We start from the raw sequence: 57671 nt of genomic DNA, 5'->3' as shown, positions 1-57671 counted from the left end.
GATAAACTAGCTGTGACAAACCGATTGCATTTGCTTGTAGTTCCTCTGGTTCGTAGCCCAACAAAGCACTGTACTCGTGGTTGCAATACATTTCATCAGTAACTATATTCCAATCCCACATTCCGCTGTCGGAGCCCCAAAGAGCTAGCTGCAACCGCTCTTCGCTTCGCCGCAGGGCGGCTTCTGTCTGTTTGCGATCGCTAATATCGCGAGCAACTCCCACCACGCCCGTGATGTTTCCAGAGCGATCGCGCAAAGGGCTTTTTGTAGCAAGAAATGTCAAGATTTTGCCCTCACTATCTTTTACTACTTCTTCGATGGTTTCCTCAATCCCAGATTGCCAGATCCGGCGGTCATTTTCCGCCAGGACATTTGCAATCTCCAGCGGAAATAATTCTGCATCAATTTTGCCAATAATTTCTGATTTTGGCTTGCCGATAATGCCAGCAGTCTGAGAATTTACCAATAGGTAGCGGCCCTGAATATCTTTGACAAAAATGCGATCGCCTGTACTTTCTATGACATTTTCAAAGAGGATGTTGCTCTCTTGTAGTGCTGCTTCTATTGCTTTGCGATCGGTGATGTCGCGAGATACGCCAATCAAACCGATAATATTTCCTTCTGCGTCTTTCCAAGGGCATTTTGTGGTTAGTAGCGTCCTTTTTTCTCCTTCCTTTGGGATAGTTTCTTCATAATTTAAATATTGTCCCGTTGTCACGATCCTGTTGTCTAACTCTATAATTTTTTGAGCTGTTTCAGCAGGCAATAATTCTGTATCGTCTTTGCCTATAATTGCCTCGATAGGTTTTTCAAAAAATTGAGCTGCGGCAGAATTTACGATCGCGTAGCAGCCTTGAATATCCTTGACAAAAATGACATCCGGCGTGCTTTCAATCACGGAACGCAAGATAGAATTGCTCTGCTGGAGCGACTCTTGGGCGAGTTTGCGATCGGTAATTTCGCGGCCGATACCGTACATCAATTCTTCTTCACTGAAAGTGCTAGCAGTCCAGGCTATCCACTTGTAATACCCCTCGCTACACAGCCAGCGGTTTTCAAACCCAACGATATTATTCCCCGCAGCAATCCTTTCAGCTTCTTTGAGAGTAGTTTCGCGATCGTCTGGATGCACGAATTCAATGAAGAGTTTGCCCACAATTTCGGCTGAAGAATAGCCGAGGATTTTTTCGGCTGCTGGGTTGATGTGCTTGATATAACCGTCAAAACCAACGACGCAGAGCATCTCTGGCGACAGGCGAAAAAATCGATCGCCCTGGTTGAACTTGCTGGATTGGCGATCCGAGTTGCAGGCTGCGACAGCAGAGGCGTGCGATCGCGCCGACACCGCCAACATCACAATATTGGCTATGGCCAAACATCCCAGGGCGAGTTGGCTATTGTACAAACCATCGCCTCCGCCTGTTACCAGCAACCCGTTTAATACAAGCAGCACCACGCTCGCAACTGAGAATACACTGCCTGGGGCGATCGTCGCGAGGCTGATTGTTTTTTCATACTGCATACTGCATTCTGCCTTCTGTCTGCTGGTGACTGCTGCCGTTAATTTTATCAATAATAGTTGCAGGAATTTAAACAATTTAGTGTTTTGTGATTCTTCTATATGAACTAGATCTTTCATTTTTTTGAATAAGTTTAATTTTTGATGAGTTAAGACTTAAAAACAACTCTAAAGATGTTAAAATACTGTAAGTTTTCCTAACTATTGGGAAATCAAGTATTTGAAATTTTTCCTTAATCCCTGCAACACAACCATAAAATTAAGTGTATTTACGGAATTAGCGAGTAATATTTTTTTAGCTGCGGTGCGGTTTTTATCATTTTTTGGAAGGGCATAAAGGGTTTCTCTTTAATAATGAACCAGATATTGCTGTTAGTCATTGGACATTTGGCCTAATCTAGCTAGTCCAGGACGCAAAATTTAATTATCTAGAGTGAGCCTGAAGCAGATTACCGCGTAAGAGTATCGTGTCAAACCACTTTTTGCGTAAGTTATGACCGGATTTGATGTACTAAAATACTGCGGCGAACTCCCTGACTGCTGGTTAAAAAACCCGGACTCTCCGTCAAATTCAACCAAATTTGATACTACTTATTAATTCTGAAGTTAAAATGAAGATCGACTGTTGATTTATGAAAATACAATAAAAAATGTTGGTAGCAGTTGTTAGTTAAATTCCTCTGTTCCTGGGTAATTGGGAATTTGGAATCTTGGCTGCTCGCGACTTGTGCTGTATCTCCACAAGATCTCGACAACGGCGTCTTGCTCCGACTTGTGGTGTATCTCGACGAGAGCTCGATAACCGCGTAGCCGAAGTAGCGGAGCCGAGGGGAGCCGAAGCAAGTCGAAGGGCCCGAATCGATCGGAAGTGTTGAATTGTGATTAGGAAAAATTCAACTATTTAATACAATTTCACAAAACTCTTGCTACAATCATCAATCTGATATTAATTATTAAAATTCCCACAACCCCGCGCTGGAGAGGGCAATTCCGTTGCCATACAGATCCTTGGCACAATTTATATGTAGCCTGAATTCTGGGATTTGGTTAGAATTGTATCCCATCAAACCACCACAATCAAATTGGTTGGATGAGGAATTTAGTCCGATGCTGCCAAAGGCTCGGGGTTAATTTAGCTAGCTAAATAATATCAAATTTGTTGCGATTCATCCCCAGGCGAGAGGGGCGCATTCGCAGCAGACAAAGCAGATTGGCGACCTAACTGCTGTTGCCGAATTCGATCTAAATTCCCCGCAGGAATAGCAGCTATCAGTTGCCGCGTGTAAGCTTGCTGCGGTTGGCGGTAAATACGCTCGGCTGTGCCAATTTCCTCGATTTTACCTTTGTTCATGACGATCGCGCGATCGCTCATAAACTTGACCACGCTCAAATCGTGAGAAATAAAAATATAAGTCAGTCCAAACTCTGTTTGCAACTCCTTGAGCAAATTTAAAACTTGCGCCTGCACCGATACATCCAATGCAGAAACCGATTCATCGCAAATAATAAACTTAGGATTCAAAGCCAAAGCTCTGGCAATACAAATTCGCTGCCGCTGTCCCCCGGAAAATTCGTGGGGGTAGCGCCGCATAAAATCGGGATTTAAACCCACTCTATCCAACAAATAAGCCGCGCGATCGCGCTGTTCTTTCTGGTTTTTGCCAAAGCTGTGAATCACCATCGGTTCCATCACAGCCTCCCCAACACTCAAGCGCGGATCGAGAGAACTATAAGGGTCTTGAAAGATAATTTGCAAATCGCGCCTCAGCCTTCGCAATTGGCGATCGTACTCTTTTTTGAGCCGATAATTAGCCATCCACTGCCCTCGGGAACTACTTTTGGCAGGAGGGGTAATTTCTTGGCCTTCAAAAAACACTTTACCGCTGGATATCGGAATTAATTGCAGCAATGCTCTCGCTAAAGTTGATTTACCGCAGCCAGATTCGCCGACTAAACCCAAAGTCTCGCCCGGATAAACCTCAAAAGAAATATCGTTGACTGCCATAAACAAGCGTTTAGTTTCGCCAAACATTCCTTGCACCGGAAAACCGACTCGCAAGTTATTAACAGCTAGCAAAGGCTCGCCAATATGTGGCAGACGAGGGGGTTTTCCGGTGGGGAAGGTGGAAAGTCCGCCGCTGCTGTCGCCGTCTAAATCGACATTTTTCTCGACAATTACCAATTCGCCGCTAGCATTTGTGGTGACTTCCATAAAATCGGAAACTGTCGGTAAGCGGCGCATTTGGCGTTCGAGAGTTGGGCGGCAAGCTAAGAGACCTTTTGTGTAAGGATGTTGGGGATTGCTGAAAATTTGCTCGATCGCACCGCATTCAACAATTTTACCTCGGTACATCACCGCCACCGTATCGGCAATTTCAGCAATGACGCCTAAATCGTGGGTAATAAAAATCATTGCCATGCCTCTAGAGTCCCGCAACTCGCGCAGCAAAGCTAAGATTGTGGCTTGCACGGTTACGTCTAAGGCCGTTGTCGGTTCGTCAGCAATTAATAAAGTGGGATTGCAAGAAATGGCCATCGCAATCATCACGCGCTGGATTTGGCCGCCGGAGAGTTCGTGGGGATAGCGATCGAGCATAGCTTGTTTTTGACCGTTGACGAGCTGCATGAAATCGCGATCGTCCTGGGCACCTGCTTCTTGCCGCAAAGCCAAACAGCGCTGCCGCAGTTCCTCATCCGCCGGTAGCAGCTTCACCTCTTGCAATAGCGAAGCAGCCTTGCGCCGCGCTGCTGTCTGGGATATCTTTTGGTGGAGACAAATGGCTTCTGTGAGTTGAAATCCGATCGTAAAAACGGGATTTAGCGAACTCATCGGCTCTTGAAAAATCGTCGCAATCTGGCTGCCCCGGTAGGTTTGTTTTTCCCGATCGGGCATTTCCAGCAGATTCACAGGCTGCTGGCTAGCGCCGTCTGCTGCCGGAGAAAACCAAATTTCGCCCTGGATTTTCGTTAACGAACTTGACAGCAAACCCATAACAGCGAGGGATGTTACCGATTTTCCCGAACCCGACTCTCCGACAATTCCCAGAGTTTGCCCTCGCTTCACCTCAAAGGAAATGCCGTCAACAGCTTTGACTGTTGCGGACGCATTGCCTGCATCCGCAGATTGAAATTCAACCCGCAGGTTGCGAACTTCTAGGACGGTTTCACTCATGGAAGTCTATGGGAAAAGTTACAAGGAGATTAAGTGGATTTTGACATACCTCAGCCTCAAGGCATGAGGAAAGTCGGAGATTTTCAGTTTGAAATTTTAAATTCTCTAACTGATGGCGATTTTCCTGCTTACCGAATTACAGGTACTCGCTTAGGGACACTGCACTGCGGTGTCCCTACTATATTTCATTGAATTGAAAACTGCCTCTAACACCCAAAACTCAAAACCCATAACTACTTAACTGCCGAATGCCCTCAATAACCGATGACTTGAGTGCCAGCAGGCAGTGCAGTCGTCTCGGAGACCTTTTTAAACACGGTTGCTTGGTCGTTTAAGGAATTCGGTCTTGGGAGTCCGGGATTGGTACCTTCCACCTGAAGGCGCATTTGACCTTCGGGAGTCAACTCAAAAACAGTCTCAACGGTTTCGCTCTTGTTGAGGCTGACATCGAGGTGCATTGGTGTTGCAGCGAGATTAACTTTATACCTGGTTTCTTTGGCGCAGGGGGCTCCGTCGGGGCATTTACCCATCATGAACAATTTGCCTTTTGGGGCAAAGACAAAGGTAAAAGACTGACCGGAGGGGATTGTACCTTGCCATTGACCTAGAAGTTGCTTGTCGATATTGCTAGCGGCGGGGGCTGCTGCTTCGGCAATTGTTGGTGATGCTGCGGATGCTGGGCCTTGCGCGCCGTTGAAGCTGCTGGCGAGGATGCCGAAGCAAATGCCACCTGCGATCGCTTTGCCAATCATTTTTGAATTAGACATGAGACCGATCTCAAAATTGGTTGTTTCTTTTCTACACTGTAGCCATAAAACCGTACTTTGTTTAATTTAAATCCATTTTGGGAAAATAAAATATATTTACGTAATATGGCATACAAACCGCTACAATTTCGGGAATCTGCCGAAACAGTCGATTCCAATGTGTTCGATCGCGATCTTTGTTATGGTTGGCCGGTGCGCGAACACTCGCTTTTTTTTAGATGAAAGCAATCGCGCTGTTTGGGCAGCGGCGGATGTTTAAGATTCTGGTTGAGATTCTGGTTGAGATTCTGATTGAGATTCCCGCTTAGCTTTCTGTTCTTTTTGCTCTCGTTTTGTTCGCTCCAATGCCTCTGCGTAAGACCAAGCAACGCTCACAATCAAAGCTTTCCCAATACCGTCCAAATCTTTTTGTATATCGTCATTATTCGGCACTGAGGATTTTGGGCTGCCATCGTTCGTCATATTTTTGTTTTCTCCCGGGCTGGTTTTCTGGCGACTTTTTGAAATGTGCGATCGATACTCACAAATTCTAATTTTTAGCAGAAAGAATTGGTTGAAAGCCCCAAGTCTTTGAGGGACAAATTAAAATCAGACTATTCATTATTCCAATCCTCTTCCTTCTAGGTAGAGGTCGCTCCTCAACTGTCAACTGTCAACTGTTGAATGCACCCGCACCCTACTTATCTCTGAGGGTGTGACCTTGATTACTACGAATAATATCTTGACACTCCTCGACCTGAAGGTGCGAGGATTCTTGAGGAATTTCTACCTCAATTTCCCTGTTTCCAGGGTTCCCAGACTCCTCACGTTTGCTCAATCGAGCGCGAGGATATCTTCTGGGCGTTTAGGCGCGAACGCCAGGTTTCGCGGAGTCCCCGCGTACCAAATGTAAAGCTCGATCGCGAATAGTTTTTGCTGCACCTATATCAGCGTGTTCGTGGTAGCCACATTCAGTGCAAATGAACTTTTCGCCATCTCTATTAGACTTGTCGATGTGACCGCAATTCCGACATTCTTGACTAGAGTATTTGGGATTAACCTTGATTAAGATTTTTCCTTGCTTTGCAGCCAGATACTCAATCTTCAGTATTAACTCGCCCCAGCCTGCATCAGAAATAGAACGGTTTAAACCTCTCTTCCTTGATTGCCCATTTTTCAGAAATCTACCTGTTTTTTCGTCCACCTTCACTCGACATCGGCGCATCATGCCGGAAATATTCAATTCCTCTAGAGCAATCGCGTCAACGTTACGTGACACTATTTTATTGGCAACCTTCCATTGGTAAGCTTGGCGCTTATTGCTAATTCTTTGGTGGAAAAGCCCTAGTTTTTTAGCTGCTTTTTTGCGGTTATTACTCCCTTTTGCTTTTCGACTGACTTGTCTCTGTCTAATTCTCAGTGTGCGTTTAGCTTTTTTAGTGGCTGAAAACTTGGGATTTTTAATTTGAGTTCCATCTGATAGATGGACTAATTTTGTAATTCCCATATCGCAACCAATTACCTTGACGACATCTTTGAGAGGTTTTGTCGTGTAATCGGGGACAGACTTGTCCTCAATGCGGACGGATACATACCACCCATTCTGTCGCTTTCTTACCGCACAAGCTTTAATGGTAAAGCCACCAGGAATTGGGCGCGAGTTGTGGAAACGCATCCAACCTAACTTTGGCAAGTAAATTTTACTACCTTGTATTTTTACCCCCATCACAAATGTGAAGGAAGTGAAATTGTTGCGATTCTTGAATTTAGGAAAGCCGCGTCCGTCAAAAAAATTATTATAGGCAGTGTCTAACCGTTTGACGTTCTGTTGTAGAACTGTCGAATCTATCCCGGCAAACCAGGGTCTAGCTGCTTTCAATTGGGGCAACGCTGTGATTTGAATCTCGCCTGGGTTGCGCCGAGGGTTTTTAACTTTCCCCTTTTTATCTGTTTTGCCTATTTTCCAAGGTTCCCCAGTGGCACCGTTTTTACTGACACAACTGGTCAACGGACAGGATTCACTTTTGCTCCTAATGTCGCAATAGTTGCCTTGAATGAAATGTTGGCTATACTGAGTTATCCTGTCATTAAGACACCAGTTGAAATGGCTTCGCAACATATCCACCCAATTAGACATTTTTAAGTCTTGTGTTTGATTTGGACGCAACTTGTATACATAGTTACTCAACAATTTTAACTCCTCCTTTTCTTGAGCTGTTATTAGTATATAGTGAAAGGCTTGCGTGTTTGTACTTTTTACATTTCTTTAGGAAAGAGGGTTTAAGGTTTATAGTTTTACTTACCAAGCCGTCCTATAAGGACGGGGTTTTAGACCCATCTGTGATAATATCATAAATACGCTGATTGGATGAGCGAATCAGAAAGAAACCTTAACTGCGCTGGTTGTCCGCAACACTGACTCCTGCTGAAACCTGCGCTTGTAATTTTCGATAATTTCCTGAATAGCTCGATTTTTTTCCTGGCTGCTTTCATAAATCAAAATAACTATTTTAGAGTTTTCTCGAATCAATATTCCGCCCTGGTTGAGAAACTGCCCGGAACCGTCTAATACAGTTAGCCCTTCCCGAAAACGAGGGGTAATAACTTCCTTGACAAACTCCTGCCATTCTGACTCAGAAATTGTCTCGCCTCCGGGTTTAGTTAAGCCAAAATACAGTTCATCTTTGAGGAAGGTTTTTGGACTGACATTAGTATCGGAAGTTTCGGAAATTTGAGCGCGGGCAATTGTCCCCGGACAAATCGGCACGAGCAACAGCAGGCCTGCCAAGCAAAGACTGTTAAGATGTTTGTTCTTCATGTGATTATCGTCACAAATAAACAAGTAGTAGGGTGCGCGAGAGCGATCGCTCTTTAACTACCGACTTTGAGACTGTTGGTACTGAGGCACCGCCCGAGCGATCGCACAATACCGACAATACCTATGCTACCGTTCGTGATTTAATTTAACATAAAATGTTGCCAACTCAAAAACCCAATTTCTCGTGAGAAACTGGGTTTTTGAGCGTCAGCCTTAGTTTATTCAGTCTTAGACCCACAGGTGGTCAGGAACCGGGTTTTTAATCAAAATCTTTTGTTAGCACCCTGAACAACGGTAAAAGACCCGGTTTCTAAGAGGATAAGAGCGTCAGCCGTAGTTGATTTGCGATCGCCTGCGTAGTTTATTTGCGATCGCCTAATTAGTGGTGTCTGCTCTATTATTCTTCAATTCAGCCATACTTCTGTTAGCAGTGTCTTTGTACATCTCCCCGAATTCTTTGACGGCTGCTCCCGCTTCTTGTCCGATCTTCTGAATTCGTTCGCCCGGAGCGTCAGAGGTTTCACGAGCTTCTTGTCTCCATTCGCGAGTTGTTTGGGGTCTTTCGGGATTGTTTAGCTCCGAGTTTGAACCGTACTGACTGCCATAAGCTTTGTTGCTGCGTCCCCCATCAACATTGGATGTCAGCAGCAGAAAACCGACTAGGACAACACTCAAAAAACTCTTGATTTGAAAGCCCTTAAGCAATGAACTGATGCGACCGATAGCTGTAGAAATCAAATTCATCTCCGTCATACTCCGTAAGTTAATTGGTGATAATTTCCCACTTTTTTTCATCTAATTGACTTGTTCTCCGATCGGGAGCTAACGCGAGGGAAAGCCAAACTTAGCTTTAACTTGCAATTGGCTACATGATGAGAGTTATAGGCTAGCGATAAAACCTGTCAAACACCCAACTCATGTGTCATATCGTGTCCGCTCGATTAACCGCAATCAGATTGGTTTGTAGTGCGGACTTAAGTCCGCCAAATGCTGCGGACTTAAGTCCGCACTACAAACATTTTTTGTGATGGCAATCGATCGCAAACGATATCAGTCAACTAGCTTTTTCACACATGAATATCACCTTAACAGCAGCAAAATACTTCTACCTCTTACTAAAGTCATAACTTAGTTAAAAGCAGAAATAGTATTTTTCAGCACAGGGTTAGACTATTTTCAATCGATCGTGTTATACAGGCCAAATTTTCATTTCAAGCGATCGCCAGTTTTGACATCAAACCAGTGCAGCAACTGAGCCGGAAAAACCAGCTCGACAATTTCGGAACTCCACTGACGGTCATTTGGGAGCAAAGCGCGCACCGTTACTGACTCCAAACCCTTAACTCGGACGCTAACTAAATTTTGCATTCCCAAGTTTTCTACTAAATAAACCTCACCCTTAATTGCCTCTGGATCTGGCTTCTTCCTGGCCTCTACATCTGCAAAGCTGAGGTGTTCCGGGCGAATTCCCAAGACAATCTCTGGTGGGACTGTCGGCAGATTTGGTAGCGGAACTCCAGAATCGCCCAACATCGCAAAATTGCCCTGGCATTTAAGCACTAGCAAATTCATTTGCGGGCTGCCTACAAAACCCGCTACAAACTGATTGGCAGGACGGTTATAAATCAAGTGTGGCGGGTCTAATTGCTGGACGCTGCCACTGTTGAGAACTGCGACTTTTGTAGAAAGCGTCATTGCTTCGGTTTGGTCGTGGGTAACGTATACTACAGGGGCTTTTTGGGCGGAAAACAATTGTTTCAATTCTGCCCTCACTTTTTCTCGCAATAAGGCGTCGAGATTGCTTAAAGGTTCGTCGAGCAAAAATACTGCTGGTTGGCGCACTAAGGCGCGTCCGAGGGCTACTCGCTGCCGCTGTCCGCCTGATAGTTTACCCGGTTTGCGATCGACTAATTCGGTCAATCCGAGGGATGCTGCAACTTCTGTCACTAAGCGGTTGATTTCGCTGTCGGAGATTTTGCGGAGTTTGAGGCTGGATGCCATATTGTCGTACACTGTCATGTGCGGGTACAGCGCGTAACTTTGAAACACCATTGCAATATCCCGATCGCCCGGTCTGAGATTTGTCACATTGCGATCGCCAATTCTAATCTCGCCTCTAGTGGGCTGTTCCAACCCTGCAATCAACCGCAGCGTGGTAGATTTGCCACACCCGGAGGGCCCCAGCAAGGTCAGAAATTCGCCCTCGCTGACATCTAAGCTAATGTCTTTTACGGGTACAACTTTGGGGGTGTAGGTTTTATTGAGGTTTTTTAGTTGTAGTTTTGCCATGATTTTTATAAGAAAGAGTTACGAACCGCGAAGGCGCGTTAGGCGAAGCCGCGCGTAAGCGCTAGGGCGCGAAGGAAGAGAAAAGAAGGGAAGAGGAAGAGTTTAAGATGCTAGGATTATTTAAGGTTGAAGTTTATCCTTTTACTGCCCCGGCTGTTAAACCCTGAACTATGCGCCGCTGGAACACTAAAACTAGCAAAACTAAGGGTAAGGTTCCTAAAACTGTTGCTGCTGCGATCGGGCCGTAGGGAATCTCAAAGACTGATGCACCGCTGAGTTGAGCGGTGGCGACGGGAATTGTTTTGAGAGATTCGCGGGTCATAAATGTCAGTGCGAAAATAAACTCGTTCCAAGCTGAAATAAATGTCAGAATTCCGGTTGTGACTAAGGCGGGAAATGTCATCGGTAGCACGATTTGCCACAGCATTTGAAAGGTGTTGTATCCGTCAACTTTAGCCGCATCTTCTAAATCTTTTGGCAGTTGTTGAAAGAAACTCCGCATTACCAAAATCGTCAGCGGTAGATTGATGGCTGTGTATGGAATAATTAAGGCTAAATAATTATTTCCTAAATCCAAAGCTTTGACAATTTCCAGCAGTCCTAAAAATAGCAATACCGCCGGAAATAGCGTCACAATTGTCACAGTTGCCAGAATAATTCTCTCGCCCCACAGCCGCAACCTCGCCAATGCGTAAGCTGCGGGAGCACCTACTGCTAAACACAGCAGTGTTGAAGTAATGGAAACAAAAGCGCTATTTAAAATGTAAAGTGCAAAGGGGCGGCGCTGGAATAAGGACAGGTAATGATCGAAGGTAATCCGTGTGGGAATGTAGACGTTGGGAATTGCTGAGATATCGGCGTTTACTTTGAAGGAAGTCAGCACCTGCCACACGATGGGTGCGAGGAAATATGCGACAATTAATATCGCTGATAGGGGCAAGATTAATTGCCGGATCTCAAAGGTTTTTTTTGTGGTAGGTTGTTCGCGGGCGATCGACATAATTTAATTTCCTCCGGCTGCATTGACGCGGGCTCTCGATAACAGGTAACTGGCGATCGCAACTGCGGCCACTAACAGCAAAAAAGTACACACCACCAAAGCGGCCCCGTACCCAAAGTCTAAATACCTCATCACCGTGCTGTAAATGTAGATAGAAACCGTCTCCGTCGCTCCAGCCGGCCCCCCTCCCGTCATCACCTGAATCAAGTCAAAAATGCCGAATGCTTGGGCAAATCGAAACAGCAAAGCAATTACAATTTGGGGCATCAGCAGCGGCAGAGTAATTTGACGGAAACTCTGCCAACTACTCGCGCCGTCAATGGCGTGGGCTTCATACAAATCACCGGAAATCGATTGCAGTCCTGCTAACAAAAGCAAGCTGACAAAGGGCGTAGTTTTCCAAATATCGGCTGCAATCACTGCCATCATTGCCAAAGTCGGATCTCCCAACCAGCTAATGCTCTTTTGAATCAATCCCAAGCGCAGTAAAATGTCGTTAATTACGCCGTATTGGTCGTTAAAAATCCACGCCCAAGCTACACCCATCAATGCAGTCGGCAGCGCCCAAGGTAGCAGGGAAATTGTCCGCACAATGCCGCGCCCCGTGAAAGATTGATTTAAGACTAAAGCAATGCCCATGCCGAGAATTAATTCCAGTACAACAGAGGCGACAGTAAAGACTGTGGTGTTGCTTAAAGTTTGCCAGAAACGCCCGTCGCCTAACATTCGACTGTAGTTAGCAAAGCCGGAAAAAACCAGTTTTAATTCAGTTCCAAGATTTTGGGTGAATAAACTCAGCCAAAACGCGCGCAAGATTGGGTAAGCAAATACTAGCAGCAGAATTATTAATGCTGGTGCTACTAATATCCATCCGGTTCTTTGTTCGCGCTGTCGCATTTTGTCTGCTTGCATATTTTTAATCCCTAATTTATCCCTCATCCCCCGTTCGTAGTAAGGACTTTAGTCCTCCGGTTCGTAGTAAGGACTTTAGTCCTCCGGTTCGTAGTAAGGACTTTAGTCCTCCGGTTCGTAGTAAGGACTTTAGTCCTAAGGTTCGTAGTAAGGACTTTAGTCCTAAGGTTCGTAGTAAGGACTTTAGTCCTCCGGTTCGTAGTAAGGACTTTAGTCCTCCGGTTCGTAATAAGGACTTTAGTCCTAAGGTTCGTAATAAGGACTTTAGTCCTAAGGTTCGTAATAAGGACTTTAGTCCTAAGGTTCGTAGTAAGGACTTTAGTCCTCATTTCTTCAAAAATTGAGGACTGAAGTCCTCACTACGAACCAAATAAGAAAGTTTTTTTAAGGACTGAAGTCCTCACTACGAACCAAATAAGGAAGTTTTTTTAAGGACTGAAGTCCTCACTACGAACCAAATAAGGAAGTTTTTTAAGGACTGAAGTCCTCACTACGAACCAAATAAGGAAGTTTTTTAAGGACTGAAGTCCTCACTACGAACCAAATAAGGAAGTTTTTTTAAGGACTGAAGTCCTCACTACGAACCAAATAAGGAAGTTTTTTAAGGACTGAAGTCCTCACTACGAACCAAATAAGGAAGTTTTTTAAGGACTGAAGTCCTCACTACGAACCAAATAAGGAAGTTTTTTTAAGGACTGAAGTCCTCACTACGAACCAGCTTTATCAAGCTTTGGGTTGTTTCTAACTTCCTAATAAATTGCGAGTTTCACTAGCCGCCGCTTTCATTGCTTGTGTCGCAGTCATTTTCCCGGTAAAAGCTGAACTCAAATAGCGCTGCAAAATATCAGAAGCTTGAGCGTATTGTGCTATGGGCGGGCGCAAAGCTGGTTTTTCAACTACTTTTAGGAGTTGCGGGTAGTGTGGATATTTTGCGACTATTTCTTTGTCAGTAAATAGGGATTTGTAACTGGGAACTAAACCTGTTTCTAAAATGAATTTGCGCTGGGTTTCCTCGCTGGTGAGGTATTTAATTGCTTTCCAGGCTTGTTCTGGATGTTTTGAGGTTTTGGATATTCCCCAGCCCCAGCCGCCCAAGCAGGAACCGCCTGTTTTACCGATACTGCTGAGCATTGGCTCGATCGCAATTTTGCCTCTCACTTTAGATCCCTCGGCGTTTGCTAGCTTCCAAACATAGGGCCAGTTTCGCAAAAACAGCGCTTTGCCGTTTTGAAACAACAGCCTGGTTTCTTCTTCGCCGTAGGTAGTAACACCCGGTGGAGAGATGCCAGAGGCGATCGTATTTTTGAGAAATTCCACTGCTTTAATAGCCTCGGGTTTATCTAACCCAACTTCAAAAGTTTGAGGGTTAGCCCAGAAGCCGCCGAAACCCGAGAGCACTTCGACAAACATCGCAGATACTCCTTCGTATTGTTTACCTTGCCACAGATAACCCCAAGTTGCTTTTCCTTGTTGCTGTAAGTTTTGAGAGATTTTTACCATCTCTTCAAAATTTTTAGGTGCAGGAATTCCGGCTTGTTTTAAAATGTCTTTGCGGTAATAAAGCATTCCGGCATCCGAAGCATGGGGAATTCGGTAAAGTTTGCCCCGATACCGCCCACCTTCAACGTTACCGGGGATGAATTTTGCAAGTTGTTCGGGGGGAATTTTGTCGGTTAAATCCCTTACCCAACCTGCGGCGGCAAATTTGGGAACCCAAACGATATCCATGTTGATGATGTCGTAGGGCGATTCGCCTAAAAGAAAGGCAGATGTGTAAAGATTTTCGACGAGGTTTGTGTCAAATGGCCCTTCGACGAGGTTGATGCGAATGTCGCGGTTTTTCTGTTCAAATTCTTTGACAAACGGTTTCCAGTTGAGAATGTCTTGGCCTTGCATTAACATTGTCAGCACAACTGGCTGCTGAGTCAGTGCGGGCAGAATAAATAACAGCAAGACGGCGGCTAATGTGACAGCGAATAAGGCTACAAGACGGGGACGCTTTTGCCTTCGCTGGGGCGGGGAATTTATTTTTGGCATTGGCTTTTGAGATATGGCTGTGCGATCGCCTTACTGATCTCATAACTCGCTTTCTTTCGTTTTGCGGGATTTACCGAGTTTGTGCAATGAAAATTTAAGTAAACTTTAGCTTACTTAATAATTGTTGAATGAAAAGTACAAATTTTGAGATTACAAGTTCGATCGCAAGTTAAGCAAACATCTATCTACAGATAGATATTGAGATGAGTGTCTAATATCGTTGTCGCTGGTATTTGACATGGGCATGATTCAATCGTTGGGGGGGTGCGTGAGTCATAGTCTCGAAGTGTCGATTTAAAGATTTCTCGCCCTCACGCACCCTACAAATAAATCATTCTTCTTCCTTCTTCCTTCCTTCTTCCTTCTTCCTTCCTTCTTCCTTCTTCCTTCCTTCTTCTTTCTTCTTTCTTCCTTCTTCCTTCTCCCTTCTTCCTGATGACTGACATCCGTTACATCCGTTACATCCGTTACATCCGTTACACAATCCGTTGCCGAACTTCCTTCTTCCTTCTTTTTTCTAAATACAAAAAACACCGCTCCTCAAAATAGGAGAACGGTGTATAGGGGGTGTTATGGGTTGTTGTCTGAAACTAACCCTAACAAATCGCCATTTGCTCCGGGTAGGCCTTGTGATGGTTAAAAAATTGGCACAAACCCAAACACCTACCGGGATCGCGATCGACATTTAGGATTAGCCCAACCATTCCACAACAGAATCTTCCTTAGTATTGGTGCGACGTTCAGGGGTTTCGCGCTCGAATTTCATGTGGACAGCGCGGTTTTGTTCGCCGTCTGCTGCTACTGCAAAAATCGGATAGTCGATCAAGCCGTCTTGGAAAGACATCTGGAACCGGAAAGTGCCGTCAGCATTCAGTTTGATTGGTTGTCCGCCTACATAAACGGTGGCGTCTGGTTCGGTGGCGCCGTAGACGATCAATTCAGCATCAGCAACTAACCAGAATTGGCGGGGGCGCATCGGGGCGGCAAAGCCAACTCCCGACATACCGACACCGGAGGACATACCGAAACCGGACATCGTGAGGCCAGACATTCCGACACCGGACATCGTGAGGCCCGACATACCCACACCTGAGGCAGTCAGGCCGGACATACCCACACCTGAGGCAGTCAGGCCGGACATACCCACACCTGACGCGGTGAGGGCAGAGATTCCGGCCCCAGCCCACATTCCGACACCGGAGGGGAATACGTAGGAACTCAAAGCTTGTTCGTGGATTGCGGATTGCTGGATCGAACCTGCAACGTGCTGCATGGAACCGAACATCGAACCTGCTACGCGCATCGATTCTGCCGATTCTGCCATGCCGAAGATTTGTTCGTAGATGGCGTTGCCGGTGCTGTAACCGCCGTTGGTGGCTTTTGCCATTTTCTTGGCTGGGGGAACCAGTTCGGCGAAGGTTTGGCCGCGCAAGTCTTCTTCCCAGTCGAGGGTGATGAATTGGTCTTCAATCCAGTCACTAGGATAGATGGGCGGGACGCGGACTTCTGCCGATCGCGCCAACACCAACCAACGGCCGTCTGCACAGCGGTAGCCGATGTCGATCGCATAATCGCGATCGCTAACGGGGATTGGCACGTACCATTCCCGCGCCAGTTCGTCGCAGGGATATTCTTGAATGCTGTGGGGGCTTTGGATGTCGAGGTTAACATCTGTAACGTCGTAGATCCGGAGGGCGAGTTGCTGTCCACCTTGGCGGCGCAATTCTTCTTTGCGATCGTTGGGGATATCCCAGTAGGTGTAAGCCCATTCTGGATCGCGGGGCATCAAAACAACCCGGCTTTCACCGTAACCGTTGGGCAAATCTGCTAAACCTTCATCTACAGACGACAACGAACCGCCTGTTCTATCTTCTTGACCTAGTTCAAACTTTGCTGCTTCCACTGCTTCTTGTGCCTCTAGTTTGCGAGATGGACTGTATGAAAACTTGTTGCGCTGAATTTCTTGAATTGATGCCAGAAGTTGCGATTTCCGCATCCGGCTGTAGCGAGAGACTCCACATTCGCTAGCAACTCTGCGGAGTTGTCGCAAAGTCATCTCTTCTAATGGTGGGCGTTCTTTTGCCATGAGTTTGTTCTCCACTAATTTGGATGGCGGGTTAGATTTTTCGATTCAACACTAATGTGTTGATTTTTTGAGTTAGAAACTCTTTTAAATACAAGTACGATCGAGCTTCTTAATCTCTCCAACCTTTGAAGCCTTGCTAGTTTTTAGCTTGTCTTGTCCCCAATTGCGATCGGGGTTTTTGACTTGGGGGCTTCTGCGCGCACCGTCCGATCTAAATAAAGCTTTATCTATCGATTCTTGATTTACAAACAAGATCGATTTTGCGAGTGCGATCGGTGCTGCTAGCAACGCTGTGCCGGCAGCACACGCGCTATCTGACTCCCAAAGTTGCTCAATCGAAGAATTTCTTTGGGATCGCTTTGTCATGACTTAATGTTGCAGACAATTCCCAGTCTGGTCAAGGGGTCTTTTGCCTGAATCATGGGTACTTATACGCATTTTCGTGATTTTGGGGATCAATATGTCAGGGAATCTTGATATACTAGAGCGCTAGGGGATCGGTATTGAGACTAATGTCATGATTTAATGACATATGCTGAGACGGCTTTGGAGGGTGGGTTTGGAGGGTGGCCAGAAACCCGGTTTCTGCGAGATTTTACGCATCCTCACGAGATATAGCGGTTTTGAGAAAGATGAGGTACGTTGTTGGGCTTTAGCCCTCTTAGTGGAACTGGTGATATAACCTGTCAGTCATATCTCATCTTTTTGAGAAAGGCTATATTCGCGAGAAACCCGGTTTCTAAATCCCGCGCAAACTTACGATCGATCTCCAGCCATCTGCTGAATCCTAGAAATAATGCGTTTCACTGTCTCCGCATCGGGCGATCGCAAATGCTGTAAAATCTCCAAAGATTGCTGTAAATAATTCAAAGCTTCGTCAAAATCTCCCTTCTCATCTGCTAACAACTGTCCAAGCATTGCAAAAGTAGCAGCTTTCCCTTGAAAATCGCCAATTTTTTCCTCAAGTTCGAGTGATTGTTGATAAAATGCGATCGCTTGTTCTACTTCCCCTTGATTCGCATAGATTATGGCTAGATTGTGCAAAGTAGCAGCTTTCCCTTGAACATCGCCAATTTTTTCCTTAAGTTCGAGTGATTGTTGATAAAATGCGATCGCTTGTTCTACTTCCCCTTGATTCGCATAGATTATGGCTAGATTGTGCAAAGTAGCAGCTTTCCCTTGAACATTGCCAATTTTTTCCTTAAGTTCGAGTGATTGTTGATAAAATGCGATCGCCTGTTCTACTTCTCCTTTATTCGCATAGATTCCTGCTAGTTGGTGTAAAGTAGCAGCTTTCCCTTGAACATCGCCAATTTTTTCCTTAAGTTCGAGTGATTGTTGATAAAATGCGATCGCCTTTTCTACTTCTCCTTGATTCGCATAGATTATTGCTAGATTGTGCAAAGTAGCTGCTTTCCCTTGAACATCGCCAATTTTTTCCTTAAGTTCGAGTGATTGTTGATAAAATGCGATCGCATTTTCTACTTCCCCTTGATTGGCATAGATTCCTGCTAGTTGGTGCAAAGTAGCTGCTTTCATCTTAATATCGCCAATGCGTTCAAAGATTTCCATAGCTTGCGTTTCGAGAGTGATTGCTTTTTCAATTTCCCCTAAATTGCGCTCAATAATTGCTAATTCATGCAAAGTATTTGCCTTGATATCCCCTAAATCTTCATCATCCTTCGCCAAATCTAACGCTTGTTCTAGATGATACTTTGCTGCTTTATATTCACTCCGACTGCGATAAGCAATTCCCAAATCATTCAAAACCCTAATCCGAGTCTTCAAATCCCCTGGAGTTTCCTCGCGCCCATTCGAGGGAGCATATTCAATCAATAACCGTTTCAATAAATCAATCCGTTCCTGCTTTTCTGGAACCTCACAATTGCTAATTCCTTTGCTAGCATCTAGAGTTTGAGAAATCGCATCATCTCTAGTATTTGCCGGAGTTTTGAACACAAAAGTTCCCGAATTCCAGGCCCAGAAATCCGGCGCATAAGTAGCAACACGCGTAATCGCATAATCTGGCAAACAAAACAGCATTAGATGCGGCACCATCACCGGATAAGCATCTCGCACCCAATTAAAATCCACCAACATCGGCGGATATTCCCCCGTCATCCCGATCGCATTTTCCACCCCCCGCACAATGAAAATCAACTTCTTGTCTGGTTGAACCTTAACTGTTGGCAAAACCTTCAGAATTTCATCCAACAAAAAGCGCATCTCAGGATCGGGAAAATCCCAAATCTCAAACTGCATCTCTTGACAATCGGGATGACTAATTAAAGCCTGAATAATTGCATCTCTATCCCCAGCAAAATTACAGTCAATAAATCCCAAATCAAAGGCATCGTCGGGAACAATATCGACAAACGTCAGCAATTGGTCAAAAGACTCTTGATTGAATTCAATTATCCTTTGCTGATGTAATTCAGGGATTTCCTTGGATTGATGCCAGGGCTTGTTGGAAAGCATAACTTTGTTTTACGAGTGGGTTGACATAATTCCACCGACTACTTCCGTTGTATTCCAAAACGGAAAGATTGAATAACAACTTTTGTCCCATTGCATCTTTAGCAATATCTTTTTTGATGCAAACTTGCGCTAAAGTTGTATAATATTCAGGCGTAGGAGTAGACCTTTCAAAGTCAAATTGCTGTTGCTTCAAAGCATAAGTGACATCTTCAGCCAAAATTTTAGGGTGTTTGCGAGTTGTAGCTGTCAGACAAGCCGATCGAGTTATCTGCATCAATTGTCGCACATGACCACCACTGGCTTTTACCAATTGTAGCAACTGTTCTCGATCGGCAAATATAGCAGCAACATCAATCCGCTGTTCAATTAAACTAGCAACTCCATCTAATTTTTGCTGATTATGATCTAGATCGCATTCACTGCGGTTAAATTCATAAATATTGACCATTGGCACTATATTGAGATTGCTTTCAAACAAATTGCTAATATTTTTGTCTGAATAAATTACCGAAATAGGTACTGTATAAATAATTGTAGAGGCTAGCCCTTGAAGTTGACTATTATAATCAAAAAACAAATGATTGCCAACCTCTGGATTAACGCGATCCAAGTTGTCAACAATTAGCAAAAATCCTTTCTCATAGCGGTCTGGATATTTGCGTCTCAGCTTATCAAAAGCATCTTTAAACAACAGATTAATATCTGTCAACAATCTGGATGTATTGCGTTTAAGAGTTTCACGAATCACCTGTTTTTGTTGGCTAGAACCTCGAATTTGACCGATCAATTTGGCTGTTAGCTTAGAAATAAACGGAATTTCTATACCTCCACTTGCTTCGGTTTCGATGCTGACGGAAGATTGAACAGTTTCTTCTGTTTCTTTAGTGACTTCCTTAAACCACAATTCAAAACTTTTCAAGATTTCTCGATCAAATTTTAACTGTAGTTTAGTTAAATCATCAGCTAATTGTTTGATGAAAAGCAAATATAGATCGGTATATTCAGTATCATTAACATCCAGTTCCAGATCGAACTCTATGTAAATTACCCGATACTCATTTTCCCACCGCGACTGAATCCGTTTTAACTCCGTACTTTTGCCACATCCTCGATGCCCCGTAAACAAAATTGTGTCAAATTCCCCTGGATTCTGATACTCCAGTTTAGTGCTGACAAGTTCTATAGCTTCTGTGTTGCGTACTGCCGACAAATCCACATAATATCGGGCCATATCATCGCCCGTCAGAGGCTTGACATCGCAAGCGCGGTAAGCTTCTTTGAGTGTTTTGGCGCGGTTGGCTGGGAGTGAAGTCATCGGATTGCAGATTGTAGATTGTAGATGGAAGCCACAGTTGATTGCGATCGCGGGCGATCGCAATGTGGAGCTTTTCAACCCCAATTCTAACTCATATCTCACAGGATACTCAAAAATCGAAGATTGAGAAACCGGGTTTTTGCCCAAATCTGTGATTCATAGCGAATTATTCTGATAAAAACCCGGTTTCTTCGATCGAAGCGCGTCCAGGACTGACATAGAATAAGTAATAGCCATCGCGAGGCCGCACAGTATGCTCAACAACACCATTACCATTCCCCAAACCTTCAAAGTAACTCACGAACAGTTCCAGCAAATTGCTGCCGTCAACCGTGAGTTAAGGCTAGAGAGAAATGCTACAGGAGAATTAATTGTTATGCCCCCGACAGGAAGCGATACAGGCAAGCGCAACCTAGATATAGAAGGACAAATCTGGCTGTGGAACCGCCAAACTAAGCTGGGAGTAGCATTCAACTCTTCTACCGGTTTTCAATTACCTAACGGGGCCGATCGCTCTCCTGATGCTTCCTGGGTTAAATTAGAACGGTGGCAAGCCCTCACAGCCAAAGAACAAGAAGGTTTTGCTCCCATTTGTCCCGATTTTGTTGTAGAATTGCGCTCTAAATCTGACAACATGGAACCATTGCGAGAAAAAATGCGAGAATACATCGCTAATGGAGCGCGTTTGGGCTGGTTGATCGATCGCAAAAACCAGAAAGTAGAGATATACAGGTGCGATCGAGCTGTCGAAATATTAGCTCATCCTACCACTTTGTCCGGGGAAGATGTATTGCCCGGATTTGTCTTAGATTTAACAGATGTTTGGTAATCTTTCTAAATCCTGGATAATTATCTCTCAGTCGGCGGAGGCAGACTTCGTTTGTATAGCTGCGGTTTCAACCGCCGATTGATACAGTTGCTTTGTCAGGGGAAGATGTATTGCCCGGATTTGTCTTAGATTTAACAGATGTTTGGTAATCCTTCTAAATCTTGGATAATTACCTCTCAGTCGGCGGAGGCAGACTTCGTTTGTATAGCTGCGGTTTCAACCGCCGAGTGAGATCGTGTCCGCTCGATCGACTATAATTAAGATTGGTTCGCCCTATCGGACGAAAGTCTTTACAAACCTGCGGACTAAAGTCCGCACTACAAACTGAATTCTTTAAAATTTGCGGACTAAAGTCCACACTACAAACTAATATAATAAATTAAAGCAGTACATCAATCCCAAATCTCAAATCCCATGTCCCTAACGCTTTACAACAGCTTGACCCGCCGCGAATCACCTTTCGAGCCCATCGAACCCTCAAAGGTGCGGATGTATTGCTGCGGCGTTACGGTGTACGATTACTGCCACGTCGGCCACGCCCGCGCTTACATTGTGTGGGATATGGTGCGCCGATATCTGATGTGGCGGGGATACTCGGTGCGCTACGTACAGAATTTTACCGATATTGATGACAAGATTCTCGATCGCGCCCGCGAAACAAATTCTACAATGGAAGCGGTAGCCGATCGCTTCATCGACGAATATTTTGCCGACATGGACAAACTAAATATTCTCAGGGCCGATGAATATCCCCGCGCCACCCACTCAATCGACGGCATCAAACGGCTGATTCACGAGTTAGAAAACAAAGGTTTTGCCTATGCCAACAGCGGCGACGTTTACTACAGCGTTCGCAAGTTTGACAACTACGGAAAACTTTCCGGCCGCAAGTTGGAAGAAATGGAAGTCGGGGCTAGCGGCAGATTAGAAACCGCCGAAATAGAAGCTCAAAAAAAGCAAGATTCATCAGATTTCGCCCTGTGGAAAGGCGCTAAACCCGGTGAACCTTTTTGGGAATCATCTTGGGGAAAAGGTCGCCCCGGATGGCACATTGAATGTTCGGCGATGGTGCGCGATTGTTTGGGCGAAACTATTGATATTCACTGCGGCGGTTCCGATTTAACTTTTCCGCATCATGAAAACGAAATTGCTCAATCTGAAGCTGCGACGGGTAAGTCTTTGGCTAATTATTGGATGCACAATGCTTTTGTGACTGTCAATGGCAGAAAGATGTCGAAGTCTTTGCACAATTTTATTACTATTCGCGATTTGTTGGAGGGGAATTGGTCGGGTGATTTGGAATCTGACCCCCCCTCAGAGGGCGGGCACGGGGAGGGCGGGCACGGGGGCACCGCCCCTACGAAGGGGGGGAATCAGAATAATGCAAAAGCTGTGGAACCGATGGCGGTGAGGCTGTTTGTGTTTATGGCGCAGTATCGCAGTCAGATAGATTTTACCGAAGAGGCGATCGCATCTGCTCGAAATGGCTGGAATACTATCAACGAAGGCTTGCTTTTTGGACTCCGATATGCCGATAAACTGAGTTGGGATGTTGAGAAAACTGAACAAGATGCCAAAGCTGTAGAGGAATTCCAAGCAGCGATGGACAATGATTTCAATACTCCGGCTGCTTTGGCTGTTTTGTTTGAACTTGCTAAGGAATTGGGTAAGGAAAGCAATATTTTGGTGCATCAGGGCAAAACTGAAACTTTGCCGGAATTGTTGCAGCAAAAGTGGCTGACTTTGATCAGTTTGGCGGGGGTTTTGGGCTTGGAGGTGCAGCCGGAAGCTGACAGCGATGCGGCGGTTGGCGGTTTGAGTGATGCGGAAATTGAGGCGATGATTCAGCAGCGGAAGGATGCCAGGATTGCTAGAAATTTCGCTGAGGGCGATCGTATTCGCAATGAACTTAAGGATAAAGGAATTACTTTGATTGACCAAAAGGATGGTACCACGATTTGGCATCGCGGTTAAAAAACTGGTTCGTAGTGAGGAATTCATTCCTCTTGGACGGACTGAAGTCCGTACTACGAACCTGGAATTTATTCCTCTTGGACGGACTGAAGTCCGTACTACGAACCTGGGTTTGTAGTGAGGAATTCATTCCTCTTGGACGGACTGAAGTCCGTACTACGAACCTGGGTTTGTAGTGAGGAATTCATTCCTCTTGGACGGACTGAAGTCCGTACTACTAACAAATGATTTTTTATTTATTTAACTTATTCGCAAACTCAGCAACCGCCGCTACAAATTCTGAGGTGGATTCGTAGGGTAAAACGTTGCGCCCCGGCATTAATAAACCCTCAGCATTGGCAAAGTTAGCCAAATATTGCGCTAATCTTTCATCGGGTTTTTCTTCCTTACCCGATTGACTGATGCTTGAGGCTTTTTCTCCCATGACAACGAGTGCCGGATTCCTAAACTGTTGAATCGTGCTAGTGTAATCCTGGCGCCAAAAACCAGCTAAAAACGAGAAAACTGCATGACGGCTGTCAGGATTTGCCGCCCCAGCTTGCAAAGCATCCAACCATTCGCTATCAACATTTGCAGCATCGCCAAACAGTTGTTTTCCAGAAAAAGAGCGCAAAAATTTAGCGCGTCTGGCGTATCGATAAAAAGCGTTTCCCAAGGGAGAGTCTAACAAATTCCAGACGATTCTTTGCTCTCTATCTGTCGAATGTTTGTTCATCACCGCCCAAGCTGGAGGCCCGGCGAGGACTAAGGAATGGATTAAATTAGAACCGCTTTTCTGCTGCAATTTGGCTAATTCCAAGGCTACACACAGTAAAGCACCTTGCACGAGGACGATCGCAGGTTTTTTTACTACAGTCTCCAAGAAAAACTGCAACTGTGCCGCCCAATCGCTAGGATAGCAAGCCACAGCGGGCATTTCGGAATCGCCGCAGCCCAAAAGGTCGGGATTGTAAATCGGATTTGTGTTGCCTGATTTGTGCCAACTTTCGCAAAATCTCTGCCAAAAGACTCTTGACAATCCAACTCCTATGGGATGAATTAATAACAATGGGATGCTCTCTTCTGTTGCAGTAGTTGGTTGATAAACATCATAAGCACAGCGATATTTTTGCCATTCGTAAAACAGCGTTGGCGATTTGATAGACGAAATTGCGGGTAAATCTTGAGTTGAATATTGTGGTTGCATAATTAATGTTTGGATTTTTTATTTACTAACCTGCATATTGGGGCGGGCTCTCCCGCCCACCCCACAAGATGTTTAAGAGTTTTCACAATGCAAACCAAACTAAATGTTTTTTAGTTTAGGCTACAACAATGCGAGTTTGAGCTTGGACATTTGGTTGCGACTGGGCAATCCGAATCTATATATTGCTGCCGAGTGCGTTGAGAAAATAAAATAGGCGTTCTCTAGAGAGCTCGGATAATTTACCGCGCATCAATGCTGATATTTTGGATCGATCGATTCCTAAGAGCTTTTCTGCTTCAATTTTGGTTAGTTGGCGTTCCGAGATTAATTCACTGATTGAATGAGCTAGTTCTGCCTTAATCAATAGTTCATCAGAATTGGGGAGTCCTAAGTCAGCAAAGACATTCCCACTGCTTGAATGCACTTTCATAATCTTAATTACACTATTTATATCATATAGTTTATTATGAAATCAAGGGTGACACGATCGGCAACAATATAATTATTTAATCATGTCTGAACAGCGGATTACAATTTCTATACCTAACTTGCTGCTCATTGTAGCATCGTCCTTGGTGCTAGTGCTGCTGTGGCAATTGCGGAGCTTGCTGGTAATTCTGATGATATCAGTGGTGCTGGCTGCTTCGATCGTCCCGATCGTCAATTGGGCCGAAACCATGCGCGTGCCCCGCTGGCTGGCGGTGATTCTGGTTTATTTAACTCTGATTGGCGGATTCAGCGGGACGGTAGTGTTAATCGGGCCGACAGTCATCGAGCAAATAGAGTTACTGGTGCGACAGTTACCAGTTTACGCCGAAAGTCTGGAAATGGTAGCCACTAGCTTAGCCAGTCGCCTCACCGATGATGCACCTGCTTTGGTGAATCAGTTGCTGGATACTCAATCGCTGACAAATTGGCTGATTCGATCGAGCCAACAACTGGTTTTGCGATCGTACAGTTTAACAAGAGGCATTCTCGGCGGCTTCTTCAGCCTAGTTTTAGCATTATTTATTTCCGGCTACATGGTAGCCGACAGCGACACATTAATTAAAAGTTTGGTGCAGTTTTTCCCGAAACCTTGGGATACAAAACTCGCCGCCCAAGCCACGCCCATCGGGCAAAGAATGGGGAGTTACATTCGCGGGCGGGTGTTAGTTTCGGGGATTTTAGGGATATTTATCACCGCAGGTTTGAGCTTTTTGGGGATGCCGGAGTTTGCTTTGGGCTTGGGTGCGATCGCAGGTGTGACAAATCTGATTCCCTTCATTGGCCCGGTTTTGGGCGCAGTACCCGCCTTAATCGTCGCTTTAGCTAAGGGTGGATGGGTGTTGTTGTGGGTATTGCTGCTGTTTGTATTTATCCAAAACTTAGAAACTTACGTACTAGATCCTTTGCTGGTTGGTTCTTCGGTTGGGGTGCATCCATTGTATCAATTGCTGTCTGTCTTGGGAGGCGTACAAGTATTAGGAATTATCGGGGCGGTAATTGTGCCGCCTTGGTTTGCGGGAGTAGCTGCTTTGATTGAAAACTTGTATTTAAAACCGAAGCTGAGGAGCGAATATCGAGAGACAATAAATCAAGCTAAAAATAATTCTGATTTACCGCCTTTGACACCTTCGGCTTCAACAGTTGACAGTTGACAGTTGACAGTTGACAGTTGATAGTTGACAGCTTGTAGGGTGTGTCGCCTGCGATAAATTCCTAACTGAATACCGACAATCTTAGGGCGACGCACCTGATACGACTAATTAAAATTATTTGCACAAACACCAAACTTGTCAAAGGCTTGTTTTCAGAAATATTTGATCGGGTGCGTCGCCCTGAGATTATTGGTTAAATTTACAGATGGTTGCCGGCGACACACCCTACAATAATCCGGTGCGTCGCTCGATTTTTTGTTAATTTTAGAGATGGTTGGCGGCGACACACCCTACAAATAATGTTGCATGATTTTTCCTAAAATTCGGCACAGTGAATTGAAAAAACTAGACAAAATTGCCACAGCCACAAACTCTCTTGAAATTATCTGCGTTCGTCTGTGTTAATCTGCCTTAAATCTGCGGTTGCTTTATCAATCCTAAGTCTAGTATCTACAAGCCCAATGACCTAATGCCCTGTTTGGCCCATGCCCTGTTTGCCCTGTTTGCCCTGTTTGCCCCATGCCCAATGCCCAATGCCCAATGCCCAATGCCCCATGACTAAGGACTAAGGACTAATTGCCACTTCAATGCGACGGTTGCGTTGCCGGTTGATCTCAGAACTATTATCTACCGAAGGGCGACTTTCCCCGTAGCCGATCGCCACCCAATGATACTTCTGCCCGAGCACACCAGACAAATACTGCACCACAGCCTGAGCCCGCGCAAACGACACATTGCGATTGTCAGCCTCTTCCCCCGCGTCGTCAGTGTGCCCTGCAACCCGCACCGTTGCACCCTCGTAACTCCGCAACTCCGCCACCAAATTGTCCAAAATCGCACTGGTGCCCGCCCGCAGAGAAATGCTGCCAGTATTAAATAAAACATCGCTGGGCAAAGTTACCATCAGCCCATCCCCTGCAAATACCGGATTTCTCGGATTCTGTGGCTGCGCGTTACCATCCAGAGGGCTCGGCGCGGGTAAAGCTAAAGGAGGAGTTGTCTCCGTTGGGGTTGCAGCCAATTCCTGCGACATCAACTGCAACCGCTTTTCCAAACTTTCCGTCGGGCGGCTGCTACCCAACTGACTTTCTAAAGCTGCTGTGCGCCCAATTAGCGCGTTGAGCTCGCCTTGCAATTTTCTTAAATCTGCCTGCAATTTCTCTCTCTGGGCGGGATTGACTTTCGACTGGGGAGTTGGTGTAGCGGTTGGTGCCGGAAGCGCTGGAATTGGCGTTGCTGGGGCGCGTTTCGGGCTGGAGGTCAAATTTTGAGTTACGCGCAGCAATCTCTCGGCGATCGGCATTTGGGTGGCGCGTGATGGATAAATTTGGGCGATCGTCATCCCCAAAACCCACGCAAAACCGCTGCCTACTCCCAGCAACAGCAGTCTAAAGATTAGCGACAGTAAAAATAAACCTTTTCCCCGCGACTTGGAGACGCGAGTCGGGGGGATTGAAGGTTTTTCCGTAGAATATCGCGTCATGGTTCCTCCCTCTCGGTACACATATAGCAATCCTAAATCATTTGTGAATTTCTTACTCCCTCCCCTTGGCAAGGGGAGGGTTGGGGTGGGGTAAAATTTTTACGACTCCTGCAAGGATTGCTATACCAGATTAATTTCGATACTATCCTATATATCCAATTTTAGATTTTAGATTTTAGATTTTAGATTGGAGAACAAATCTCAAATCTGAAAAATTAACCCGGTTTCTACAAATCTGGGGTTTGGCGGCACAGCATTTCCGACAGAAACCAAATTTATAATCTCCTGTACCTCAGGCTGAATTTGTTAGATAATAATGTAGAAGTTTTGGCAAAAAAATGATGTCTGACCCTTTAAATAGCCCCTATCCCGTGCCTTGGGAATGGATTAATGAGACTCACGCTAAGGTGAGTTCAAATGCTGGCACAGGTATCCGCTACTATCGGAGTCCTTCCCTAGTTTCAACTAACGGCCAATACGCGGCTTACAGTCGAATTGAATTGCAAGTACAGCCGGAATTGGCCCGCTGTCGGGTTAGCAGCGTGATGTTTGTGGAAAATCTCAAAACTGGGGAACTGCAAACAGTGGCGGCTGCTTCGCCCCTGGCCGAAAGCGGAATGTATGCTAGCGATGACACAGATATGTCCGGGACGATCGCAATTTTAGTGCCTGTTTCTTGGAATCAAGAGGGTTCCCGTGTTCTCGCCCGCGAATTTGAAGCCTTGTTCAACTCTTCCGATATGTCCGACTACGCGGTCATTTGGGATAAAAATGATAATTACACTTATACCGTTGCTCCGGCTCGCAGTCTTTACACCCATGCTGTATTGTTGGGTTGGAGTCAAGTTTGCCCCGGACAAGTTCTGTTCCGTGCCGGTCATTTGGGCGATCGATCTTGGCCTCTTTGTGCCGTCGATATGACTGGCCAAACCGTATCTGTCACCCAAGACAAACCCCTAGTTTTCGGCACTCAAGCCAGCACAGACTGGATCGAACCTAAAACTCGTTTTTAGATATATTTATGGCGGCATATTCTTTGATTTGGCCCAAAATTATTTTACTTTCCGGTCAATCTTTAGAGCAATTTCTTTTGACTCTGGGGCTGACAGCCTTGGCTGTGATTTTTGGTCTCACAGCTTTTATTTTTGTTCGGGTTTTGGTCAATTGGTTGCAGGACAAGCTGGAGGAAAATCGCCATTTTTTGAGTTTTAAATTACGCCCAAAAACGCGACATTCAACTGCCAATATTGCCGCAGGTAAAAACGTTTTTTTAGAACCGCAATTTGTCGAGAACGATCCAAATTATCCGGCGGTTTCTTGGGAACCAGAAAGCGATACTTTAGAAGCGATTGAGCCAGAGATAGTCTGCGAAGATTCAGCAGCAGTTGCCCATCTCTACAACCCGATCGCACTTTGGCACGGGCGCTTGATTTTGCCATCAAACGAACAGCGCCAGATTTATGGATCGGTTTTTTTTGAAGTGATTAATGCACCCAAAAAACATCAAAATTTCATTGGCAAAATAGCATTTTTGAAGTGGAGTACAGACCGCCAAGTACAATTTTTTGTCCACGCCGTCAGTCAAGATATCAGTTTCACCAAACAAACTCAAAAAAGTCAAAAATCAGGCAACATCCATCCAGATAGATTGAACGGCTGGCGCAATGTCGGCCCTTTAGAAACTCTAGCCGGTAGCAGGCGCGAAGACAGCGTGACTGTGATGTTGCGGAGACCGGTGATTGCCATCAACCACAGCAACAGCGACCAGCAAGAACTAATTATCGATCGCGAACCAGTACAAATTATCGGACGTTTCTGTGCCTTAGTCTCAATTTTACAGCGCCCAGAACCCGACAGCGACAAATTTATTGTCCGGCATTTCAGCAAAACATCCCAACAATTTGACGGCGCTGCCGAAATCATTCGGATTCCCCAAGTACAGCCAGACAAAAATGGCATAGCGAGGTCTACCAATCACCAAATCGAACAATCGCCATTCAATCCAGACGGCTGGTACATTTACGGCGCAAGAGACGAAGATAATATTTTTGTAGTCCAAGGAATCGAACCCCGGAAAATTGCCCAATTAATCCCAGATGAAACACATTTCGGGTTACAAAAATCTCTCGCTTATTTAAAAGACCAAAACTGGTTAAATACTAGGGCGCAAAAAGGACAAGCCAAACGAGTATTGTTGGTGCCAAACGATGCTACAGAAAACGATTCAATCTCCCCTTGGGAAGAAGGAGATATCGGTATAGTGATTCATTGTTTCGGCGGTATCGGCGGCAAAAAAGGCGAACCGGTACCGCTGAGAATTGTCACCGGACATTTTGCTTTTGGAGTAGCAAAAGTTGTGCGCGATCGCTTTACCGGCGAACTGCGTTTTGACATAGAATACAAACAAGTTTATGCCCACAATCCAGACGGAATTGTAGCAGGTTCCAGCAAATGGCAAAGTTACATGGGAGACTTGCAGCGCGGCTGGTTGGGCGATCGCCCGGTGTGCGATATCATCTGTAAATTAGACTGCGTGTGTTGCGACTACGACTTTGACGGCATCACCTTGTCACCCTTAACCGAATTCAACCAGCAACTAGATATCATGATGGCGCGCTACCGCAGCGGAGACGGCACCGGCGCCAGTTTAGTCACGCCAGCAACTTCTTGCGTGCAAGATTCCAGTCAGGCAATTTACGCGACAATTAAAAAAATTACTGCGGAAATTGAGTCAAATCCTCAGATTCAAGACTGGCTGAAAACACATCCCACCGCCGCACAAACCGAAAGATTTAACCAGTTAGTAGCTTTAGGAGAGAGTTTAGAAAAAGTATTAATTCCCCTCGGTGTTGTCCGTCCAGATTGGCGCAAAAATGCGAGATTGGCGGGTATTGATTCGGAACTAAAAAAAAGCTTTGTTGCTGGCATCGTGAATTCGTTCAAAGCTGCTATGAGTTACCGAACAATGCTGCCGAGGCGTACCCAAGATGCGATCGCCAAAATCCTCTTAAAACAGGGGGCTTTTTTGTGGATAATTCGCACAAATCAAGTTGGTGGATTCGATCCAGACATTGAGCCGATCGCACCGACAGGTTTGTAGTGAGGACTTCAGTCCTTCTTTCTGCGGACTAAAGTCCTCACTACGAACCTTCACAGCAGGTTTGTAGTGAGGACTTCAGTCCTTCTTTCTGCGGACTAAAGTCCTCACTACGAACCTTCACAGCAGGTTTGTAGTGAGGACTTCAGTCCTTCTTTATGCCGACTAAAGTCCTCACTACGAACCTTTACCAAGGGGTGACAGCCGCAGTACCGCCCGGTGCAATAACTACTCGGAAATCAGCCAGCGGTTCCGCAGGCGGCCTAGTACCAACCGGTTTGTAAAGCAACTCGGACAACGGCGCTTCGGATCGATCGACTGCTGCGGAATTTTCCGACTTGTAACCGACAATCGCCCCATCTTTAGCCACACTTACCCGATAAACCAACTCCGCAGCAACAGCAGGCTGATTCTTCAAAACTCCGTCAATTTGCTGGGAAAGTTTGCCCTTCAACAGATCGATTTCTGCCGGATCGGTAATCGCCACGACTGCCGCCCCAGGGCTTGCCAAACCTTCAGCAACAGGAGTGGGCGTGCTTTCCGGTGAAATGTTCGACTGCGGCGTGGCCAAGGGTGAAGTGTCCGACTGCGGCGAAGTGCTCGGAGTTGGTGAACTCGATTCAACAACTTTTGGAGTTTTATCCCCAAGCAAACCGTCAGCCGCCGGCGTGGGATTGGGATTCGGCGAACCCGAACCACCGGAATTCGGCGTGCCCAGATTTTGGCCTGCTGGATTCGGCTGCGGCACTGGATCTCTCGGGCGCTGGACTTCCGGCACTGGTACCAAGAAAAACGCCATCGCAGCCATTGCCAAACTCGACACCCCCACCACCGCAGGCAAACTGCGCTTCGCCAAAGGTTCGGCAGACTTGATATAACGCTTGGAAATTGGAGTTAATTGCAGCGACAATTCCGGCAGCGTCTGGGTGTCGGCAAAAAATTGATCGATCGCCTCTACCAAATCAAATAGCTGTACCGTCGTCAAATCTACCTGTGCCGACACTTCTGGTTTTCGATCGATTTGGGTGGCGCTGCCAGCTTCGGCGGGTAGAACGGTCAAACGGTGGGAATTCCCGTCAATTCTGTGCAACTGTACCATACCCAAATTCGGGCCGTAGCGATCGGGATAATGCACTCCGCTCATAAATTCTTGAGCGTAGCTGCTAACATTCCTCACCAAGCTTTCAAAAAACTCCCGTCCTCCGCTGAGGGGCTCGCCGAGGCCTGTCACATAGCATTCAACGCTCATCAATATCGAAAGCACCGGCCGCATTTCTAGCTGGCTGGATGCCGAGCCATCGCTCAACCCTTCTAGAACCAGGGTGCAATTTGGCAGACTGTACTGACGCCTAATAGTCATAAAATAGCTGGGTAAGTGGGAAACTCAGAGACTTTAGTCCTGAGAGGGAAACTCCAAGAGCGGTTTCAACCGCCTTGAATCTTTCTTTATCCATTACCGCCTTGGAGTTGCTCGACTTGGTGTACTTTTGTAATGTACTTTCAGCAGGACAGTTACCGCCTCAAACCTTGCAACCCTGTACGCATAATGTTTGCTCTTTTGGAGCCTCCCTTACGGGGTAATGTTCGCCTCGACCTGGTTATAAAGGCTTGTTAGACCTGCAACACTGTTTCAGTGACCTTAAAACTGTTTAATTGCAGATGACAGAGCCCAAAACTGGCGTCGCATTCTCCGGTGTCGTGACCGGTGGGGGACGTCTCCTTTTTCAAGGGGTCTGGTCAGAACAGCTTGCAATTTCTTACAAGCGAGCGTGGCTTGAGCCTCAGAGTTCCTGACGTTTATTCAATTTCTCCATCAAACAGGCTAACCCAGAAGCGCTGCATTCCGGCTGTGCCTGTACAAAATAGCAGTTTGCTCAACAAGTTCAAAGCTAGTTCGTTGAGCTTGTCGTCAGAATTATAAGCTGCCACCACCGATCGCTTGGGGTTCATGCGCGATCGAAAATGAGCTCGAAAACGTTCTAAATACTCGGCAAGCTGCAAATTCTGACTGAGGGGAAGATTTTTCGATCGCAACTGCTGCGAATCTAGCAGCAACTGCCGAATTGTCGCAGTTAACTTGCGCGCCATATTACAGGCGATAGCCACCAGCGCCTTTGCCTCCACAACTGTCAGGGAGCGGCGTTGGGCATAGCGTCTCAGCGGATTAGTATTTCGCATCTGCCAAAAGGCAACGCGATTTTTGACAATTGACTCCAATTCCAGCTCCTTTGACACTGCCAGCATTTCTTCCGCACCTCCGAGATACAAGGCCTCGATCGCCAGCAACATCAAGTCAATTTGCAATCTAGTCCGGCGGGGACACCCACCCTCGTTCGGCGACAAATCTGGCAAACTGTCTAAAATCAACGGGTTTGACTCGGTAAGCGAAGTTTCTGACGGCATTAAGATCACGGCAACATCCATTTCAACACAATATACGGACAGGGGGGGTCTTGGCCCAGGTAATTTTTGAACCGGAGACTCCTCTGGGATATTTTATTTTTATCGCTCAGTTCTATATTCTGACTTCACTTTAGCACCATTGGCGGCTAGTGGCTTAAGTGTCACCATCTGGCGATCGCTCTTCAAAGAGGGGCTGGGGCATACAGCCGTTTTCTAGCGTGTCAGGTACGATCGGGAAGCAGACATAGGAGCAAAACTAATGATTGCAACTGTTTTCCCGTTTCGGACTGTGTTGGTACAAATTCTAGCCATGTTTTTGGCGATCGCGATCGAATCATGGTTCTTGCAAAAACTACTGAAACTCGGCCCCAAAACCAGCGTTGAATATGCAGCCATCCTCAATCTCTCTTGCACTTGTATCGGTTGGCTAGTCTTCTTCGGCCTTGAAAGCGTGCTTTCAAAAGATTTACGGGAACGGCTAATCGATTATATATTATTAGGAGGCGAGCGAGATTTTTACTTCATAATAACTGGCATCGCCCTCTCGATACTGCTAGTCACTTTTCTCGCAAAATGGCAAGCATTAGAACTGTTAGAAAACACCCTATACGGGAAGAAGAAAACTGCTGTTCCTACTGAATTCAAACGCTCATTCACCCTCACCCGCCGTCCTCCGAAAAGAAGTTTTAAAGTCACCACCCAATTTGGAGCAATTTTCATCTCTCACACTGTTAGTAATTGCCTGATTCTAACCGTGTTATTTTTCCAAAGCATCGATTGATTTTAGATTTCAGATTTACTCCACAGATAAATCTGGATCTTCAACTTCGATCTCAACTTTTGGGTTGGAGCCCGATCTTTCCGGGGCTTCTACCAGTTTTCTGACGGTGCGATTGAAATCAACACCTTTAATGTGGTTGCTTCTGCTGAGGCTTCGCCACCGCTTCTTTTTGAGCCGTAAAATTAGTAGCCGCCGCCCGCTCCGTCAGACTTATTTTTCCGTTGATGCTGTCTTTTTCGACAATTCCTCGCAGTTTAACATAGCTCTTTTGACCGATCGCTCCGGAGTCGCTGCAACCGACTAAATTAGGAACTGCACCCTCTAAGCTCAATCCTTGATTTTCCCACTTGCCTGCTAAAGAAGGTTTCTCCTCGGCTGTGTTTGCGCGATCGCCCTCGCTATTACCCGATCGCAAATTACCACTCAAATAAACACCCGATTGCTCGATTGTCAAGGTCAAAGTATCAGATTTCAGACATTCCGGCAAACTTTTAGGATCGAAGCGATAACTTCCGGCAATTGCCGGAGCCGCCTTTAAATTTGTTTCGCCGTAAGCAGTTACCACTTTAAACAGCAGCGAAACCGAGCCGATCGCAATTCCGTAAAATGCCAGCGATTTAAGGCTTAAATGATTCATAATCTTGGGAATTGGGAATTGGGAATTGGGAATTGGGAATTGGGAATTGGGAATTGGGAATTGGGAATTAGTAGCACCTCACAAATAACAAATAACAAATAACAAATAACAAATAACAACTGTCAACTGTCAACTGTCAACTGTCAACTGTCAACTGTCAACTGTCAACTGTCAACTGTCAACTGTCAACTGTCAACTGTCAACTGTCAACTGTCAACTGTCAACTGTCAACAAGTACCGAAGCCAAGTGCGATCGCACTTTCACGTAACAGCGCGCAATCAGCAGCGAAGAATGACACTGCACCGCCAATTCATCAGTATACCGTCCCAGAGTTTGGCGTTCAATTCCCCACTCCCGACTCGTACCCGCGATCGTCAAATCAGCATTAGCAGAAGCCGCCACCACCGCTTGAATAGGTTCAGCAGCCTCCACAATCGGAGTTTCAATGCGCGATCGCACTTCTACCGGCAACCGATCCATAACTCGCTGAAACTCATAACTCAGCTCATTTCCCTCTGCCCCGTCAACCGCCACCCGCAGCACAGTCAAACGACGTTCCTCGCTATTAACCAACAGTCTCAGCGCCAATTCCAACCCTAAATCATCGTGAATATTTGCCGCATAAGGCACTAACAAATTATTCAACCGTTCCCTACCTCTGTCAACAAAAATTGCTACATCCACAGTAGCGTTGCTGAGAATTTGGCCGACACGCCCTCCCAAACGGTTGCTGCTAAAAGTCGGCCTGTGCCATCCTACCAAAATCAAATCCGCGCGATCGAGTTCCGCAATTTGCGCCGTTTCCCGCGCCACATCTTTAGTAACCCGAATGATTGGGTGCACGAATTTTTTCGCATCCGGCAATTCCAAACTGTCTATCAATTCTGATAATTTCGAGCGGCGTTCCTGAATAATGCGATCGGCTTCTACGGGCGTACTTTCAAAACCATAATTTTCATTTAATTCGATCAAACTCAGAGGATGAACCGCCGCCGACTGCAAATCGCTACCGCCTGTATCCGCAGCAGGCTGCGCCAGGGCGATCGCTAATTTGAGCAAACCTTTCTGAGTAGTAGGATTAGCAACAGGTACTAAAATTCGATAAGTTGGCAGCAATTTTTCAGCAGTTTTTCCCGATTCCTCAGCACTTTGTGAATCTTCTAATTCTGAGTCATCCGGGCTAACTTCTGAGATATCTAACCGAATCAGCCTTTTCGGATAAGTCCACTCCAACAGCGGCGAAGTCATAAAAGTTGTCACCAAAGCCATGATGACTAACATCGTAAATAGCAGTGGCGAAATCACCCCCAGAGAAAGACCGATATTCAGCACAATCAGTTCAGTTAAACCGCGAGTATTCATCATCCAGCCCAGCGCCGAAGCTTCCCGGTTACTAATGCCGCAGACTCGGGCAGCAACGTAAGTCCCGAAATATTTACCAACAATTGCTACTCCCAAAACTGCCGCGCACAGCAGCCACAATTCGGGACTGTTGAGCAGGCCGATTTGAGTCCGCAAACCGCTGTAAGCAAAAAATATTGGCAGCAGAAATATCAGGACAAAATCTTCGGTTTTCTCAGCTAATTCTCTGGTAAGTCCGGCATTCTTGGGCATAGCAGCACCCAGCAAAAAAGCACCGAAAATTAAGTGAATGCCGATCCATTCAGTAATTAAAGCCGATGCTACAACTCCCATATAAATGCCAGATAGCACTAATTGAGATAACTTGCCGGTGCGGTTGTAGTGCTTGGAAAGCCGTTGCAAGAACCAGCGGACTACAGTCAGCATGAAACCGATGTAGACTATAGATTCAAAAATTGTCGGTAAAGCCCCAACCATCGAGTTAGTGCGCGTAACTGCGATCGCCACCGCCAACAAACACCACGCCGTCACATCGTCTACCGCAGCGCAAGTCAGAGCTAGCGTCCCCAATTTGGTATTCTGCAAGTTGTGCTCTGTAATAATTCTGGCCAGCACCGGAAAGGCAGTAATTGACATCGCAGCGCCCAAAAACATCGCAAATGCTGTAAACGAAACGCTATTATTTGAAACTATCGGGTACAACAGCAGTGCTAGGAAGCTTCCCAGGGAAAACGGCACTAAAATGCTGACGTGTGATGTTAAAATTGCTACATCTAAATTGTTTTTTAGATACTTAGGATTGAGTTCTAAACCAATCAAGAACATGAAAAATATTAGCCCTACCTCAGATAACACGTTGAGGAAAGGAACGGCCTCCGCTGGAAAAAGTGCTGCTCCTAAATCTGGTGCAACCAAACCGAGGAGAGAAGGCCCGAGCATAATTCCTGCTACAATTTCTCCAATAACTTGAGGTTGTTTGATCGCTCGAAATGCTAAGCCGACAAGCCGAGAAAGTGCGATGACAATTAGAACTTCAAGCAGGACGAGAATGGGGATGGGCATGGCATTTTTAGCTTTAGGTTTTTTGCGGATCGAGAGGGCACGGTATTCAGTTGATAGTTGACAGTTGACAGTTGACAGTTGTAGGGGCGGTGCCGCGCCGTGCTCGCCCTCTTGACAGTTGACAGTTGACAGCTTACTCGCTTGCAAGCGAGAAGGGATGAGGGAGATCTCTAGCTGGAAGTCCGAGGATTGGAGTGAGGATTGGAGTAATGAATAGTCTTTTTTTAATTTATCCCTAGAAGTGTTGCAGCTTTAAACTAATTTTTTCTGCTCAAGCCGGCAGAATTGCCGATCGAACAAAATGGATAAAAGCTCGATCGAACGAAAGAAGGCACAAGACACGCAGCTTCTACGCCATTCTCTCACAAGCTAACAAAGGCTTTTGCAACCTCCCACCTGGATTTTGGATTTTTTAGAGTTTTTTAAGCACCGCGACGCGATCGACCTCTATCCTCCGCGTCCCCACCCCCAACCGAACCCGCCCATACAACCCTACGGATAACCCAACCCTACGGATCTAAAACAGTCAGAAAAAGTGGTGCTTCTCGTGATAGACTAGAAAAGTTGTTTAAATTCGCACATCCGGGTTTTCGGGTGTTTCGAGGGCGCAAACCCTCAGAAATACGACCGGGTGGAGGATTAACCCGAATACAGGAGTTAAAAATACAATGCCAGTAGTTAGTTTGGCTCAAATGTTAGAGTCAGGGGTTCACTTCGGACACCAAACCCGCCGGTGGAACCCGAAAATGTCTCCCTACATTTTCACAGAGCGCAACGGGGTTCACATCATCGACCTCGTGCAAACCGCTCAGCTTATGGAAGACGCCTACGAGTACATGAGAGTGGCCTCGGAAAAAGGTAAAAAGTTTTTGTTCGTCGGTACAAAGCGCCAAGCTGCCGGGATTGTAGCCCAAGAAGCTCAACGCTGCGGTGCTTACTACGTCAACCAGCGCTGGCTGGGAGGAATGCTCACCAACTGGACAACGATTAAGTCCCGCGTCGAGCGCCTCAAGGATTTGGAGCGCCGCGAGGAAATCGGCGCCCTAGATATGTTGCCGAAAAAAGAAGCTTCCGTGCTGCGCCGAGAAATGGCAAAACTCCAGAAGTATCTGGGCGGAATCAAAACTATGCGTAAGATTCCCGACGGAGTTGTCCTAGTAGACCAACGCCGCGAGTATAATGCTGTGTTGGAATGCCAAAAGCTGGGAATTCCCATCGTCTCTCTGTTGGATACCAACTGCGACCCGGATTTGGTTGACATTGCGATTCCAGCAAACGACGATGCTATTCGATCGATCAAACTGATTGTCGGCAAGTTGGCTGATGCCATCTACGAAGGTCGTCACGGTCAACAAGGCGGCGACGCTGACGAAGACTACGACTACGAAGGTGGTTACGAAGGCGCGGAATATGATGGCGAAATCGAAGAATTGGATGACCCCAATTATGTAGATCCCGACGACGCCGACGCTGACGGCGAAGAAACCGAAAGCTAATATTGCGATCGGCATCTGACATCAAGCAATTAAAAATTAAAGATTGAAAATTAAAAATTAAAAATCATAATTTTTAGTTGGACATTTTTAATTTTTAATTGTAAATGGCATTAGTCTCGGTCATTAGTAGATTTCTGACAAAAGCATTCCGCAGTGTGAACACCAAAATTAATTAGGGTTGTACACCTACCAAATCCGCCAGAAGGCTGACTTGCTATTTCTTAACTCTTGTCTAATCATTAACATTATGACTAATGACTAATGACTAACGACTAATGACTAATGACTAATGACTAACGACTAATAACTAATTTTGATTGGGAACTTAAAGAAGATGGCGGACATATCTGCAAAACTTGTTAAAGAACTGCGCGACAAAACCGGCGCGGGGATGATGGACTGCAAAAAAGCCCTCACCGCAAACGATGGCAATATCGAAACATCAATTGAGTGGCTGCGGAAAAAAGGTCTGGCTGGTGCCGACAAAAAAGCAGGACGGGTTGCCTCAGAAGGACTTGTAGGCAGCTACATTCACACGGGCGGCCGCGTGGGAGTGCTGGTGGAAGTTAACTGCGAAACAGATTTTGTGGCACGGCGCGAAGAATTCCAAAGTTTAGTACGCAATATTGCAATGCAAATTGCAGCTTGCCCGAATGTGGAATACGTGAAAGTTGAAGATATCCCCGCTGAAATTGTCGATCGAGAAAAGGCAATTGAAATGGGAAAAGATGACTTGGGCAACAAGCCGGACAATATCAAAGAAAAGATTGTTCAAGGGCGGATTGACAAGCGGATGAAAGAGTTGTGTTTGATGGATCAGCCTTTTATTAGAGATCAAAATATCTCGGTGGAAGAGTTGGTCAAACAAACGATCGCCCAAATTGGCGAAAATGTCCAAGTCCGCCGCTTCGTGCGTTTTGTGTTGGGCGAAGGCATCGAGAAAGTAGAAGCTAACTTTGCCGATGAAGTGGCAGCCCAAATGGGTGCTGCTCAATAATCGAAAATTTAGATTGAAAAATAAAAATTAAAAATGTGAAAAGCTATTTTTTTGCATTTTTAATTTTTAGTTTTTACACGACTACAGAAATAGGTACGTAGTTGCGCTTGGGCGCTCTTGGTACGTAGTTGCGCTTGGGCGCTCTTGGTACGTAGTTGCGCTTGGGCGCTCTTGGTACGTAGTTGCGCTTTAGCGCTCTTGGTACGTAGTTGCGCTTTAGCGCTCTTTATAATATTCCGAAAGAGGGCGTTGCTCATCGGGGTTTGAAAATGGGTAACTTGAAAATTCAGAAGATTAACTTAGTTGTTTCATTTTTTCACATTGAGTCGTTTGTACCGTAAATTAGCGCCGGAGCGCTGAAGCGCAACTACGTACCCAAGAGTCGATATTTTATGACTATCCGGGGGATGTGAGGGGAATCGAGTTTTCACATTGAGTCGTTTGTACCGTAAATTAGCGCCGGAGCGCTGAAGCGCAACTACGTACCCAAGAGTCGATATTTTATGACTATCCGGGGGATGTGAGGGGAATCGAGTTTTCACATTGAGTCGTTTGTACCGTAAATTAGCGCCGGAGCGCTGAAGCGCAACTACGTACCCAAGAGTCGATATTTTATGACTATCCGGGGGATGTGAGGGGAATCGAGTTTTCACATTGAGTCGTTTGTACCGTAAATTAGCGCCGGAGCGCTGAAGCGCAACTACGTACCCAAGAGTCGATATTTTACGACTATCCGGGGGATGTGAGGGGAATCGAGACTCGGCTGGAAACCGAAAGATAAAAAAGATAAAAAGGTTTGAGGCGATTGTTGAAACCAATAGCCGATTTCTAACCAGAGTTAACTCGACAATCAGACAATTTATGGCAGAAATCGGGTTGTTTTGCCGATCGTCCTATTTGAATTTTATAGGGGATATATGGTGGGATCCAGAGAGCGCATAGAGCAAGATTTGGCAGGACTCGAAGAGGCTTTAGCAGCCTTGAATCTAGAGTTTCGCAGTACCTACGATGGTTATTTAACTGCCTTGGGACAAGCGGTGCGACAGCAGTTGATTTTGGCTTGCTATCACCTTTGCACTCAAGCGGTTCCGGAGTCGTTTCTCAAGTTGTCCTTCGACGGGCGGCAAAAAATGCAGCAGTCTGTAAGGCGTTTGGCTGCGGCGTCTCAAGAAAAATTGCGATCGCTCACGACTGAATCAGAAGCAGAGGAAGAGGAAGAGGAAGAAATAGATGAAGAAATAGATGAAGAAATAGATGAAGAAATAGATGAAGAAATAGATGAAGAAATAGATGAAGACGAGTTTGGCGAGGAAGAAATCGAGGAAAACGAATTCGTCGAGGAAGAAATAGAGAGAAACAACGAATTTTCCGCTATTAACTATCAATTTCCAGCAACAAACAATCAATTACCAATTGCCAATTCCCCGCAAAGTTTGGCGCGCTGGCAAAATAGTATTGAAAAGTCGATCGCCCAGACTCTCAAGCTGCTGTCTCGCGACACCAACCGCTTGCTCCAACAGTCGGAAATCTTGCCCAGTCAATTACCAGAACAGGTTCTAGAAGCTGCTTCTGCTGCTGAATTGTCCGCCGACAGCGTGGCGGGGCCGCCTAACCTATTAAGCTTAATCATTGAAACAGATAGTTCACCAGCACCGCCAAACTTGGGAAAAAGACCCGGTAGTAATGCTTTGCACATTACAGCAATTAAACTGCGGTTGTCGGAAATAGAGTTTGCCGATCCGGGAACATCGGCTTGGCGCCAGCAAATTCGCAACCTCTCTGCAAAGTTGAATTCCCTCGGCCGCGATTACCAGAAAAAGCAGCGGGAAATGGCGGTAGTAGAGGCTGAGTCGGCTTGGCGGTCGAGTTGGTTTGAAGATTAGTCAGTTAATAGTTGACAGTTGACAGTTGACAGTTGTCAGTTGTCAGTTGTCAGTTGACAGTTGTCAGTTGACAGTTGACAGTTGACAGTTGTCAGTTGTCAGTTGTCAGTTGACAGTTGTCAGTTGTCTGGATTTTTTGAGCTATGATTAATAACTAATGACTGATGACTGCTGACTAATGACAGTTTAAAGTTGACTTTGACAGTTGACTGTTAACCGTTAACTACTGACTAATGACAACTGACAACTGACAACTGACTAATGACTAATGACTAATAACTAATGACTGATGACTAATAACCAACCAGAATGGCAGCGATTGCAAAAAGCTCTTTCCGTAGAAGCCGATCGCGGATTTAACGACATCCAAGGCAGTCAATACCGCTTCAGCGAGTTTCTCGGCCTGAGTTTGAGACAGTTGGCTGGCGCTGTCACTGGTTCTTCGCGCGATCGCGCCAGAGAACTTGCTGTGGAATTTGACATCTACCCTCAGAAAGATCTCGAAGGGCGCCAGCATTCGATCGCCATTACAGTCAGTTTCCTCAGACAAATGGAGCAAGTTTGGGAAGAACAAACGACACAAGTTCGACTAGAAAACGCTGCCGATTCAAGCACGCCAGCGGTGAACGTTCCCCGAACCGCACCTCTGAATACAACACCTCCACCGCCTAGCTTGACTTTAGATCAACCGTTAACGCGCGTGACAGGCATCGGCCCCGCCAACGGCAACCGCTTGCTAAAACTCGGTTTAGACACCGTATACGACTTGCTTTATTATTATCCCCGCAACCACATCGACTATGCAAAGCAAGTACGAATTCGCGAGTTAGTAGCAGGGGAAACAGTCACTTTAATCGCTGAAGTCAAGCGCTGCAATTGCTTTTCTAGCCCGAAGAATAAGAAATTAACGATATTAGAAGTAATTTTAAAAGACAGTACCGGAGAAATTAAAATCAGTCGCTTTTTTGCCGGGCCTCGCTATAGCAATCGCGGCTGGCAAGAATTCAAAAAGCGCGAGTATTGTACTGGTGCGGTGCTGGCTGCTTCGGGGTTGGTGAAGCAGGGTAAATACGGCATTACTTTAGAAAATCCTGAGTTGGAAGTATTAGATGATTCCGGCGGTGCGATCGAATCCATGAAAGTCGGCCGCCTGATTCCTGTTTATCCGCTGACGGAAGGGGTCGATGCAGGTTCGGTGAGGCGATCGATCTTAGCAGCAATTCCGGCCGCGAAACTGTTGCCAGAATCGCTACCGGAGGATTTGCGCGAGCGTTACGGCTTAATGGGTTTAGCCGATGCGGTGGCAAATATTCACTTTCCGCTCGATCGCGATTGCTTGTCCGCCGCCCGCCGCCGCTTAGTTTTCGACGAATTTTTCTACCTGCAACTAGGACTCTTAAAGCGCCGTCAAACCCAAAGAAAAGCTCAAGCTAGCGCAGTCATCCTTCCTAGCGGGAAATTGATCGAACATTTCTATGAAATCTTGCCTTTTGCGATGACGAATGCTCAGAAAAGAGTAATTAACGACATCCTCAACGATTTAGCTTCGCCGCAACCGATGAACAGGTTAGTGCAAGGCGATGTCGGCGCGGGCAAAACAGTCGTCGCCGTAGTCGCAATGCTAGCAGCAATTCAATCCGGCTATCAAGCCGCTTTAATGGCGCCGACAGAAGTTTTAGCAGAACAGCATTACCGCAAATTGGTAGGTTGGTTTAATTTGATGCACTTGTCTGTCGAACTGTTAACTGGTTCGACAAAAGTAGCTAAGCGCCGAGAAATTCACAGCCAGTTAGAAACCGGAGAATTGCCAGTTTTAGTGGGAACTCACGCGCTGATTCAAGATACGGTGAATTTCCATAAATTGGGTTTGGCTGTAATTGACGAACAGCACAGATTCGGCGTGCAGCAGCGCGCTAAATTGCAGCAAAAAGGCGAATCTCCCCACGTTTTGACAATGACAGCAACTCCGATTCCCCGGACGCTGGCGCTGACTCTGCACGGCGATTTAGACGTGAGTCAAATTGATGAACTCCCCCCCGGTCGGCAGGCCATTCAAACGACCGTCCTATCGGCAAAAGAACGCCTCCAAGCTTACGATTTGATTCGGCGGGAGGTGGCGAGCGGGCGTCAGGTTTATGTGGTTCTGCCTCTGGTGGAGGAGTCGGAAAAGCTGGATGTGCGATCGGCAATTGAGGAAAAAGAGAAACTCGAAAAAAGTATATTTCCTGAGTTTAAGGTAGGCTTGCTCCACGGTAGGATGAGCAGTGCGGACAAAGATGACGCAATTACTAAGTTTCGGGATAAGGAAACTGATATTTTAGTATCTACAACTGTCGTGGAAGTGGGAGTAGACGTACCAAATGCAACGGTAATGCTGATTGAAAATTGCGAGCGTTTTGGACTCTCGCAGTTGCACCAGTTGCGGGGTCGAGTCGGCCGGGGCAGCAGCCGTTCTTATTGTTTGTTAATGCCCGGTTCTAAGGCTGCGGAAGCTATGCAGAGAATGAAGGTTTTAGAACAATCTCAAGATGGCTTTTTTATTGCGGAAATGGATATGAGATTGCGCGGGCCCGGTCAGGTTTTGGGAACTCGGCAGTCGGGTTTGCCGGATTTTGCTTTGGCGAGTTTGGTGGAGGATCAGGAGGTTTTGGAGTTGGCGAGGGCGGCCGCTCAAATGGTAATTGAGAATGATGAAAGTTTGAATCAGTGGCCGGTGGTTCGGGATGAATTGGATCGCAGATATCGGCGGATGATGAGCGGGTCGATTTTGACTTAGATAGTTTCGGACGCAGCTTAATTAAATATCAGGTGCCGATTTGCGATAAAGCTTGCTCTATAAGCATTATTCCTTCTTCCTTTCACTGACAACAAAGTATTTTCTTAAAAAAAAACTGGTTTCTGGGCTTCATGTCTAAGTCCTATTTGTTCAATGAGTGCCTCAACCCAACCTATTTTGTGAGAGAATTTTTGCCTCCGTCTGGGTTATTTTTATGATTGTAAGGATTCCCGCACCGATCGAACTAAAAATCCTTCGCAGGAATGACGGGGAAGTGTCAAAATTAAGGTAGTGCTGCCAGAAACAGGAAAAAGCAAATCCAACCTGTACTCGCCGGCCCCAGGCAACATTGATTCCTCGCTTGTCACGCTTGCAGGTGGGTGGCCGACGGGTGGCCGACGGTTCCTCGCATTTAATCTCAACAGTAATTGTCAGTAACTCAGGGCTTTAGCTACTGAGCTTGTAAGAGAATCTCTCGCAAGCTGTACTGACCAGACCGCTCGAAAGAGCAGCCGTTATTTGGGTCACGACACCGGAGAATGCGAAGCTAGTTTTCCGCTCTGTCGCTTTCAATTAAACAGTTCTAAAGTCACTGGAACAGTGTTGCAAGCCTAACAAGCCCAGATAACCAGGTCGAAGCTAACATTACCCCGCAAGGGAGGCTCATAAAGGAGCAAACATTATACGATCGCGGATTGCGAGGTTTGAGGTGGTAATTGTCCCATCGAAAGTACATCACAAAAGTACACCGAATTAAGCAATCCTCGTGTAATGGAAAGATTCACTCTTGATTGAAATCCCCGAGCCGTTTCCCACGAGCGGGCTAAAGCCACGCTCGTTTCCCACTTCCCGAATTTTTTTATGAAAGATCTCACTCGTTATCGAAATATCGGCATCTTCGCCCACGTAGATGCTGGCAAGACCACCACAACTGAAAGAATCCTGAAACTGACGGGTAAAATCCACAAAATCGGTGAAGTACACGAAGGCGCGGCGACGACTGACTTCATGGAACAGGAGCAAGAGCGCGGGATTACCATTCAATCCGCTGCTACTACCTGCTTCTGGAACGAGCATCAGCTCAACATCATTGATACTCCCGGACACGTCGATTTTACGATCGAGGTTTACCGCTCTCTGAAGGTTCTCGATGGCGGTATCGGTGTGTTCTGCGGTTCCGGTGGAGTTGAACCGCAATCGGAAACTAACTGGCGCTACGCTAACGATTCTAAAGTTGCTCGTATCGTCTATATCAATAAGCTCGATCGCACGGGCGCAGATTTTTACCGAGTTGTCAACCAAGTCGATAAAGTTCTCGCAGCTAAACCAATGGTAATGGTTTTGCCGATCGGCATTGAAGACAAATTTTGCGGCATGGTCGATTTGCTCACCCGCAAAGCATGGATCTGGGATGATTCGGGCGATCCGATGGGCTACACAATTCAGGATGTTCCGGCCGATATGGTCGATGATGTCGAGAAATACCGCGAACAGTTGATCGAACTGGCTGTCGAGCAGGATGATAACCTGATGGAACAGTACCTCGAAGGCAACGAGCCGAGTATCGAAGATTTGAAACGGTGCATCCGCAAAGGCACCCGCGACATGGCATTTTTCCCCACCTACTGCGGCTCGTCGTTTAAGAATAAGGGCGTCCAGTTGGTACTCGATGCAGTCGTTGACTACCTCCCGAACCCGATGGAAGTTACGCCTCAGCCTGAGGTGGATCTCGAAGGCGAGGAAACAGGCAATTTCGCGATCGTCGATCCAGAAAGACCCCTGCGCGCCCTAGCATTTAAGATTATGGACGATCGCTTCGGAGCTTTAACCTTCACGCGCTTGTACTCCGGTAGGATATCGAAAGGCGACACCGTACTCAACACCGCCACAGGTAAAACCGAGCGCATCAGCCGTTTGGTAGAAATGCACGCCAACTCCCGCGAAGAAATTGACTCAGCTCAAGCAGGCGATATTATTGCGATCGTAGGTATGAAAAACGTCCGCACCGGACACACCATCTGCGACCCCAAAAATCCCGCAACCCTGGAGCCAATGGTGTTCCCAGAACCAGTCATCTCCATTTCGGTCAAACCGAAACTCAAAGGAGGCGAAGAAAAAATGGGCGCCGCACTGACCAAGATGGTACAAGAAGACCCATCTTTCCACATGGTGACAGACGAAGAAAGTGGCGAAACCATCCTCAAGGGCATGGGCGAACTGCACCTCGACATCAAAGTGGACATTCTGCGACGCACCCACGGCGTCGAGGTAGAAGTTGGCGAACCCCAAGTAGCCTACCGCGAGTCAATCACCAAGCGCCTCGAAGACAACTACACCCACAAGAAACAATCTGGTGGTTCGGGTCAATTTGCGAAAATTGGCTATATCGTCGAGCCTGGTGAAGTCGGAAGTGGCTTCGTGTTCGAGTCAAAAGTAACCGGCGGTAGCGTCCCCAGAGAGTATTGGCCAGCCGTGCAAAAAGGCTTCCAAAGCTGCATCGATGTGGGCGTCTTGGCTGGATTCCCCTGCTTGGACTTGAAATTCACCCTGCTGGATGGAGGTTTCCACCCAGTTGACTCTTCAGCAATGGCTTTTGAAATTGCAGCCAAAGCCGCCTACCGCCAATCTGTACCCAAGGCTGGGCCTCAGTTGCTCGAACCGATCATGAATGTCGATGTGTTCACCCCAGACGATCACATGGGCGATGTCATCGGCGACCTCAACCGCCGCCGGGGGATGATGAAATCTCAAGAAACAAACCAAACAGGAGCGCGGATCAAGGCTGATGTGCCGTTGAGCGAAATGTTTGGCTACATTGGCGATTTGCGTACCATGACTTCTGGGCGCGGCCAGTTTTCCATGTCTTTCTCGCACTATGCTCCTTGTCCGAGCAATATCGCTGAGGAAGTGATCAAGGATGCGAAAGAGCGTCAAGCTGCTAAGTAGTGTTTTGACTCGGACGAATCGATTTGTCCGAGTCAATTACCAATCTTAAAAACTAGAAAAATCTAGTTTTTAACCTACATTCCGAACTTCTTAACATAGTCAGAAGTGCGGAATGTAGGCTCAAAGAAGCGCCAGAGTATCGCGTGCGCTTGGGCGACTTGGCCTAGAAAGTGTTGTTGAGTCGCAGCAATCTGACCCATCTGGTCGATCGTCTGGAAAAAGCCGGACTGCTGTATCGAGAACGCTGTCCGCGCGATCGGCACGGCTTTAGAGTTTTATGGTGATTTTATCTGATAGACCTTGAATATTCAGTTCAAGCATTGGAGAAGCATCACCGTAGAAGACTTCACAGGTGTAACCACTTTCAGGAACCTTGAAAAATAATCTGTTGCTGCCCGATACTTCCACATCTTCAACTTTACCTTTAATGGTGCATTTCCCAGAATCCAAAGTTACTTGCAATATCTTGGATGTATCATCAGTAATAGTTAGCTGCTTAATCGTCTTGATTCTCATCAATTTAAGACGACCTATGTCACGCTGTTCGACGCCATTGCCTAAATTTTTCCAATCAGCTTCTCTCTTGACTTCCGTGTTTGATGGCTCTGCTAGTGGAACAGTAAGCTCTGGAAGGTCAGAGACTGATTTTCGATCTATGCTCCATTTATGAGCATTCTCATCAAGTTCGTCCTGTCTTTGCTTCAATTTGCCACCATCTGTGCTTCCCTCGTAGTCTACCTGCTTTTTCTTAGTGGCAATCCAACGCTCTCGTGCAAAATTTCGTAGCTTAGAGTTGGAATCATCAACAAATTGCTCATAAAATTCTAAGCATGGCACAAACTCACCAATTCTCTCCATTGCAGCACCAACTTCTTGTACAGTTATATGCTTCTGCCAATCGGAAAAACCTCGAACTGAAGTTATAAAGTTCTGATAACGTTGGCGTTCTGATCGAGCAGTATCTGGTGTAAGATCTGAGTAAGCAATTCCACGGACGACATCAAACTTCAAACTTTTTGCTTCATTGGGATGAGGATGCTTAGCTATTGCTTCTATGGCTTTGCTCCACAATTTTCGCTGAATTAAGTAATCAACTAGCTCTTGATGTCCATTCTGGTTTTGAAGGGCTGGTACAACATAGTCTAACCATTGAGATTTATCGGGTTTTCCTTTTCTTTCCCACTCCTGAATAATCCGCAGATCTTCTCCTTCTTTTTGGAGGTATTGTAAGCCTTGGGGAAAACCTTCGACTTCAGCTTTAGCTAAGTTATACTTGCGCTTTTGGGGAACTTCACACTGATCCCAGCAGCGCACAGCACCTTTATAATCTTTGGCTTGGTAGAAAGAACTTCCCGCCACTTCTATTGTTTTGTTATAACCAGCTTGTTGCAAGTCTTGTAATAGATTTCCAAATCGTTGCCATTGATCGCAGGTGAGACTCTGTTCGTTCATCAACTTTATATCAATTTGGATGGCATATTCCTCGATCGCTGCTTGCCAGGGTTTGCTCGAACGGCAGTTTTTCAGTGAGTTGTTCTCATTACGCTTTTCAAGGAACTCGGTGAATTTATTGAGAACATCGAAAGATTTCGGATCTACCTCAATCATGAATTCCACTAAAGAACGGTCTACTGGTTTCTGATTGGGGTTTTCTTCACACCATCGCTTCAGTTCTTGCCAACAAGCTCCATCCCAGAAACATTCCCAAGCCTCTACCTTCTTACTTAGCTTCAAGAAAAGTTTACCAGCCTCACTAAACTGATTATCGAATTTGAGCGCCGAAGCTTCGCAGATTTCAACTTCTTTTGTATCTCCTAACACATAGTAATACGCTTTTGCATTTCTGAGTAACTCTGGGTTTTCCTCTGCCAACCCTTGCTTCTTCATCTGCTTGGCTTGGAGTTCTCGGTTGTCCTGATCCAGCACTTCTAGACTTTGCCCTATGCTGATAGTTCCGAGTAACTCTGTCCAATCGTGGCGTTTACCAGCTTCCAACTGCTCAAGAAATCCATCGATCCGATCGTCACTAGCCTGCTGCCACAGCAATTCATCTCCTTCTTTTGAGTCAATGACAACCAAATCAGACATCGCTCGGCTAGCCGCAACGTAAAGCTTGTTAAAGTAGTATTCTAACTCTACTGAATCTATTTGACTATTAGCGTCAAAGTTCCATACAAAGTTCGCATTGTATTCTTCTTGAGCCAACTCATGCCCAAATTTGTATAGGATGACCAGCGGGAACTCCAGACCCTTTGCTTTGATGGCACTGTATACGTTCTCTGGCGTTTTTCCCTCCTTGGCTTGTGGAAATAATTCCAAAAGAACTTCATCACTTTTGATATAGTCAATTTCCCCGCCAGCTTCACAGGGTAGAATGAAAATCGGCTTATTGTCGATATGGTTTTTTAAATCGTCTAACGAGAGATTCTGACCAAAAATAAACTTTTGCGGTTTAGAAAAACTGTCTTTTCTGTCCCACGGAGTTTGTGGCTTAATGTCAGGTAGGCCGAAACGAACACAGCGCCACAATTGGATTAAATTGGTCACTTTAACGATAGATGAGCTAGAGCGATAATTAACTTGTAGCTCCTTAAAATTCATCTTTATATTAAGTTTACTTGCTGGATCGAGCCTCATTACAACTTCGTTGTAAAACAATGCCCCGACGCTATCCCAACGAAATCCAGTAGGGTTTAAGGTTTGAAAAGGATCGCCAGCAAAGGTAAAGGGTAGGACAGAAACATAGTTAAATCCAAAATCATATTTAGAAAAAACAGAAAGCTTGACGATGAGTTGCAGTTCTAGTCTCGTAAAATCTTGAGATTCATCGCAAAAAATTGCCGTGTATTCAGAAGAGAAACGTTTCCCTTCTAGGACTATTCTAATTAAGTCTTGATCGTCCCAGTAGCCCTTATCTTCAATTAGCCTTTCATACCATTTCCAAACCGTTTTATAAATTCCTTTGAATGTCTCTTCTGGAATCTTGCGTTGTTCCTCGCGCGGTAATTCTTTATAATCGTCTTCGTTTATATATCCATCAAGAGAGTAGCCTTTAATCAAAGTTCTAATGATGTACCAGCATCGCCCTGCTGAGTAGCGTTTATTTCTTGCTTCTGGGAGTTTAGAATCATTATAAAGCTGTCGAAACTGGTTATAAGAAATGTATTTTTCTGGCTTAAATCGGTCGTATTCTGTAGGTGGTAAAAAATTTAATAAAAATTTCTGGAAGGGTTGAAAAAATCGTTCTACATCTGGTGTTTCTGCTTCTGGCTTTTCTCTATCTAATAAAAATTTATGATGAGATTTTAAAAGGCTTTGCACTGAATCTTTAGCTACCTTGAGCAGGCTCTCGCTGTAAGTTAGAAAAAGAGGGTGTGGCTTTTGATAAAAATCATATTCTCCTGCTTGACAAGAGTTCCAGTGGCGATCGCAGTAATCAGCAAAAAGGTGGAATAACATTGTAGATTTGCCACTCCCAGCTCGTCCATTGATAAACATCGGTAGGGAGGGTTTTTGTGGAGTTGAAATAGATTCTAAAATTTGTTCTTCTTCCACTGAGAGAGCTAGATTTGATTCGTCATCTTTTTCAATAGCTAGCCAACTTGCAAAATCTAATAGTAGGTATGCTGGATAAGAACGTCGGGCTAGACGAGCTAACTCATCCATACTATATTTAGCCGGAAGATTATTAACATTTTCACCAAAGTCGGAAAGACCGATCTCCTCTACTACTTCTCTTATAAGGTCATCCAATGGTCTTTCAAGAAAAGGAGCAAGCAAAAATAAAATTTTTCTAGAGGACGTATCTTCAGTAGCAATAGTTTCGATCCTACTAAACAAAATCGATAACCCTTCCGTGTCGCTATATAACTTTACACGAGAGCAACTTGTGCTTTCATCTTCCACATCATTTTGACTAATAATGTCGAGAATAATATTTTTGAAAGTTTCCCGTCGGTCTTTGATTCTCTCTTGTCCGCACTTTTTCAACCATTGTTCGCTTTCGTAAATCACCAAGTCTTTAGAGTCTTTACTCCAGCTAGGTAGCTCTAGCCAGACTAACAGATCGTTTGGAAGAGGCTCGCGTTTTTTTTGCTGTTGACAAACCGATTCTTTTTGTTCATTTAGCCATTCCTTAATCTCATCATCATTCAGTAATGACTCTAACTTGTCTTGACCAAATTTTTGACGTTTATTTTTGTCTGTAAATTCTTCATACTCTTGACTTTTTCGCTCCAGAATATTTAGTAAGCAGAGAATCTTCTCATTATCGACCTCTTCGATCTTTGCTAATAACCTGTATTTCCCTATTCTTCGCTTCCAGTAAGGATAAATTGGATCGAAGAGATCTAACACTTCGGAGTTATCATAAAGTTCAGTGATTTTAGGTTGGATATAATACTTTTCAGCGTTATCCTGGCACTGCTGTGTAATATAGATATACATAAGCTTTGGGAAAGTTTTTTGGTAAGTATTCAGGTAGTAGCTGACAAAAGACCTATACGGGGAATCAAAGACAACTCGTAAGTTCCGCACAGCTAGTAGATATCTCCGAAAGACTACCTTAAACCCTTGCCCTGTCTGGCTGAGAGCGAATTTTCGGAGATATCTAGTAACTATATCACATTTGCAGTATGATACCAAAGTATGTGCAGAGGGTTTTCCTAGTTGCGCGATTACCTTGGGATTACCCTGCAACACCAGAGAAATACGATCTGTGTCGAAAATCCACGAACAACATAAGCATCCAACACTTCGTTGCGGCTGACTAAAACTAAGAATTCTATATAGTGCAGCACTTCCTGTTTCAGAGAATCTGGCAACTTGACTAGGCTTTCTAGGATGGTGGTTTCTAGCATTAGATAACCTCTCGATCCATAAACTTAGGATAACAATTGCCAGTTAAGCTGCTCGATCGCATTGGGGACACCAGGAAGAGTCTAAAAATCACAATTGTAATTTTTTACATTTTAGGATATCTTAGAAAGGTACTCCGTCAATGTGGCGTTATGAGCAGGATAACGATCGAGGTAACAGACGAACAGCACCAGCAAATTAAGGCAATGGCGGCTGTGCTGGGCAAATCTATTAAAGAGTTTGTACTCGAAAGGCTGTTTCCTTCTAGCGATCGAGAGGAAGAACAGGCTTGGCAGGAACTCAAAGAACTGCTGAGGGAGCGCATAGTGGCAGCCGAACGCGGCGAAGTATCGGCTAAGACATTCAGCCAGGTTTTGGAAGAGAAGCTGGCGGCGATGGGAAAAGTGTAATGCCATCCTACAAACTCACCTCCTACGCAGAAGAGGATTTAGCAAATATTATCGAGTACACCGTTAACAAGTACGGCATAGCCCAGGCGCGAGATTATGTTGCTGCGCTGGAAGCCTGTGCTGAAAACCTTGCGGATAGCCAGGGCTTCTATCGGGAGCTGAAAAACATTCATCCCCGTTTGCGCGTCACCCGATGTCAGCACCATTATATTTTTGGCATCATGAGATCGGGAAGCCCGATGGTGGTTGTTGCTATTTATCACGAGCGGATGGATGTGTTGCAACGCCTGAGAACGCGGTTGAAAAACCCACAAGAAGGATAACTGCGATCGCCCTTTAAAGAAAATCGAATTTCACTACAATAAATCCCGATCGCCTGGAAAAAGCCGGACTGCTGTATCGAGAACGATGTCCGAGCGATCGGCGTGGCACCTATGCCGTGCTGACTGAGGCAGGATTGGCAATGCAACAGCAAATGTGGACGGTTTACGCTGAGGGAATTGCAGAATATTTTGCCTGTCACCTGGACGATCAAGAACTTCAGGTGATGCAGCGAGTGTTAGAGCGAATGCTTGCTACAGCGAGTCAGTAAGGGCGGGAGAGGCGATCGTCTTCACTTGGCGAACCAGAATGATGCCAGTCTCGGTGGCAGAACTCTGGTTCGCCAAAAGTCTCTTTAATATCAAATCCGCTCTTCATCGGAATGATATAAACATAGGTTCGTAGTGAGGACTTTAGTCCTCTCTCGTCGGATGCGGACTGAAGTCCTCACTACGAACCAAATTGCTAGTTATTGACTTGCAAAATCGGCGCGGAACTTCTGGACAACTCGATTTAATTCCACGGAATGAGAAGCCTTAAATAAAATACGATCGCCCTTTTCGACAAATCCCAACAACCGCTTTGCTAAAACTTCTCGCCCATCGGGCGCCGTAATATCTCCTATCTCCACAAAAGGCACGCCCGCCGCACCCGCCGCCATCGCCGCCGCTTCCTCAAAATCCGCAAACACAAACAAAGCATCGAGGTTTAAATCCCGCGCCGCCTTTCCCACTTGTCGGTGAAATTCGATCGCCCTTTCGCCCAATTCCTTCATCGTGCCCAACACCGCAATCCGGCGCTTTCCCGGAGTATCCGCTAACAATCTAAGTGCCGCCAGCATCGACTCCAAGCCAGCATTGTAAGTCTCATCCAGAATCACAACATCCTGCGGCAAATCGTAGCGGCGCGCCCGTCCATCCGGTAACTGCACGGACAAACCTTGCTGTAAAACTTCCCACTTAATCCGTAAAACTTTTGCTACCGCCAAAGCCGCCAAATAATTTACAGCATTGTGCCTTCCAGCCAAGGGCAGTGGCAATTCCACACCTTCTACAAGCATTGTATCATTATTCAGCAATTCCCCGCACAAATCGCCGCCTTCTAATCCGTAACTTAAAGTTTTTCCCTGCCAAACTTGCGCCGCAGTTGCCATTAATCTGTCAGAATCGTGATTGAGAATAGCAATACTTTCAGCAGGCATTTCCGCTAACAGTTCGCACTTAGCTTGGGTGATCGCATCTTCGGAACCCAATCGCCCGATATGCGCCGTTCCTACATTAGTAATTACCGCAATATTCGGACGCGCAATTTGCGACAGCAGCGCAATTTCTCCTAGCCCGCGCATTCCCATTTCAATTACAGCATAATTGTGTGAGGGCGAAAGCTCTAACAGAGTTTTCGGGACTCCAATTTCATTGTTGTAGTTATATTGAGTTTTCAGAACATTTCCGCTGGTTGATAAAACCGCCGCAATTAATTCTTTGGCAGTAGTTTTACCTACTGAACCAGTAACAGCAATTATCGGTATACTGAATCGATCGCGCCACCAACGGGCGATCGCCTGGTAAGCTTTTAAAGTATCGTCAACGCGCAACAGCGGAAAATTGGGAACTTCTGCTTGGTAAGTGCGATCGACTACCGCAGCAATCGCTCCCAAATCTCGGGCTTTTGTAACAAACTGATGCCCGTCAAAATTTTCTCCCCGCAGCGCCAAAAATACCTCGCCCCCCTCAATGGTGCGCGTATCTGTAGCAATACCTGTCCCTACAACTGTCAGAACGTCCTCAGACACAGCAGGCAAAGGTACAGTTAAAATTTCAGCAAGTTGGGCGATACTTACGCGACAGACCATATTACCAGCACTCACATTTCAAATCATTATTTTCACAGCTAATCCTACCTCGCCCCACCTCACATTTAACTGACACCAGTTCAAAAAAGAATGCAACTGCTTGGCCCGCAATCTAAACTCTGGGAGTCCTCAGTAATTCCCATCGCCAATCGCCAATCGCCAATCGCAAATGGTATAACAGGGGGCTGCCGACTAGGATTGACCTTGACACTCTTCAACAGTTGACAGTTGACAGTTGACAGTTGACCATGGGAGAGCGACCTCTACTTAAAAGTCCGAGGATTGGAGTAATGAATCGTATGATTTTAATTTCTCCCGGGTTTCCGGATTTCAACCAATTCTTTCGGGTAATAATAAATCCTCTGCCCATCATAAATTATCTAGAACACACCCACAATCTTTACCAATAATTTACAAAGTTTGTGGTGATTTTAGGCCTTGCTAATTGCAAACAATTCATGTCATGCTGGTGTTGACAAATAGTTTAACTAAGTAAAAAAGATCGATCGGCTTCATCTACTGACCGCTTCTACCCGCAAGTCTCGGGAGGCCAGAAGCTCGGTTGACTCAATTTAGGTGCTTCATCTGCCAATTCATATTTGCCAATGGCGCTTGAAGCTCCTGCCCAATACTTGGAGGGTTAATCCACAGTGAACGACTATAACAGACAGAGCCAGGAAGAAGAACAGCTACTTTACAACCACTGGCTGGAGTTGGTAAAAGTAGAGCAGCCGATCGAACTAATCGACCGTTTTCGCACTTTGTTTATCTACGGTAACGGATATCGCGATCGCGCCATCGCTGAAGCACTCGAAAAAATAGCAGCCTCACCCTACGCCGAACAAGAATTCAAATACATCCTCAACCGTTGCTGCCACATCCTGATCAACCGCTGGCAAACATACCCCGGCAAGCAAGCAGCTATCCCGGAATTGATCGCTCTGTTTGAAGAAGCCCCCAAAATATTATCTCGATATAGTCGATCGCGCCCTACTCACTCCATCCCCCAATTAGTCAATCAATTTACCGAAAGCGAACAATACCTCACCCTCAAACGCTTAGCCCAAGTCATCACCCACAGCAATGAAGACAGCAACGGCAAAACTCCCGCCACCCTAGCCCTCGGAACCTTAATTCCCCGATACCCTTACCTCTACAAACACTGCCTCCTCAGCGACGACAGCAGCTACGAACAGCAAAAAATTATTCAAAAAATCCAAGCTCAAAACCAGCAGCAATTTGAAATCGACCTCTCACAATACGTGGCTCACCAAGTGAGAAAAGCCCAAGCAGCCCGCCGGCATACCTCAATCTCCTTCGGCAGAAGTATACAGACTATAAAAAACCCGACGCTGTTGAGCGACCCAGAGCTGTTCTTTGCCCTCAGGCAATTTGTCGGAAAAGTCGAAGGAGCCGATACCTACCGACAGCTAGCGGGCCGCTTCATGGCGAACACCAGCACAAGTGTGTCCTACAAATCCTTTAAAGACGACTTATACGAATACCTAATTTCTTCCGTCACCGACGATGGCTACGGCAAACGTCAATTTAACGATAAACTGTATAAGCAACTACAAAATACCTTTCCCCACAACGATGCTCAGAAGTTCAGCGAATTTTTAACGATCAGAACTTGCAGCCAGTTATTGAACTTTTTAGTAGTAGAGAGTCCTGCGCGGCCCAACCACTTTGTCTTCATCGACCTGATCTCAAACCTCGGGCCCACCCAAACCACAGGTTTGCTACTGAAAATCGTGCTAATTTGTAGCAAAGTCAAGCCCTATTTAGAAAAGCGGTTGGCAATTTTGTTCGGTCACTACGAATTTTGTACCCGAGAAGGCGTGGTGTGGTTAGTCAAAGCCCTGGAAAACCTGAATCTAGCTTTGAGTACCAATTTTGGGAACCTAGACGTATCTTTCCTGCGGTAGTCGGCCTGTCCCACAACTTTCTGAGGTTCGATTTTGAGATCGAATTGTCGCCTTTCGAGCTTTCATCTGAGGTACGACTGAGCAGAAGCCTTCGTAGGAATAGATCTCCGTGGCTTGCCCAGGGCCTAGGGCATACCTCACCGCGATTGAAAACCGGTATATAACGACTTAATTAAGTGGCCAAAGCTACTCAAAAGACGCCATTCTGTGTTAAAATCCCAAGTGTATCAGATTCGGTTGCAGGCTTTGTTCATTGCTACAGAATTGTTTAAAAACTTGCCCTTCTGTATCGGCAGGGGACTCTCCGAAACTGAAATCTTTGCACTGTCTAATTTTTGGAGTTATTCCTCATGTCGATATACGTCGGTAACTTATCCTACCAAGTTACCCAAGAAGACATCACCACCGTCTTCGCCGAATACGGAACCGTTAAGCGAGTACATCTACCTACCGACAGAGAAACCAGTCGCCCGCGCGGTTTTGGTTTTGTAGAAATGTCAACAGATGCCGAAGAAGATGCAGCGATTGCTGCTCTCGACGGAGCAGAGTGGATGGGTCGCGATCTCAAAGTTAACAAAGCTAAGCCCCGTGAAGATGAAGGCGGCCGGGGCGGCGGCAACCGGGGCGGCGGCCCAGGCAAATTTGGTCGCGGCGGTGGCGGCGGCGGCGGCGGACGTTATTAATTTCCTAATTAATTTCCGACGATCGAGATTTGAGATGGGAGATCTGAAATTGGGGATCGAGGCCACCTAGCTTTGAACCACCGTCCGAATAATTTCCGGCCCGGTTGCTCCCAACCTTTACTCTTCCAGTCTCGCGATCGACCGCATTAAATATGCCAAAAAGCCAAGGTTAGTCCCTTGGCTTTTTGGTACGAGGCTATTCAAGATGAGTTAAAAACTCGGTGGGTCAAGACTTTCAGGTGCCTCTAGTTTTCTAATCATCAGGTTCGATGCTGCTGCTCAATCCGTGATTGTTGAGCGTTTCAGCATAAAACTCAGCGTGTTCGAGAGCGCAAACAATCACCAGTCCCAGCCCGTTGGTGTGGGCTTCCATCATCACATTCACAGCCTGTGGCTGAGTCAGACTGGGTACAGTCGCCATCAAAGTCTGCACCACGTATTCCATTGGATTGAAATCGTCATTGTGCAGCAGCACGCGGTAGCGCGGCGCAAGCTTGCGGACTGTAGAAGGCTTTTGAATAATTTCGACAGACACTAATCTATACCTCCTTACTTGTAGGATGGTGAACTACCGTTCGTGTTAAACTGAACAAATCTTCATTTGTTCACTCTTGACACTTAATAAAGGTGTTACCTTTAAAGGTGCAACGGCTGCACTCGCTATCCCTTCTACTGTATAGGCATTAGGGAATACT

At 45.9% G+C, this 57671-nt stretch carries 45 protein-coding genes (1 of these 45 running past the window's edge); 17 read left to right on the top strand and 28 right to left on the bottom strand.

The annotated features are described in order from the left end of the window. The 16 genes from QZW82_RS14190 to QZW82_RS14115 form a co-directional block, all read right to left on the bottom strand. Window positions 1–1639, bottom strand: the 5' end (the start) of a protein-coding gene (locus tag QZW82_RS14190; protein ID WP_293149162.1) for a PAS domain S-box protein. 4607 nt of this gene lie to the left of the window's left edge; only the first 1639 of its 6246 coding nucleotides appear in the window; the start codon lies at window positions 1637–1639; the stop codon falls past the left edge of the window. Between the two features lie 1030 nt (window positions 1640–2669). Beyond that, complete coding sequence (locus tag QZW82_RS14185) at window positions 2670–4691, bottom strand: ABC transporter ATP-binding protein (protein WP_293149155.1); 2022 nt, start codon at window positions 4689–4691, stop codon at window positions 2670–2672. Window positions 4692–4945: 254 nt separating this feature from the next. Continuing rightward, entirely contained in the window at window positions 4946–5458 is a 513-nt protein-coding gene (locus QZW82_RS14180; RefSeq protein WP_293149153.1) for a hypothetical protein, read from the bottom strand. A 255-nt stretch (window positions 5459–5713) separates the two neighbouring features. Next, on the bottom strand, window positions 5714–5920 hold the full coding sequence (locus QZW82_RS14175; RefSeq protein ID WP_293149151.1) for a hypothetical protein: 207 nt from the start codon (window positions 5918–5920) through the stop codon (window positions 5714–5716). 382 nt (window positions 5921–6302) lie between these two features. Further along, window positions 6303–7625 carry a transposase gene (locus tag QZW82_RS14170; protein ID WP_293149149.1) on the bottom strand — a complete coding sequence of 441 codons (1323 nt, stop codon included), beginning with the start codon at window positions 7623–7625 and terminating at the stop codon, window positions 6303–6305. A 189-nt stretch (window positions 7626–7814) separates the two neighbouring features. Further along, a complete protein-coding gene (locus tag QZW82_RS14165) occupies window positions 7815–8255 on the bottom strand; it encodes a DUF3574 domain-containing protein (RefSeq protein ID WP_293149147.1) in 441 nt (146 codons plus the stop codon). 375 nt (window positions 8256–8630) lie between these two features. Then, window positions 8631–8999, bottom strand: a complete 369-nt coding sequence (locus QZW82_RS14160; RefSeq protein ID WP_293149145.1) for a hypothetical protein — start codon at window positions 8997–8999, stop codon at window positions 8631–8633. A 462-nt stretch (window positions 9000–9461) separates the two neighbouring features. Next, complete coding sequence (locus QZW82_RS14155; RefSeq protein ID WP_293149144.1) at window positions 9462–10544, bottom strand: ABC transporter ATP-binding protein; 1083 nt, start codon at window positions 10542–10544, stop codon at window positions 9462–9464. A 133-nt stretch (window positions 10545–10677) separates the two neighbouring features. Next, window positions 10678–11544 carry a carbohydrate ABC transporter permease gene (locus QZW82_RS14150; protein WP_293149142.1) on the bottom strand — a complete coding sequence of 289 codons (867 nt, stop codon included), beginning with the start codon at window positions 11542–11544 and terminating at the stop codon, window positions 10678–10680. Window positions 11545–11547: 3 nt separating this feature from the next. Beyond that, window positions 11548–12456, bottom strand: coding sequence for a sugar ABC transporter permease (locus QZW82_RS14145; RefSeq protein WP_293149140.1), 909 nt, complete (start codon window positions 12454–12456; stop codon window positions 11548–11550). Between the two features lie 741 nt (window positions 12457–13197). Next, window positions 13198–14493 (bottom strand): ABC transporter substrate-binding protein, encoded by a 1296-nt coding sequence (locus QZW82_RS14140; RefSeq protein WP_293149138.1) that lies wholly within the window; start codon window positions 14491–14493, stop codon window positions 13198–13200. 320 nt (window positions 14494–14813) lie between these two features. Then, entirely contained in the window at window positions 14814–14939 is a 126-nt protein-coding gene (locus QZW82_RS14135) for a hypothetical protein (RefSeq protein ID WP_293149137.1), read from the bottom strand. A gap of 245 nt (window positions 14940–15184) precedes the next feature. Continuing rightward, entirely contained in the window at window positions 15185–16579 is a 1395-nt protein-coding gene (locus tag QZW82_RS14130) for a DUF4912 domain-containing protein (RefSeq protein WP_293149135.1), read from the bottom strand. Window positions 16580–16663: 84 nt separating this feature from the next. Continuing rightward, a complete protein-coding gene (locus QZW82_RS14125) occupies window positions 16664–16945 on the bottom strand; it encodes a hypothetical protein (RefSeq protein ID WP_293149133.1) in 282 nt (93 codons plus the stop codon). A gap of 390 nt (window positions 16946–17335) precedes the next feature. Continuing rightward, a complete protein-coding gene (locus QZW82_RS14120) occupies window positions 17336–19057 on the bottom strand; it encodes a tetratricopeptide repeat protein (protein ID WP_293149131.1) in 1722 nt (573 codons plus the stop codon). Beyond that, a complete protein-coding gene (locus tag QZW82_RS14115) occupies window positions 19014–20474 on the bottom strand; it encodes a P-loop NTPase fold protein (protein ID WP_293149129.1) in 1461 nt (486 codons plus the stop codon). The genes QZW82_RS14120 and QZW82_RS14115 overlap by 44 nt, the downstream gene beginning before the upstream one ends. Window positions 20475–20625: 151 nt before the next feature. Here QZW82_RS14115 and QZW82_RS14110 point away from each other — a divergent pair, with 151 nt between their 5' ends. Both QZW82_RS14110 and cysS read left to right on the top strand, forming a co-directional pair. After that, window positions 20626–21201, top strand: a complete 576-nt coding sequence (locus QZW82_RS14110; RefSeq protein WP_293149127.1) for a Uma2 family endonuclease — start codon at window positions 20626–20628, stop codon at window positions 21199–21201. Between the two features lie 414 nt (window positions 21202–21615). After that, complete coding sequence (gene cysS, locus QZW82_RS14105) at window positions 21616–23175, top strand: cysteine--tRNA ligase (protein ID WP_293149126.1); 1560 nt, start codon at window positions 21616–21618, stop codon at window positions 23173–23175. Window positions 23176–23407: 232 nt separating this feature from the next. On the opposite strand, the gene QZW82_RS14100 is transcribed toward cysS, so the two are convergent. Then, window positions 23408–24361, bottom strand: a complete 954-nt coding sequence (locus tag QZW82_RS14100; protein WP_293149124.1) for an alpha/beta hydrolase — start codon at window positions 24359–24361, stop codon at window positions 23408–23410. Between the two features lie 175 nt (window positions 24362–24536). After that, complete coding sequence (locus tag QZW82_RS14095; protein WP_293149122.1) at window positions 24537–24791, bottom strand: helix-turn-helix transcriptional regulator; 255 nt, start codon at window positions 24789–24791, stop codon at window positions 24537–24539. Between the two features lie 82 nt (window positions 24792–24873). Between QZW82_RS14095 and QZW82_RS14090 the strand changes: the two genes are divergently transcribed. After that, window positions 24874–26001 carry an AI-2E family transporter gene (locus tag QZW82_RS14090; RefSeq protein ID WP_293149120.1) on the top strand — a complete coding sequence of 376 codons (1128 nt, stop codon included), beginning with the start codon at window positions 24874–24876 and terminating at the stop codon, window positions 25999–26001. A 565-nt stretch (window positions 26002–26566) separates the two neighbouring features. Here QZW82_RS14090 and QZW82_RS14085 read toward each other — a convergent pair. Next, window positions 26567–27484 carry an OmpA family protein gene (locus QZW82_RS14085; RefSeq protein WP_293149118.1) on the bottom strand — a complete coding sequence of 306 codons (918 nt, stop codon included), beginning with the start codon at window positions 27482–27484 and terminating at the stop codon, window positions 26567–26569. A gap of 338 nt (window positions 27485–27822) precedes the next feature. Here QZW82_RS14085 and QZW82_RS14080 point away from each other — a divergent pair, with 338 nt between their 5' ends. Both QZW82_RS14080 and QZW82_RS14075 read left to right on the top strand, forming a co-directional pair. Next, window positions 27823–28497 carry a hypothetical protein gene (locus QZW82_RS14080; protein WP_293149116.1) on the top strand — a complete coding sequence of 225 codons (675 nt, stop codon included), beginning with the start codon at window positions 27823–27825 and terminating at the stop codon, window positions 28495–28497. Between the two features lie 8 nt (window positions 28498–28505). Then, window positions 28506–30584, top strand: coding sequence for an abortive infection protein (locus QZW82_RS14075; protein WP_293149114.1), 2079 nt, complete (start codon window positions 28506–28508; stop codon window positions 30582–30584). 184 nt (window positions 30585–30768) lie between these two features. Here QZW82_RS14075 and QZW82_RS14070 read toward each other — a convergent pair whose 3' ends face one another. Next, window positions 30769–31941 (bottom strand): DUF4335 domain-containing protein, encoded by a 1173-nt coding sequence (locus tag QZW82_RS14070; RefSeq protein ID WP_293149112.1) that lies wholly within the window; start codon window positions 31939–31941, stop codon window positions 30769–30771. A gap of 437 nt (window positions 31942–32378) precedes the next feature. After that, the gene (locus QZW82_RS14065) at window positions 32379–32984 is read right to left on the bottom strand and encodes a DUF3038 domain-containing protein (RefSeq protein ID WP_293149110.1); all 606 of its coding nucleotides are present in this window, start codon (window positions 32982–32984) and stop codon (window positions 32379–32381) included. 259 nt (window positions 32985–33243) lie between these two features. Between QZW82_RS14065 and fraC the strand changes: the two genes are divergently transcribed. Then, on the top strand, window positions 33244–33765 hold the full coding sequence (gene fraC, locus QZW82_RS14060) for a filament integrity protein FraC (RefSeq protein WP_293149108.1): 522 nt from the start codon (window positions 33244–33246) through the stop codon (window positions 33763–33765). A 127-nt stretch (window positions 33766–33892) separates the two neighbouring features. On the opposite strand, the gene QZW82_RS14055 is transcribed toward fraC, so the two are convergent. Beyond that, window positions 33893–34402, bottom strand: a complete 510-nt coding sequence (locus QZW82_RS14055) for a hypothetical protein (RefSeq protein WP_293149106.1) — start codon at window positions 34400–34402, stop codon at window positions 33893–33895. Window positions 34403–34622: 220 nt separating this feature from the next. After that, on the bottom strand, window positions 34623–36974 hold the full coding sequence (locus QZW82_RS14050; protein WP_293149104.1) for a cation:proton antiporter: 2352 nt from the start codon (window positions 36972–36974) through the stop codon (window positions 34623–34625). Window positions 36975–37495: 521 nt separating this feature from the next. On the opposite strand from QZW82_RS14050, the gene rpsB reads away from it, so the two are divergent. The 4 genes from rpsB (at window position 37496) to recG (ending at window position 43979) form a co-directional block, all read left to right on the top strand. Next, window positions 37496–38323 carry a 30S ribosomal protein S2 gene (rpsB, locus tag QZW82_RS14045; RefSeq protein WP_293149102.1) on the top strand — a complete coding sequence of 276 codons (828 nt, stop codon included), beginning with the start codon at window positions 37496–37498 and terminating at the stop codon, window positions 38321–38323. Window positions 38324–38657: 334 nt separating this feature from the next. Beyond that, a complete protein-coding gene (gene tsf, locus QZW82_RS14040) occupies window positions 38658–39320 on the top strand; it encodes a translation elongation factor Ts (protein ID WP_293149100.1) in 663 nt (220 codons plus the stop codon). Between the two features lie 917 nt (window positions 39321–40237). After that, entirely contained in the window at window positions 40238–41203 is a 966-nt protein-coding gene (locus QZW82_RS14035) for a hypothetical protein (RefSeq protein ID WP_293149097.1), read from the top strand. 289 nt (window positions 41204–41492) lie between these two features. Further along, window positions 41493–43979, top strand: coding sequence for an ATP-dependent DNA helicase RecG (gene recG / locus QZW82_RS14030; RefSeq protein WP_293149095.1), 2487 nt, complete (start codon window positions 41493–41495; stop codon window positions 43977–43979). Between the two features lie 212 nt (window positions 43980–44191). On the opposite strand, the gene QZW82_RS14025 is transcribed toward recG, so the two are convergent. Then, window positions 44192–44329 (bottom strand): hypothetical protein, encoded by a 138-nt coding sequence (locus tag QZW82_RS14025; RefSeq protein WP_293149093.1) that lies wholly within the window; start codon window positions 44327–44329, stop codon window positions 44192–44194. Window positions 44330–44840: 511 nt separating this feature from the next. On the opposite strand from QZW82_RS14025, the gene fusA reads away from it, so the two are divergent. Together fusA and QZW82_RS32260 are read left to right on the top strand one after the other, a co-directional pair. Next, window positions 44841–46925, top strand: coding sequence for an elongation factor G (fusA, locus tag QZW82_RS14020; RefSeq protein ID WP_293149091.1), 2085 nt, complete (start codon window positions 44841–44843; stop codon window positions 46923–46925). A 170-nt stretch (window positions 46926–47095) separates the two neighbouring features. Continuing rightward, window positions 47096–47209, top strand: coding sequence for a MarR family transcriptional regulator (locus QZW82_RS32260; RefSeq protein WP_366665021.1), 114 nt, complete (start codon window positions 47096–47098; stop codon window positions 47207–47209). Here QZW82_RS32260 and QZW82_RS14015 read toward each other — a convergent pair. Together QZW82_RS14015 and QZW82_RS14010 are read right to left on the bottom strand one after the other, a co-directional pair. After that, entirely contained in the window at window positions 47193–51371 is a 4179-nt protein-coding gene (locus QZW82_RS14015; RefSeq protein WP_293149089.1) for a hypothetical protein, read from the bottom strand. The two genes, QZW82_RS32260 and QZW82_RS14015, sit on opposite strands and share 17 nt — an antisense overlap. A gap of 230 nt (window positions 51372–51601) precedes the next feature. After that, window positions 51602–51784 (bottom strand): DUF2281 domain-containing protein, encoded by a 183-nt coding sequence (locus QZW82_RS14010; protein ID WP_293149087.1) that lies wholly within the window; start codon window positions 51782–51784, stop codon window positions 51602–51604. Window positions 51785–51934: 150 nt separating this feature from the next. Here QZW82_RS14010 and QZW82_RS14005 point away from each other — a divergent pair, with 150 nt between their 5' ends. The 3 genes from QZW82_RS14005 (at window position 51935) to QZW82_RS13995 (ending at window position 52784) form a co-directional block, all read left to right on the top strand. After that, a complete protein-coding gene (locus tag QZW82_RS14005) occupies window positions 51935–52192 on the top strand; it encodes an antitoxin (protein WP_293149085.1) in 258 nt (85 codons plus the stop codon). Beyond that, entirely contained in the window at window positions 52192–52515 is a 324-nt protein-coding gene (locus QZW82_RS14000) for a type II toxin-antitoxin system RelE/ParE family toxin (RefSeq protein WP_293149083.1), read from the top strand. Before QZW82_RS14005 ends, QZW82_RS14000 begins: the two co-directional genes overlap by 1 nt. Before the next feature lie 116 nt (window positions 52516–52631). Next, the gene (locus QZW82_RS13995) at window positions 52632–52784 is read left to right on the top strand and encodes a hypothetical protein (protein ID WP_293149081.1); all 153 of its coding nucleotides are present in this window, start codon (window positions 52632–52634) and stop codon (window positions 52782–52784) included. Between the two features lie 198 nt (window positions 52785–52982). Here QZW82_RS13995 and murF read toward each other — a convergent pair whose 3' ends face one another. Continuing rightward, entirely contained in the window at window positions 52983–54365 is a 1383-nt protein-coding gene (gene murF / locus QZW82_RS13990; protein ID WP_293149079.1) for a UDP-N-acetylmuramoyl-tripeptide--D-alanyl-D-alanine ligase, read from the bottom strand. Between the two features lie 650 nt (window positions 54366–55015). Here murF and QZW82_RS13985 point away from each other — a divergent pair. Together QZW82_RS13985 and QZW82_RS13980 are read left to right on the top strand one after the other, a co-directional pair. Next, window positions 55016–56293, top strand: a complete 1278-nt coding sequence (locus tag QZW82_RS13985) for a hypothetical protein (protein ID WP_293149077.1) — start codon at window positions 55016–55018, stop codon at window positions 56291–56293. A gap of 350 nt (window positions 56294–56643) precedes the next feature. Then, window positions 56644–56976 carry an RNA-binding protein gene (locus QZW82_RS13980; RefSeq protein WP_293149075.1) on the top strand — a complete coding sequence of 111 codons (333 nt, stop codon included), beginning with the start codon at window positions 56644–56646 and terminating at the stop codon, window positions 56974–56976. A gap of 253 nt (window positions 56977–57229) precedes the next feature. Here the strand turns inward: QZW82_RS13980 and clpS are convergent, their stop codons facing one another. Continuing rightward, a complete protein-coding gene (clpS, locus tag QZW82_RS13975) occupies window positions 57230–57511 on the bottom strand; it encodes an ATP-dependent Clp protease adapter ClpS (protein ID WP_193976163.1) in 282 nt (93 codons plus the stop codon). Between the last annotated feature and the right edge of the window lie 160 nt (window positions 57512–57671).

Source organism: Microcoleus sp. bin48.metabat.b7b8b9.023, from assembly GCF_013299185.1.
Classification (GTDB): Bacteria; Cyanobacteriota; Cyanobacteriia; order Cyanobacteriales; family Microcoleaceae; genus Microcoleus.
Note: the sequence above shows the minus strand (reverse complement) of the source record. Positions and strands in the feature narration are given on the sequence as shown.

Bases quoted from the DNA above. Each gene is read 5' to 3' on its own strand.
- QZW82_RS14185 (WP_293149155.1), bottom strand. From the start codon at position 4,691: ATGAGTGAAACCGTCCTAGAAGTTCGCAACCTGCGGGTTGAATTTCAA.
- QZW82_RS14180 (WP_293149153.1), bottom strand. From the start codon at position 5,458: ATGTCTAATTCAAAAATGATTGGCAAAGCGATCGCAGGTGGCATTTGC.
- QZW82_RS14175 (WP_293149151.1), bottom strand. From the start codon at position 5,920: ATGACGAACGATGGCAGCCCAAAATCCTCAGTGCCGAATAATGACGAT.
- QZW82_RS14165 (WP_293149147.1), bottom strand. From the start codon at position 8,255: ATGAAGAACAAACATCTTAACAGTCTTTGCTTGGCAGGCCTGCTGTTG.
- QZW82_RS14160 (WP_293149145.1), bottom strand. From the start codon at position 8,999: ATGAATTTGATTTCTACAGCTATCGGTCGCATCAGTTCATTGCTTAAG.
- QZW82_RS14155 (WP_293149144.1), bottom strand. From the start codon at position 10,544: ATGGCAAAACTACAACTAAAAAACCTCAATAAAACCTACACCCCCAAA.
- QZW82_RS14150 (WP_293149142.1), bottom strand. From the start codon at position 11,544: ATGTCGATCGCCCGCGAACAACCTACCACAAAAAAAACCTTTGAGATC.
- QZW82_RS14145 (WP_293149140.1), bottom strand. From the start codon at position 12,456: ATGCAAGCAGACAAAATGCGACAGCGCGAACAAAGAACCGGATGGATA.
- QZW82_RS14140 (WP_293149138.1), bottom strand. From the start codon at position 14,493: ATGCCAAAAATAAATTCCCCGCCCCAGCGAAGGCAAAAGCGTCCCCGT.
- QZW82_RS14135 (WP_293149137.1), bottom strand. From the start codon at position 14,939: ATGTCAGTCATCAGGAAGAAGGGAGAAGGAAGAAGGAAGAAAGAAGAA.
- QZW82_RS14130 (WP_293149135.1), bottom strand. From the start codon at position 16,579: ATGGCAAAAGAACGCCCACCATTAGAAGAGATGACTTTGCGACAACTC.
- QZW82_RS14125 (WP_293149133.1), bottom strand. From the start codon at position 16,945: ATGACAAAGCGATCCCAAAGAAATTCTTCGATTGAGCAACTTTGGGAG.
- QZW82_RS14120 (WP_293149131.1), bottom strand. From the start codon at position 19,057: ATGCTTTCCAACAAGCCCTGGCATCAATCCAAGGAAATCCCTGAATTA.
- QZW82_RS14110 (WP_293149127.1), top strand. From the start codon at position 20,626: ATGCTCAACAACACCATTACCATTCCCCAAACCTTCAAAGTAACTCAC.
- cysS (WP_293149126.1), top strand. From the start codon at position 21,616: ATGTCCCTAACGCTTTACAACAGCTTGACCCGCCGCGAATCACCTTTC.
- QZW82_RS14100 (WP_293149124.1), bottom strand. From the start codon at position 24,361: ATGCAACCACAATATTCAACTCAAGATTTACCCGCAATTTCGTCTATC.
- QZW82_RS14095 (WP_293149122.1), bottom strand. From the start codon at position 24,791: ATGAAAGTGCATTCAAGCAGTGGGAATGTCTTTGCTGACTTAGGACTC.
- QZW82_RS14090 (WP_293149120.1), top strand. From the start codon at position 24,874: ATGTCTGAACAGCGGATTACAATTTCTATACCTAACTTGCTGCTCATT.
- QZW82_RS14085 (WP_293149118.1), bottom strand. From the start codon at position 27,484: ATGACGCGATATTCTACGGAAAAACCTTCAATCCCCCCGACTCGCGTC.
- QZW82_RS14080 (WP_293149116.1), top strand. From the start codon at position 27,823: ATGATGTCTGACCCTTTAAATAGCCCCTATCCCGTGCCTTGGGAATGG.
- QZW82_RS14075 (WP_293149114.1), top strand. From the start codon at position 28,506: ATGGCGGCATATTCTTTGATTTGGCCCAAAATTATTTTACTTTCCGGT.
- QZW82_RS14070 (WP_293149112.1), bottom strand. From the start codon at position 31,941: ATGACTATTAGGCGTCAGTACAGTCTGCCAAATTGCACCCTGGTTCTA.
- QZW82_RS14065 (WP_293149110.1), bottom strand. From the start codon at position 32,984: ATGCCGTCAGAAACTTCGCTTACCGAGTCAAACCCGTTGATTTTAGAC.
- fraC (WP_293149108.1), top strand. From the start codon at position 33,244: ATGATTGCAACTGTTTTCCCGTTTCGGACTGTGTTGGTACAAATTCTA.
- QZW82_RS14055 (WP_293149106.1), bottom strand. From the start codon at position 34,402: ATGAATCATTTAAGCCTTAAATCGCTGGCATTTTACGGAATTGCGATC.
- rpsB (WP_293149102.1), top strand. From the start codon at position 37,496: ATGCCAGTAGTTAGTTTGGCTCAAATGTTAGAGTCAGGGGTTCACTTC.
- tsf (WP_293149100.1), top strand. From the start codon at position 38,658: ATGGCGGACATATCTGCAAAACTTGTTAAAGAACTGCGCGACAAAACC.
- QZW82_RS14035 (WP_293149097.1), top strand. From the start codon at position 40,238: ATGGTGGGATCCAGAGAGCGCATAGAGCAAGATTTGGCAGGACTCGAA.
- recG (WP_293149095.1), top strand. From the start codon at position 41,493: ATGACTAATAACCAACCAGAATGGCAGCGATTGCAAAAAGCTCTTTCC.
- QZW82_RS14025 (WP_293149093.1), bottom strand. From the start codon at position 44,329: ATGTTGCCTGGGGCCGGCGAGTACAGGTTGGATTTGCTTTTTCCTGTT.
- fusA (WP_293149091.1), top strand. From the start codon at position 44,841: ATGAAAGATCTCACTCGTTATCGAAATATCGGCATCTTCGCCCACGTA.
- QZW82_RS14015 (WP_293149089.1), bottom strand. From the start codon at position 51,371: ATGTATATCTATATTACACAGCAGTGCCAGGATAACGCTGAAAAGTAT.
- QZW82_RS14010 (WP_293149087.1), bottom strand. From the start codon at position 51,784: ATGCTAGAAACCACCATCCTAGAAAGCCTAGTCAAGTTGCCAGATTCT.
- QZW82_RS14005 (WP_293149085.1), top strand. From the start codon at position 51,935: ATGAGCAGGATAACGATCGAGGTAACAGACGAACAGCACCAGCAAATT.
- QZW82_RS14000 (WP_293149083.1), top strand. From the start codon at position 52,192: ATGCCATCCTACAAACTCACCTCCTACGCAGAAGAGGATTTAGCAAAT.
- murF (WP_293149079.1), bottom strand. From the start codon at position 54,365: ATGGTCTGTCGCGTAAGTATCGCCCAACTTGCTGAAATTTTAACTGTA.
- QZW82_RS13980 (WP_293149075.1), top strand. From the start codon at position 56,644: ATGTCGATATACGTCGGTAACTTATCCTACCAAGTTACCCAAGAAGAC.